Origin of the sequence: Polycladidibacter stylochi (assembly GCF_001562055.1) — a bacterium.
GTDB classification, from domain to species: Bacteria; Pseudomonadota; Alphaproteobacteria; order Rhizobiales; family Stappiaceae; genus Pseudovibrio; species Pseudovibrio stylochi.
Genome location: NZ_LLWE01000019.1, coordinates 1 through 57,671, shown reverse-complemented (window position 1 = coordinate 57,671; position 57,671 = coordinate 1). Strand labels below are relative to the sequence as shown.

Sequence of the window (57,671 nt, the reverse complement as noted above, 5' to 3'; positions counted from 1 at the left end):
TCAGCAGATTGAGCATGGCAGGGATCGGGTTTTGCGCCAAGTGCTGGTAGGCAACATGACCTTGCACCCCTTCAACGACGATATGACCGGAAAGCGAGCCACGGCGCCCCACCTTAATGGCATCTCCGAGTTGCTCTGGGTTGGTTGGCTCGCCAACAATACATGCATCAAATTCAATGCCGCGCTCTTTGGCCCATTCCAGCAATTTCACTGTGCCATTGATGGCAGGGCCTTCTTCATCGCCAGTTATTAGGAACGATATTGTGCCTGCAAACTGTGGGTTTTGCGCAAGATAATCCAATGCCGCAGCCGTAAATGCTGCCACGCCACCTTTCATGTCTGCTGTGCCGCGACCATGAATCATGCCGTCAACAATTTCCCCCGAAAACGGGGGGTGGGTCCAAGCGGCTTCATCACCTGCTGGCACAACATCTGTGTGGCCTGCGAAAACAAAGTGCGGCTTACCTGAGCCTATTGTGGCAAACAGGTTCTCTACATCTGCGGTTCCTTGCTCGCAAAAAACGGGCCGCTCAACTGTAAAACCTGCTTTTTCGAGGTAACCAGCAAGTGTGGTTAGCGAACCGGCCTCAGCGGGGGTAACCGAGGGGCAGCGAATTAAATCCTGACAAATTTTGACAGCAGCCGATAGTTCTGTGGTCATTGGTACCTTCTTGTTCTGTGGAAGTTATGGTTATTTTTTGCAGGCGGGCGGCTATTGGAAGTGCGGCCAAAGATGTTCGGCCCTTTTGTGGGGGGGAGAAAACCTACAACAATACAAACGATAAAGTTTAAATAGGGTACCATAACCAATAGGCCCCAAAACCCCGAGTAGTCGGCATCTTGCAAGCGTTTCATAACCAACGCGAGCTCAGACCACTTACTGGCAATCAACAGAATTGGCAGCATAGGATTTGAGAATATAAACTCATTCAAATCGATACTGATATCGCCTGTTATGGGAATATCATTGATGAAAAATTTTGTCGCATTATAAAAAGCGAGCAACATAATCAGCATCATGAGAATAAAGCCAAGCCAGTAGGCCAGTCTGGACAGGCGGCCGCGCGGGTTGAAAAATACCCACAAAACACCAACGGTATTCCCCCTATTCTTTATAGGTTCTGGCTGGTTCGAGTACTGTTGGTTCATGGTATTGTAATTCCGCACCTATTAAAATCAATGGCAAGCATCTAGCACACTTGATGTGTTTGGCAAACTTTATGAGTGCTCTCATATTTGGTATAAATAACGGTAATTGCAATTGCACTGTCAGCGATTTTCAACAAAGCCCTGTAATAACTCTAGTAGATTTATGCCTATCTCCTCCACCGCATAACCGCCTTCCATGCAAAAAAGTGTTGGCTTTTTAAGTTGGGCCAGTTGGGCACCTATTGGGCGAAAGTGCTGTGTTTGCAGTTTGAACTGGGAAATGGGGTCGATTTCAAACGTATCAACACCCACCGAAACCACGAGGGCGTCTGGAGAAAATATTTGAATTATCTTTAATGCCTGTTGCAAGGTACGTTGCCATTGCTCCCAGCCGGTGCCCAGTGGCAACGGGAAATTATGGTTGTAGCCCAATCCGGCCCCTTCACCGGTTTCATCCTGATAACCCAAAAAATAAGGAAACTCTTGCTCCGGGTCCGCATGAAGCGAGACGAACTGCACATCTTTCCGCGCATAGAAAATTGATTGGGTTCCATTTCCATGGTGGTAATCAATGTCCAAAATACTTACACGGCTAGCACCTTGATCATGTAGATACTGCGCAGCAACCGCGGCGTTATTCAAAAAACAATAGCCGCCGAACATCGCTTCATGGGCATGGTGGCCTGGTGGACGGCAAAGGGCAAAAGCTGCGGTTTCCCCCATAGACAGGCAGCGGGCCGCCGATAAAGCGGTATCAGCGCTCTTACGCGCCGCTTCCCATGTGTGTTGCATTATTGGTGTACCGGCATCGAACGAATAGAACCCGAGTTTTCCATCCAAGTGCTGCGGTACACGGTCCGTGCGTAAATCCGGGCGCGGCCAAACAAAGGGAAAAGCCTCTTCTTCTCTACGGCCTTCATCGAGCCAGTGTTGCCAAAAGCCCTCTAAAAACTGTAGATACTCGTCACTATGAATTCTTTGAAGGCGATTAATCGAGAAGCAATCAGGCTCCAGCACCTCCCCAAAGTTCTGCTTGATCAGCTGGTTCACGATCATCTTTGCGCGCTGCGGCACCTCATTTGCCGGACGTAAGTAGCCATCCGAAATCTCGTGCTGCGGGTTATGCATAAGCTGTTTTTGCGAAAAAAATGTCTTCATACTTCCCCCCTCACGCGCAAGCTATTTGTTATCCATTACTTGCCGTGAAAACCATTCCTATCAATTGCTGCTTAAAATCGTATCTATGCTAATTACACTGGTAAGACCGTTGTTAATGTCTCTATTAAGCCGCGAGAGGCTTCAGTCATTACCCTTCAAAATCAGCTCACCATCTTCAATGGTCAGCTTGCCTAATCTTTTCAATGCAGTCATGCCTAAGAGAACGGTTTTCAGCTTGCCTTCCTCGATAACAATTGCATCCGCGCCTTGAATAGATAAATGGCCAACTTCAAGCTTTCTCAATCGCACTTGTGCTGTTTTAACCTGCCCGCCAGCGGTTGTTGCTTGTGATGTAAACATGTGGTGCGATAATCTAATACCTGCTTTACGGGCAATGGTTGCAGGTATAGCGGTGGTATTGGCACCCGTGTCAATCAATGCCTGTGTTCGATAACTATTTATTCGCACCGGCACAACGTACTGGTTTTGGCTGTTTTCCTTTAAACGTATTCCATAGGCATTGCTTTTACTTATGGCTGTTTGATCTTGGTTTTGAGCTTGTAGCACACTCAACGTGCGCTGTAGCAGGTCAGGGATAACAGCAGCTAATGCAACTAGAAAAAGGGCGATAAATAAATAAAAACGCAAGGTTATTTTCCTTGGGGTACAGGCCCATTACGTGAGCTGCGAGGCCAAACACAAAATTTCTTGTTGATCGGGTGCGCTGGTTTGGGCACCCTGCTTGGTACAAGCCAAAGCACCTGCCGCACTCGCCTGGCGCAGCGCTTGCTCAAAAGTCGCCCCGGCATCCAGTGCGGCGGCAAGCCCACCTACAAAACTATCACCCGCGCCGGTGGTGTCTATTGGGTTAATGTGCGGAGAAGGCACACGCAGCAGCTCATTTTCAACCATTGCTATACATCCCTTTTCACCCAAGGTGACAACAAGTTGTATCCCCTTGGTAAAAAGTTCATGGACCAGCTCTTCCAAAGGCTTTTCATAGCCTAGTGTTTGCGCAAGGGCGGCGGCTTCACTCTCATTGGCAACAATAATATCGACAAGTGGCAGCATAGATGCAAGGCATTCACTTTTGAACGGCGCAATATTCATAATGGTGCGCATTTCCGCCTTATGGGCTAAGGATAGTGCCCGGTGAATGGTTTCCATTGGCAACTCAAGTTGTAGCAACAATGTATCGCCTGCTTGCAATTGTCCTTTGAGCTGGCTTGATCGCACTGCCTGATTGGCACCACTGGCAACGATAATCTGATTTTCACCATGTTGATCAACACCAATCATGGCAGTGCCTGTTGCACCGCGAACCGTTGCAACATTGGCTATGTCTACTCCTGCCGTCTCGAGATTAGCCAGCGCCGGTTTGGCAAAAGCATCTGTCCCTACAGCGCCAACCAGCTTCACCTTTGCACCTGCCCTTCTGGCTGCCAAAGCCTGGTTTGCACCTTTACCACCCGCAAAATGCTGTAGGTCTGGGCCTGATACTGTCTCGCCCGCTCTTGGCAACTTATCTACGCGCACAACAAGATCAAGGTTTATCGATCCGAAAACAACTATCATAATACACCTGTTGTTCTGCGTAGTTTCGGTGGGTACAACACGGCACCTTTGGAAATACAGCCAGGGGCTGACAAGACGCGGCTTCAATGTGAAATACTTTACTAAGACAAATTCGCCTAGATTACCTCAGGTTGCAACGACTATTCCCGATTTGCAAACAAAAACCCCCATGGCTTCGGCCACAGGGGTTATAAAACTGTATTATGCTGTCTGCCAGTTATTTGGTGCCGTACATCCGGTCGCCCGCATCACCAAGGCCGGGCAGAATATAACTCTTTTCGTTTAAACCATCATCAATAGAAGCGGTGAAAATTGGCACATCCGGATGTGCCTTGGAAAAGCGCTCAACACCCTCAGGAGCTGCCAGCAGGCAAACAAAGACCATGCGATTGGCACCGCGTTTTTTCAAGCGCTCAACAGCAGCAATGGCCGAGTTGGCTGTTGCAAGCATTGGGTCAACAACAATTGTCAGCCGTTCATCCATTTGAGCCGGGGCTTTAAAGTAGTATTCAACGGCCTCAAGCGTCTTGGGGTCGCGATAAAGGCCAATATGTGCCACACGTGCAGAAGGTACCAGCTCTAACATGCCTTCAAGCAGGCCGTTACCAGCGCGTAGAATTGAAGCAAAAACCAACTTCTTGCCTGCCAGTACCGGTGACTCGGTTTCCATAAGCGGCGTTTCAATGCGTGTTGTTGTCAGCTCCAGATTGCGTGTGACTTCGTAGCAAAGAAGGTGCGAGATTTCGCGCAACAAGCGGCGAAAGTCCTGCGTTGGGGTTTCCTTCATGCGCATATGGGTCAGTTTGTGCTGAACAAGTGGATGGTCGATAACTGTTGCGGGCATGATCTTCCTCTTTTTTGTGACCCTGTAAGCTGCGCCTTTGGCACTTACGACGTTTTCAATTCGTAGTTTAGTAAGCGGTGTACTTACGTTGAACGCGTTATTACGTGTAACACGCAAGGTATAAAGTGTTCCTATTCAGCACACCTTTGACAATTTATTATGGAGCTGTCCAGTTCTTACGCCTAGTAGACTGGGTTATCATAGCGCAAGTTAATCGTCTTGCCCTTAAGTTTTGTATTTTGCGAGGCATTTTGCCACTGGTGATACCATTCAAGAACACTGGCAATACAAGGTAAGGGCAGTTGCTCGCGCGTTAGCTCTAATTTTTGGCAAATGATAACGGCAAGCTCTTCCACTAAGATAATTGACAGTGCCCGCAGCTCCACAAGGGACTCATCATCAAAAGCCAGTGGCGTTGCTTCACAGTCGTTCAAAGACTGGGTTAGAACTCCGGCCTGCAAAAAGGTTTCAACGCACCTCAGGTTGGTACAGGCTGTGAGTGTATTCCAGTTCTGGACCTCAAAACCAATCCACATTAAAGCTTCAATTATGCTGTTTGTCATCCACTGCATCTGGCAGTGTAAGGGAACCAATTGCGCGGGGTCGCCTTCCTTGCCCAACATACTATGTTTGGCGGTATCCCCCAGATTAACGCCATCCATCGTCGGGGCATTTTTCCAAACCGGGCTGATGCCCTCTTGTAGCAAGTCCAGTAATTTGGCAGCCGTTAGCGGCGCTTCCTGTGCAATCTCTTGCAGGTGGTGAAACAAAAAGCCCGGGCGAATATCGCCGCCTTGCTCGAATAAATCGCCGCGCATGGCTAGGGCTTCACCAAGCGCACGCAAGCGCCGGGTTCGCTCTTTAAAACCCTCAAGAGCATTTCTTGATGTCAGCTGTAAAGATTGTGTTACTTCCTCGTCTTGCAGCGCCATAAGAATTTCTGCATCCACACGTAGCGGGTCTTCTGCCTTCGCCGAAAACGCCCCGGAAGTGAACATATTCAAAACCGCATTTGCCATTGCCTCACGCCCTTGCAAAGTTTCACCACTGAGAGGAGCATCATATTGCCAGTGCTGGTTAGGTTCTGTAGCAAAAAGAGAGGTTACAACCGCCAAGTCTATAGCAGCATAAGCCATTTCTTCAGGCGCTTCAAAACCACGTCCGCCAGCAATCAGGCCCCATCGATCCAGTGCGCCGCACTCGAAGTCACGCCAACATGTGAGCGGGCCAATAGCACCGTCCTGCGCCTTTTCCTGCATTAGCTGTATTAGCTTATCAGCTAGCGGGGCCAGTTTTTCCTTTTCCAAGCGGCTATGGCTTAAAGTGTTTTGACATGCCAGCTCGAACAGTTTTTGTGATTGCGCACGAACGGCCGCTGGAGTGAGAAGATAAAGAGCTGCGGAGTTGCCGTTCGATGGGGTCATGCGGGTCTCATTCAGTTATGAATTAGCAATGTGGCTTAGTATTGATCTATCCAGCCACAACCAAGCTCTTGTTACACAGCTTAAGCCTGAAAGCCAGCGGAGCGCTCACGCTCAACCGGCTATCTTCAGTTTTATTTATTGTTGCGGTAATGCAGCTAGCGCAGTATCCAACTGCTCTTGCAGTTTGGCTTTGGTGGTATCATCGCAAAAAGCCGCAGCAATAGAATTTGCTGTCATTTCTGCAAGTACCAACTGATCCCAACCGAAAACTTCCGTCATCTGAACATATTCTTTACCCAGTGTTGTGTGGAAGAAGGGGGGATCATCCGAACTTAAAGTCACTTTAACACCGGCTTGGCGCAGGCGATTAATAGGATGGAAACGCAGGTTTTCGTAAACGCCGAGCGAGACGTTAGAGTGTGGGCAAACCTCGAGCGTGATTTCTTCATCCACCAGACGGCGGACCAAGTCTGCATCTTCTATAGCTCGCACACCATGGCCGATACGGCTGACGCCGAAGAAATCCAGCGCCCCGCGCACGCTTTCCGGGCCACCAAACTCGCCAGCGTGGGCGGTGAGGCCCAAACCTGCTTCTTTAGCGATCTGGAATGCTTTGGCGAAGTTGGCCGGGTGGCCCTGCCGTTCATCGCCCGCGATACCAAAACCGGTCATAAGCGGATGCGGCGTGTTAACGGCTTCCTGAGCTGCCATTTCAACAGACTTTTCACCAAAATGGCGCACACCGGTGGCAATCATGCGCCCTTCGATACCATTTGCCTGACGGGCACGCATGATGCCTTCACCCAAAGCGTCCAGATAGGTGGCATAACTTAAACCAGCCAGTTTGGCATGATCGGGCGAAACAAATACCTCACCGTAAATCGCTCCTTCGGCGGCCAGCATGCGAAAATAGGTTTCAGAGAGTAAAGCATAGTCTTCGGCACTACGAAACAAGCCTGCAGCCACATCATATTGCGATAAAAACGTGCTAAAGTCATGCCAATTGTAATCGCCATTATCATCAAACAGGCGTGAAACATCCTCATTATACTTTTCCGCTTGTACACGCACCAAATCGGGTGTTGCGGCCCCTTCAATATGGCAATGTAATTCAGCACGAGGTATTAAACCGGGATTTTCTATCATTTTTATCAAGCCTTTTGGAGCAAATGATACAGCAAAGTATCCGCAGATGCCCCATTACCGTTATTCTTCAATCAGTATGCCCTTGGCATATATGGGAAAGGCTGCAAACGCAGCCTTTAAAGTTCGTGTTGCATGCGCTTGCAGCAGTTTAAAGGTAGCTGCTGCCGTGCTCGCTTTGTTTGACGTTCAAAAAGGCCGCGATTGACGCGCCCATATCGGCAAAGGTTTCGCGCTCACCAATGTTACGGCCCGGCTTGCCTTTAACATAGGTCAAAACCGGTACATGTTCACGCGTATGGTCAGTACCTTGCCATGTGGGGTCGCACCCATGATCAGCGGTGAGCAACAACAGATCACCCTCGTTCATCTTGTCCATGAGTTCTGGCAGACGGCGATCAAAGTGCTCTAACGCTGCCGCATAGCCAACCACATCGCGGCGATGACCATAAAGCATGTCGAAGTCAACAAAATTGGCGAATACCAAATCGCCCTCTTTTGCTAAATCAACCGCTTCGAGTGCCCTATCAAAGAGCTGGTCATTTCCTGCGCCTTTGAAAAGCTTGGTTATCCCTTGATGGGCATAGATATCGGAGATTTTCCCAACTGCAATAACTTGACGGTCCGCGTCTTTCAAATGGTCCAGAACGGTGGGCGCCGGTGGTAATACTGAGTAATCACGGCGGTTTGCAGTACGTTCAAACCCTTGTTCGGCATTACCGATAAACGGGCGGGCAATAACACGGCCAATGTTATAGGGCTCTATGATTTCACGTACGAACTCACATAGCTTTAAGAGTCTATCAAGACCAAAAGCTTCTTCGTGCGCGGCAATCTGGAATACGCTATCGGCGGAGGTATAAAAAATCGGCTTGCCAGTTTTTACATGTTCCTCGCCGAATTTGGCGATCACCTCTGTGCCCGAACCATGCGCGAGGCATAATGCATCGTCAAAATCATTGGCAGCATAGATTTGATCGAGCAGCTCTTGCGGAAAACTATTTTCAAGCTCAGAGAAGTAACCCCAGTCAAACAACACAGGAACACCAGCGATTTCCCAATGGCCGGAAGGGGTATCTTTACCTTTGGAAATTTCTTTGGCATAGCCCCACAGCGCTTCCGGCTCGCCCTTAAAATCTAAACCTGGGACCTGCTTACCGGTGGAAGCACGCGCAGCCGCGCCTAAACCCAAACGGTCCATATTCGGCAAAGATAAAGGACCACTGCGAACACCTTCTTTGTTTGCCTGACCTTCAGCACATGCCTTGGCAATATGGCCCAGCGTATCGGAGCCGGTATCGCCAAACACTTCAGCATCGGCAGATGCTCCAATCCCAAAGCTGTCGAGCACACATATTATTGCTTTTGGCATGTAATTTTCCTTAGGTAGCAGGCGCTTCCACGACAAGCGAAAGCGTCTTGCAAAAATATTCACCACAAGGAAAATATCTCATTTAGAGATTTTTTCAAGCAGAGAGTTATAGTGGAGCGATACATTCACCAATTATTGGGTGTTCTTCCACCTCGCTTGCATTGCCGATGCTGTAGGCATCAAGAAGCACGGCTTGCGCCCGTTCCACTTGCTCTTGCGTACGGGCATGAACTATCGCAATCGGGTTATCACTATCCACTGTGCAGCCAATCTCTGCGATACTTGTCAGGCCAACGGCAGGGTCAACGTCATCCTCTGGTTTTACACGGCCACCACCTAGCTCAACCACAGCCAAACCAACGGCACGGGCGTTAACTTTAGTCACAAGCCCCGGCTCTGGTGCGTAAACAGGCACTTCAAGCGGTGCTTTTTCCAAATAAAGCTCGGTTTTTTCCATAAAGTCTGTCGGGCCGCCCAGATGAGCAACCATTTTACCGAACAGCTCCGCCGCTTTACCAGACTGGAAAGCGCGGCGCATGGCTTCGCAGCCCGCTTCGACCGACTCACTTAGGCCCGCATTTGCCAGCGCTTCACCACCTTGGGCTACAGTCACATCCCATAGACGGTTGTCGATGTGGGTGCCTTTCAAAAAGTCAACGGCATTCTGTACTTCAACAGCGTTACCGGCAGCAGAGGCCAGAGACTGGTTCATATCCGTTAGAAGTGCCGAGGTTTTTACGCCCGCTCCATTTGCCACACGGACAAGGCTTTCAGCCAGTGCTTTACCTTGCTCATAAGTTTGCATGAAGGCACCTGAGCCCCATTTCACATCCAAAACAAGGGTTTGCAAACCTGCTGCCAGCTTTTTGGACAAAATAGAGGCGGTGATGAGGTCTAGGCTCTCAACTGTTCCGGTTACATCGCGAATGCCGTAAAAGCGTTTATCGGCAGGCGCTAAATCGCCCGTTTGGCCGATAATAGCGCAACCAATATCTTTCACAGCATTATGGAAAACGTCGTTATCCGGCTTAGCTGTATAACCGGGGATCGATTCCATTTTATCGAGTGTACCACCGGTATGACCAAGGCCGCGGCCGGAAATCATCGGCACAGCGGCACCATTGGCCGCCAAGGCCGGTGCCAGCATGAGAGAGACGTTATCCCCCAAACCACCGGTTGAATGCTTGTCCAAAATAGGCGCTTCGATATCCGGCCATTGCAATACTTCGCCGCTATCGCGCATGCTTAAGGTAAGAGAAATACGCTCTTCAAGCGTTAAGCCTTGGAAGAAAATGGCCATAGCCAGCGCAGAAACCTGCCCCTCGCTAAAGCTGTTGTCTTTTAGGCCCTGTACAAAGGCAGCAATTTCTTCGTTGGTGAGCGTGCCACCATCGCGTTTTTTACGAACAATCTCTTGAGGCAGCATTAGTAAGCCTCCTTCGATTCTTCTTCATGTCCTTCAATGCCGGAAATCACAGCGTCGAGCAGGCCGCTGGCACCAAAACGGAATGTGGCTGCACTCACCCAGTTCTGGCCCATAAGCTCGTCGGCCAAATCAAGGTAGGCTTTCGCATCATCAAGACTGCGAATACCACCTGCAGGCTTAAAACCAACCTGACGGTGGTTTTCGACCGAAGTTTCGCGCAGCACATTGAGCATGATTTCCGCAGCGTCCAGTGTGGCGTTAACAGCAACCTTACCGGTTGAGGTTTTGATAAAGTCAGCACCTTGGGCAATGGCGATTTCTGATGCCAAATGAATAAGGCGCGGGTCTTTCAACTCGCCGGTTTCCAAAATGACCTTCAATTGTGCCGGTGCGGGAATCGCATCGCGAACTTTTTTGATCTGGTCCTCGGCAAAACCACGGCGACCCGCAGCAAAAGCCTTATAGGGCATCACAAGGTCAATCTCGTCAGCACCATCGGCCACCGCTTGGCGGGTTTGCTCGACAACAGCAAGCGTATCCTCGCCGCCCTGCGGAAAGTTGACCACTGTGGCAATACGCACCGGACTGCTTTTTAAAAGCTCGGCCGCTTGCTTGATAAATTGCGGGTAAATACAAATAGCGGCCACCGAGCCGTGCTCGCAAGTAGCTCTGGCAACCAGTTTTTCAATATCGCTTGGTGTACAATCGTCATTGAGGTTGGTCAGGTCAATCAGGCCCAACGTCCGTTTGGCTACCGCTTTCATCGCTTCACTCGTCATAATGACATCCAGTTCAAACAGATAGGTCTTTAAGAAATGCTTTCAAAACAGCTTTAATTTTACTTGCGCCTTTGGGTGCAATTTCTTTGGTCTCGTCATGGGAGAGATCGTGTGTTTGCAAGCCGGCCCCCATATTGGTGATGGTGGAGAATGCAGCCACTTTCAGCCCCAAGAAACGAGCCAGAATAACTTCTGGAACTGTGGACATACCAACAGCGTCAGCGCCCAGTGTTTGCGCCATTCTGATTTCCGCTGGAGTTTCAAATGACGGGCCGGAGAACCACATGTAAACGCCTTCCGGTAGCTCGACGCCAGCAGTTTTAGCAGCTTTGCGCATCGCCTCTTGCAGCTCGGGGTCGTAAGCGCGGGACATATCGGTAAAGCGGCTTTCATCCATTTCACCGATGAGCGGGTTTAAGCCCGACCAGTTAATATGATCGGTAATCAGCATGGCAGAACCGGGTGCAATATGTTCGCGCAGAGAACCGGCGGCATTGGTAGCAATGATGATTTCACAGCCCAAAGCTTTCAAGGTTTCCAGCGGGGTGCGCATGATGGAAGAGTTACCGCTTTCATAATAGTGCGCACGGCCAGAGAGAATGGCAACTTCAACACCTTCCAGACGTCCCAAAACCAATTCGCTGGCATGCGCGGTAACCGAAGACACTGGAAAGCCGGAAAGTTCGCTGTACGCAATGCGCTTGCAATCTTCCACTTCGGTTGCCAAAGAGCCGAGACCAGAACCAAGAATAATACCGACTTTATATGCTGCAGGGCGGGTTTTTGCTACAATCGCCGCGCTCTCATGTGCTTGTTTATTCATGACTGTTCCTCAGTTTTGTTCTTCTAGCTCAAAACCTGCTGGCAGCAACTCGCCAACAGTGAAAGTTCGGCGCAGACCCTCAAGGTTGGCAACGTGAACCTTGACATCGTTATCTGCAAATTCCTTCAGTTTTTGGCGGCAACCACCACAAGGGGTGCAAAGGGCTGCATCAGCGATAACCACCACCTCTTTAATCCGCGAACTGCCCGCGCGGATCATGGCAGCAATAGCACCCGCTTCGGCACAGGTGCCTTCCGGATACGCGGCATTTTCCACATTGCAGCCCGAAACGACACTATCGTTATTGGTAAGGATCGCAGCGCCGACCTTAAAACGCGAATACGGTACATATGCGGTTTCGCGGGCAGTTTTGGCCTCCGCAAACAAACTATCGAAAACACTCATTAGGTGCGCTCCTTCACATATGGAATGCCAGAGGCTTTCGGCGGTATTGCACGGCCAACAAAACCAGCCAGCAAAATAACCGTCAGGATATACGGCATTGCCTGGAAAATCTGGACAGGCACTTCACCAATGCCGGGAATTTCCTGCCCTTGCATACGAATGGCCACTGCGTCCAAGAAACCAAAGAGCAGGCAAGCAAACATGGCATTTTTAGGTTGCCACTTTGCAAAGATAAGCGCAGCCAAGGCAATAAAACCTTTACCGGCACTCATATCCTTAATGAAGCCTGCTGACTGGCCAATCGCCAAATAAGTGCCTGCAAAACCGGTAAAGACACCGCACATAATTACCGCACGATAGCGCAGCCAAGTCACCGAAATACCAGCGGTGTCTACTGCTGCAGGGCTTTCGCCAACAGCCCGCAAGCGAAGGCCAAAACGGGTGCGGAAAATAACCCACCATGTGAATGGCACCGCCAAGAAAGACAGATAAACAAGAATGTTATGACCCGAGATTAACTCGGAGTACAACAAGCCGATGTACGGCACATCTTTTACGCTATCGGCAAAAGGCAGGGTGATTTCGCCAAACCTTGCAGAGTGTTCCAGCTGCGGGGTACGCCCACCTTGCTTAAACCATGCCTGACCGAGCAAAATAGTGAGGCCAGCTGCCAGAAAGTTAATGGCAACACCGGTAACCACCTGGTTGCCGCGCTGGGTAATGGAGGCAAATCCATGAATTAACGCCAGCATAATCGAAACAATTACAGCGGCGCCAAGACCAGCCCAGGCACTGCCGGTAACATATGCAGCAGCACCAGCGGCGAATGCACCGCCCAACATCTTGCCCTCAAGGCCGATATCAACGACCCCAGAACGTTCAGAGTAAAGACCTGCCAAACACGCGAACAGCAAAGGAACAGAAAGGCGTACAGTACTATCAAGAATAAGAATTATAGTCTCATACATTAGGCTGTCTCCTGACCATTCTTTGCCGTTACAAAGCGGTTGAAGAAGGCAACAACTGCTGGACGGAACAGGTGTTCAAGTGCACCGGCGAACAAAATCACAAAGGCCTGAATAACCACGATCATATCGCGGGTGATACTGGGAATTTCAAAGGCGAGTTCCGCTCCACCTTGGTAAAGCAGGCCAAAAAGTAGAGAGGCCAGAATAATACCAACAGGATGGTTGCGGCCCATTAATGCGACAGCGATACCCACAAAACCGTAGCCTGCGGTGAAGTCGAGCAAAAGCTTCGACTGTGCCCCCATCACCTCGTTCATGCCCATCAGGCCAGCCAAACCACCGGAGATCAGCATGGTGATGATTGTGATGCGTAAAGGAGATATCCCGGCGTACTCTGCCGCTGTCGGGTTGGCCCCTAAAGAGCGCATTTCAAAGCCCAATTTGGTGCGCCATATGAGCACCCAAACAAAAACACATGCGATCAAAGCTATAAACAGCGCAAGGTTTACAGGTGACTGCCCCAAATCAAAACTCGGGAATATGGTGCGCAGCCACGGTAGCTGCCCCCCAACATCAAAGTTGCGGCTTGCCGGTTGCATGGACCCTTTCGGGATCATCACATTGGAAAGCAAATACACCATGATGTTGGCAGCAATGTAATTGAACATAATGGTGGTGATAACGACGTGCGAACCACGCTTGGCCTGCAACCAGGCGGGAATAAACGCCCAAGCGGCACCAAATAGTGCACCGCCCAAAATAGCGAATGGCAGTGTGACCCACCATGGCACAATATGATCGAGCGCCAAACAGGCCAGCGCGATACCCAAACCGCCGATATAGGCTTGTCCTTCACCGCCAATATTGAAAAGGCCCGCGTGGAATGCAACGGCAACAGCAAGACCGGTAAAAATAAAATTGGTGGCATAAAACAGCGTATAGCCGATCCCCTCACCATAGCCCAGTGCACCGTAAAGGATCCATTTTACCGCTTCAAACGGATCTTCACCGATAAGAACGACCACAAGGCCAGATACGAAAAAGGCGGCAAGCAGGTTCAAAGCCGGAAGCAGAACGTAGTCAACCCAACGGGGCAATTGTCCTCGTGCCATATCAAGCCTTCCTATTCTTAAATGAATCTGTGAAATTGGATGCGCAAATTTGTTCTGTGATTATCGTCATGATGGCTGATCTCCATCACGCACACCGGCCATCAGGCAACCCAAATCCGTTTCGGTTGCTTCCGGTCCACGCTCGCCAACGATTTCGCCATCGAACATGACAATGATCCGATCAGAGAGCGAACGGATTTCATCAAGCTCAACGGAAACGAGAAGAACCGCTTTGCCAGCATCGCGCATTTCGATAATCCGCTTGTGAATGTACTCAATCGCGCCAATATCAACGCCACGTGTGGGCTGACCGACGAGCAATACATCCGGATCGCACTCAATCTCGCGCGCCAGAACGATTTTTTGCTGGTTCCCCCCCGAGAACTTGGCAACTTGCAACTCGGTACTTGGCGGGCGAATGTCATACTTTTCAATGCGCTCTTCGGCTTCTTTGCGAATGGCGGCAATATCCAGTGTCAGGCCCTTGGAGTATTTTTGGGCACCATGATAGCCCAAGATCGAGTTCTCATACTCGGGGAATGCATTAATCAGGCCCATTTTATGGCGATCTTCCGGAACGTGGCTCATGCCATATTCACGCATGACAGCCGCGCCATGCTTATCACTCAAATCGAGTTTATGGCCTACAATTTCAATCTGGCCAGTGTGCGCACGGATAATACCTGAAAGCGCAGCAAGAAGCTGCGATTGACCGTTACCCGAAACTCCGGCAACCCCCAGAATTTCACCTGCTTTCACCTCAAGGGAAACATCTTTCACACGGCGAACGCCGCGCTCGTCAACCACATTCAGCCCTTCGACCTTCAGCAGTGTTTTCCCAGGGCTCGCCGGCTGCTTGTCCACTTCCAGCAATACAGAGCGGCCCACCATAAGCTCGGCCAGCTCGCTCATAGAGGTTTGGGCCGTTTTGCGTGTTGCCACCATTTCACCGCGCCGCATTACCGAAACCGTATCGGTAATATGCATAATCTCGCGCAGTTTGTGGGTAATGAGCAAAACTGTTTTGCCCTGATCACGCAGAACTTCAAGTATCCTAAACAGGTGGTCCGCTTCTGCCGGTGTCAGAACGCCAGTTGGCTCGTCAAGAATAAGAACATCGGCACCGCGATATAGTGCTTTTAATATTTCAACGCGCTGTTGCAAGCCAACAGGCAATTCCCCAACAATAGCATCGGGGTCTACCCGCATATCGTATTCGTCGGCCAGACGTGCCAACTCTTTACGTGCTTGGGCAATCCCTTTGTTGAGTAGCGCACCGCCTTCGGCCCCCAACATGACATTTTCAACGACACTAAAAGTATCCACCAGCATAAAGTGCTGATGAACCATGCCGATGCCTTTTTCGATTGCTGTTTTGGAATCCGGAATTTTTGCTTTTTTACCGGAGATAAAAATCTCACCAGTATCCGCCCCATAAAACCCGTAGAGAATTGACATCAAGGTCGATTTACCGGCACCATTTTCGCCGATAATCCCGTGTATGGAGCCCTTACCCACGACCAAGTCAATATCTTTATTGGCGACAACCGGACCGAAGCTTTTACCTATGCCTCGAAGCTCGATTGCCGGAATTTCGCTCTGTGCTATGGCAGCACCAGCTTGCGGTTGCCCAAGTCTCTCAGTCACCTGCCCAACTCCGGTTTATTTGTGCCTTGGTGCAGCCTAAAGGGCCACACAATCAACCATTCTGGTTTGCTATGGCTTTGTTAACTTATGCCAACTTCCGTAGGTTGCTCCCCAACAGACCTGAAAGTAGCTCCTATTGCACAAGCTTTATGCGAATGCGCCCGCACAACGCGTGAACGGGCGCATAATTTCCTAGAACGGACAGGAGTTATCCGTCATGTAATCGTGCACTTTGATCTTGCCGCTGATAATATCAGCGCGTGCTTGGTCGACCTTCTTTTTCATCTCGGGTGTGATGAGGTCCTTGTTGTATTCATCCAGAGCCCAATAAACGCCATTACCTTCAAGGCCAAGCACATAAACACCTGAGGTCCACTTATCATTCATGGCATCTTTCAGTGTTTTGTCGACAGCAACGTCAACACCTTTCACCATAGAAGTCAGTACATGGCCCGGGTGTAGGTGGTTCTGGTTGGAATCAACACCAATGCCTAATTTGCCTTCATCAGCAGCAGCTTGCAGCACACCAATGCCGGTTCCCCCAGCAGCATGGAACACCACATCCGCCCCACGGGCAAACTGCGAGCGAGCCAATTCACCGCCCTTAACCGGGTCGGTCCACGCCGCGCCCGTTGTGCCAGTCATGTTTTCGAAGACTTCGGCATCTTTGTTGATGGCTTTAACACCTTGTTTGTAGCCACATTCGAATTTACGAATGAGCGGTACATCCATACCGCCAACAAAGCCAACCTTGCCGGTTTTGGAGGCCATTTCCGCCAACATACCAACCAAATAGGAGCCTTGCTCTTCGCGGAAGACAATGGAGCGGACGTTGGGCAAGTCAACAACGGTGTCAATAATAGCGAATTTCGTATCTGGAAATTCTTTAGCAACCTTTTCGAGTGCGCTTGCCTGCGCAAAACCTACAGTGATAATCGGCGAAAGACCGCGGCGGGCAAAATTGCGCAGCGCCTGTTGCCGCTGCGAGTCGTTTTGAATTTCAAAGTCACGATATGAAACTCCAGTCGATTTGGAGAACATATGTGCGCCTTTGTAAGCGGCTTCGTTGAACGAGCGGTCATTACGACCGCCAAAATCATAAACCACCCCCGGTTTAATATCTTTGGCGTAGGCTGCACCCGTTAGCGAGGCTGCAAGAATGGCTGTTCCGATTATTGTTTTTTTCACGTTCTATTCCTCAGTTTGCCAGTTACACAGTGAAGTGAAAACGCTGGGTTTATTCTCTTCGCCAGTGGGTGCTTTTACCTTGCGGTTTCGCTTTCCTCATTTTCCATCAGCGAAGACAATTCTTGGGCCAATTGTTCATCAATCAGCAAATCGGTGATAACGCCTGTGTTCAAGGCCGCCAAAGTGGCTTCTGCTTTATCGGCACCGCTGGCAACAGCCACAACGCGCGCCCCCCTCACATCTTCAAAATGCAATCCAACGGCCTTGTCATTAAGCGATACCGGGCATAACGCGCCTGTTTTATCAATAAAGCGGCCCATAAAATCACAGCAGGCAGCACTTTCCTTAAGCTCGTTGTGCTCCACCTCGGTAATCAATCGACGCTGTATCAGGTGGCTGTCCCAATGCAGGGCACCGATGCCAACCACAAAAGCGTCAGAGCCGCGGGCTCTGGCCAAGAGCTCTTGAACCGACCGCTGCGCTAAAAACATGTCGCGCTGCTCTTTTGATTCTGCCATGTAAGGTACGGGCAAGTAAAAGCCTTCGGCACCGATGAGGCTTTGTAGTTGCTGTACAACGTCATAGGGGTTGGCAGAAAGACGGCGGGTTAAGGAACCCGAAATCGAAACCACGTTCAACTCCGGCTTTTGCATTAAAGGCATGGAAGAGACGGTCGCTTTAAGCGTTCGCCCCATACCAATCCCGATCCGGGTCACTTCATCTGATTGCAACAAGCGATGCAAAAACTGTCCGGCAATGGATGCGATACCATAAAACGGGTCTTCCACCGGCCCCATATCAGGGGCAATAAAACAATTGGTTAAAGCTTTTTTATCGGCGAATTTTTGTTCAAGCGCCATACACTCAGCAGGCCGGGCCTCGACTTGAAATTTTATCAGGCCCTCTTTTTGTGCATGTGCGATAAGGCGATGTACTTTAGCTGGCGAAACCCCTAGTCTTTTGGCAATTTCCCCTTGCGTTGAACGGCCAATAAAAGACATCCAAGCGGCGCGAATTGCTAAAGAGTTGGTCCAATCGGCTGTTTTCACTATTTTTGCCCTTCCGATACGACTTGCTTAATGCTTATAGTTCATTGTGGTTACTGTTCAGATACTTTAGCTTTTACACTTAAGCCCTTGTGAACCATAGCAGCACTTACTTCAACGCTTAAGAACTCCTGCGTCACTGTAACCCTGAAGGTCTATCGTTTCAAAGAAAACTCTATCGATTTCAATGAACCTATCAAATGTTAGGCACTCAGCATCACTTCGCCCCTGTCTTTTTTGCCAATACCAAGCCAGCACATACAATTAAAGCCAACCCAAGTATTGAAGAAATATTCATAGAACGACAAATATTTCAGAGGAACTGTTGCACCACTCACGGTTTTTGGTCAAGAGGTTTATATGTGAAAATGTCCTGTTTTTTGCTTAGGCAACCTTCGAGGCACAGAGTAACGTCGGGGAATACTTATAGAACTTGCATATTGTAAGTATAACCACCTGTTCATTCTTGCGCACCACGTTTGTGTACTGCATTAGATGTCACCTCTGACAAGGTCAACGTCTGCCTATTAAATATCAAGGATATCCATAGATTCAAAGAATCATCGCATTCATTGCATGCAGTATAGCTCAAAAAACCGAAACTTACTGCTAATAGAACCCTGCCAATACCATTAAACCAAGAATTCCAGATTTAACCTAACTGTTGTTCTTTATGATTAGTGTTTGCCTTTCCGACAGCAAATAAGAATAACAGGAGGCAAACTCAATATGAAACACACTCTTTTCAATAGGTTACGCTGTATTGTTGCGGGTTGCGCCTTTGTTTTCATGTCCAACATTGCGCAAGCGAATGAGCATGTTGTTGACGTCGAGTTGATCCTTGCTGTCGATATTTCCCAGTCGATGGACCCGGAGGAGCAGCGCGTTCAGCGTGAGGGCTATATCTCCGCACTCACATCACAGGAGTTTTTGGATGCCGTCAGTTATGGAGCCAACGGGAAAATCGCTGTTTTGTACTTAGAATGGGGGGGAGATGGCGAACAGTTTATCATTGCTGATTGGCAAGTTATCTCGGATATGAAAAGTGCCGAAATGTTTGCGGCACGTATCGCCGAGCAACCCCTACGCAAAGTTCAGCGCACATCGATCTCATCCGTTATTGACTTTTCCAAAAAGCTTTTTGCTCAAAACCAGTACCAAGGCCTGCGGCAGGTTCTGGATATTTCAGGCGATGGCCCGAACAATCAAGGGCGTGCCGTTTTGCAAGCAAGAGACGAGGCTATACGAGATGGTATTGTCATCAATGGATTACCGTTGATGCTCAAAGAGGAAAATCTGTCGTGGCAATCCATGCTTAATCTCGATCACTACTTTCAAGATTGCGTGATTGGTGGCGCTGGGGCCTTTTCTATTCCCGTCCGCTCTATCGAGCATTTTAGCGATGCCATTCGCTTAAAGATGATTCTGGAAATCGCCGGTGTAACTTCAGTTAATCCAAAGCTGCTACCAGCCAAGCAACGAAAGAAAGTCAATTGCTCTATCTTTAACTAGCCATGAATAATCTCCCCAATATATTGGGTAGAGCTGCGTTATTAAGTACACTCCAATATGTAAGGTAGTTGGGGGAAGCCTCTCTTCTCCACCTACCTGCTTTTCTAGCCTATGCACTTTCCCAAAATATTCATATCCCCATGGTATTTATTCCCTAATTTTTATCGGATACAAAAAATAGTAGATTCTTGATGCATGCTCGTGATTTTATTAGGTTACTAAAATAAATTACAGTAGGTGTGGCAAAACGCCTTTACTCTCGTGCTTCACATGTGGTGTATGGCACTGTAAACGAGAACTATAGGTAGTTATAAAAATACCAGGGAGGGACGCGCAGCATGAGCACGAAATCAGTTGCACTGGTTGCACACGATGCCAAAAAAGACGAGATGGTTGCCTTTGCCAAGCAGCATGAAGATAAATTAAGCAGCTACAAATTATACGGCACCGGCACAACAGGCGGACGTATTCTTGAAGCCTGCCCTTCGCTTAGTCTTACCCGTTTAAAAAGTGGTCCTTTGGGAGGCGATCAGCAAATCGGTGCTATGATCTCTGAGGGCAAACTTGATGGTTTGTTTTTCTTTGTCGACCCCCTCTCTCCCATGCCACATGATGTGGATGTAAAGGCCCTTATGCGCCTTTCGCTCGTCTACGATATTCCCATGGCACTCAACCGTAGTACAGCCGATATAATTTTACGCAGTGCCAAGCTTGCCGGTCTTCAGAGCACCTCAAGCACTCCAGAAATTTCCCGGTGATCTAAATGAATAAAATGGCGATATCTTCACAGTCTCTTGAGTTTCCCGTTTTGGTTGCAGATATTGGCGGCACAAACGCACGATTTGCGATTGTCGAAAGTGCCAATTCAGAAATTTGCCATTATGGTAAAGTCTCGACCGCGGCCTATGAAAGCATTGAGGCGGCCATTATTGACCGGGTGATTGCCACGTGCCCGCAAAAGCCACGTTCGGCTATCCTGGCTGTTGCCGGTCCGGTAACGGGCGATAAAATTGCCCTCACCAATGCACCATGGGTCATCGAGCCCCAGAAGATTAATAGGGTGCTGGGACTGTCAGCTATCGCCATTGTTAACGACTTTGAAGCCCAGGCCCTTGCTTTGCCTGTTCTGCAAGATACCGATCTTATTAAGGTAGGCGGCGGGGTTTTACAGCCTGATTCCACGAAATTCGTACTTGGTCCGGGCACCGGCCTTGGGGCTGCCACGATGATACATGCCAACGGTATGTGGATACCTGTCCCCGGAGAGGGGGGCCATGTGGAATTGGGCCCGCTTACTGATGAGGAATATGAAATCTGGCCACATATTGCACGCAATGGCGGGCGTATTGGCGCGGAGCAGATAATTTGTGGTCGCGGGCTGATCAATCTTGCGCGTGCAGTCATGCAGGTTGATGGCGAAATGCGGCAATACGAAAGCCCGTCCGATGTGCCAAATGCAGCTGATGACGGCGATGAAGTCGCGCAAAAAGTACTGCGCTTGTTTGCAGCAGCTTTAGGGCGTGTTGCTGGCGACTTTGCATTAACAACCTTGGCCCGAGGTGGTGTTTATCTGGCAGGCGGTATCCCCCCTAAAATTGCGGGCTGGCTGAACGATGGTAATTTCAGGCGCAATTTTGAAGCCAAAGCACCACATGAAGCAATCATGAAAACCATTCCAACATTCATTGTGAACCATCACTGCCCGGCACTTGACGGTCTGGCCGGTTATGCACGCAATCCGCAGTCGTACTTGCTGGAGCTCAAAGGGCGTGCCTGGTACAACAACCTTACAGATGCCTAAACTAGATTTTTGGCAGGTATTTCATTGTGAGCGCATACACTGCGCTCATTTATGATCGATCTTGACCATTATTGAGAGGGTTTGCACTCATTTTGCACCCTATTTGTAGCCGATTTAGACAGTTTATCGTCCCTCGACATTTTTATGGTTTGTCTTGCTTTCACAGTGCTGAATAACTAATTAGAAATCTAAGTTCTCTAATTACTTAGCTACTGTGATTTGCCATGAAGACCGCTGCCCCACACGCCACCAGTGATTTGCCTATCAAGGCGGTTCTGCCTGAACTTTTGGGTAAGCTGGAAACCCATAATCGTTTAATCCTTGTGGCTGAACCGGGTGCGGGTAAAACAACGTTAGTGCCGCTTTCCCTTTTAACTCTCCCCTTCCTAAAGGGACAAAAAATCATAGTGCTCGAGCCAAGACGCCTAGCGGCCAGAGCCGCAGCCAGACGCATGGCGTATACCCTTGGCGAGAACGTTGGCGAAAGGGTCGGCTACCGTGTTCGTATGGAAAGCAAAGTTTCCAAGAGAACACAAATCGAGGTTGTCACCGAAGGCGTTTTTGTCCGCATGATACAAGATGACCCCGAACTTAACGGTATCGGCATTGTTTTATTTGATGAATTTCATGAAAGATCGTTAGATAGCGACCTAAGCCTTGCATTGGCTTTGGACTGTCAAGAAGCATTGCGCGAAGATTTAAGACTGGTTCCCATGTCCGCAACGCTTGATCATGAAGGACTTACCAGCATTTTAGGCCATGTCCCGCTGGTACAAAGTAGTGGCCGCCAGTTTCCGGTTGAAACCATCTATCTTGGACGCAATGCAGCACAGCCACTTGAAAAGGAAGTGGCCAACGCCGTGAAGGTTGCATTAGCCGAACAACAAGGCTCGGTGCTGGTATTCCTACCCGGACAACGCGAAATAATGGCTGTTCAAAAGAACTTGAGCGGACGCGTTGCAGAACATATTGATATAACTCCGCTTTATGGGGCGTTGGACAGCAAGCAACAAGATAAGGCTATACGGCCTCCTGCAACCGGACGGCGAAAGGTTGTTCTCACCACGTCCATTGCACAAACTTCCCTCACAATAGAAGGTGTACGGGTAGTGGTCGATTGCGGCTTGGCCCGGGTACCCAAATATGACCCTCAATCGGGGTTAACGCGGCTAGAGACAACAAAAGTTTCAAGGGCCAGTGCCGATCAACGCCGAGGGCGTGCCGGTCGTACCGAACCCGGTGTTTGTTACCGGTTATGGGAGCAAGCCCAAACCAATGCCTTTCCAAAGCACGACCGTGCTGAAATACTGGAAAGTGAGCTCTCCAGCTTTGCTCTTTCTCTTGCAAGTTGGGGTGTGCAAGACCCGCAGGCGCTGAAGTTCATTAGCCCGCCGCCGCCTTACGCGTGGCAAGAGGCCATTGATTTACTTAAACTATTAGATGCGTTGGATGAAAAGGGCCACATAACAAAACAAGGTGGCCGGCTTGCGAAGTTACCCCTACAACCGCGCTTGGCGCATATGCTGGTTCAAGCCGGTGAGGAGAAGAACGCACCACTTGCAGCGCATATTGCAGCTATTTTGAGCGAACCCGGTTTGGGGGGGAAATCGACAGACTTACGTCAACGATTACGTATGTTTATTAGTGGCAAAAGCCCTCGCGATATGGATATGAAGCGGCAATCTTCACGTTGGTGTAAAATGGTGGGTGGCAGCAATGATGGGCCTATGAACTTTGAAGAGGCCGCAGATATCTTGAGCCTTGCCTACCCAGACCGGATTGCACAGCAGCGCGGTGCTAACGGCCGGTTTCGCTTGAGTAATGGGCGGGGTGCGAAATTAAGCGAAGACGATGCACTGGCACGTACTGCCTTTATAAGTGTTGCCGAGGTTCAAGGAACTGCAGCCAATAGCCGTATTTATCTATGCGCCCCCTATGATCGTCAGGATCTAGAAAATCGTTATGCAAAACAACTGGTTGAACGAAAACAAATTGGCTTGAACGAAAGCGGCGTGGTCGCAGCCCACATTCAAACCTGCTTAGGTAAGCTGGTTATTGACGAGCGGAAAATGACCCAGATAAGCGATGAGGACCTTAGTCACGCTCTTCTGGACTTTTTAAAAAAAAGGGGCAGCGCGCGCTTGCCATGGAGCAAAGAGCAACTGTTGCTGCGTGCCCGCCTTGGATATTTACGCCAAGAGTTAGGACCCGAGTGGCCAGACGTCAGCGATACAGCTCTTGATCGGGACTTTAGCTGGCTTGCCCCCTTTGTGGGCGGCCTAAGCAAACTCGAGCAAGTAAATACTCAAATTCTTGGGGATGCACTCGCAATGATGGTGCCATTTGATTTGAAAAAACAAATGGATAGTGCAGCTCCCTCGCACTTTGTTGTCCCAACGGGTTCCCGCATTGCTATCGATTACGGTGCTGAACTTGGGCCCACATTGCGTGTCCGGGTCCAAGAGTTGTTTGGTCTCAGCCAGCACCCCTCCATTTGTAATGGGCAAGTTCAGTTGATGTTAGAGCTGCTTTCACCAGCTCAACGCGCAATACAAATAACTGGCGATTTGCCCGGGTTTTGGGCCGGTTCCTGGCGCGATGTTAAGGCCGATATGCGCGGCCAGTACCCAAAGCATTATTGGCCAGATAACCCTTTAGAGGCAGAAGCAACCCGTAGGGCCAAACAACGTAAGTAGCTGACGATAATATGACAAAACCGGCACGCGGCCGGTTTTCTCTGTTTGCGATTGTTGACTTTATGTCTTATTCAGCTTCGTTGGCTGGGGCTGCCTGTAACAGGCCGTAGTTTTCAACGCCGATCGAGTCGATTAGTTCCAATTGGGTTTCCAAGAAGTCAATGTGGCCTTCTTCGTCCGCCATCAGCTCTTCAAAAAGCTGCATGGTGACATAATCACCTTCTTCACGGCATACTTCGCGGGCTTCTTTATAAAGAGCGCGTGCTGAATATTCGCCAGCCAAGTCTGCTTCGATAACTTCTTTGACATTTTGGCCGATACGAAGCGGGTCCAGCTGTTGTAAGTTTGGATGCCCTTCAAGGAAAATGATCCGCGCGATAATTTTATCGGCATGTTGCATTTCCTCAATTGACTCTTCACGCTCCTTTTTAGCCAGTTTGGTAAAGCCCCAATCCTCAACCAAACGATAGTGAAGCCAATACTGATTCACTGCGGTTAACTCATGCCGCAGAGATTTATTTAAATATTCTAGTACCTTAGGCTCGCCCTTCATCAGCATCACTCCTTTGCGTATATGTTGCTATCAGATTAGAATAAATCTAAATTATTGTCCAGCTTCGCTCTCTTCTTCCATTTGCTTAACAATTATCTCAATAATAGAGTTAAAGCAGCCGCCACAGTTCGGCTTTTTGCCCAACTGCCGGAATATAGCGCCGGGTGTGCAAACCGAACGGTTGGGTGCACTTAGAATTTCTTTGGCCGCTTGTTTAATTTCGGTGTCTGTGATGACATTGCAGTGACAAATTATCATTGTTTATGGGCTAGCCGGTTTCCTTAGTCGTATTTTGGTCTTATATAGAGGGCTGCTTGCAACGAACCAGAGATTATGCGCCTTTAAGCTCAGAGTAACATAGGGCCTTCACTATGAATAGCACCCCTTTCAAAACTGATGAACGCCCTACAATCGTATTAACGGGTGCAAGCCGTGGTATTGGCCATGCAACTGTTAAAAAATTTTCATCGGCAGGATACCGTGTTATTACATGCTCTCGGCAGCCTTTTTCCGATAAATGCCCATGGCCTTCTGGGCCCGAAGATCATATTGAAGTTGACCTTGGATCACCTGAAAGCCTTAATGCTGCTATACCACTAATAAAAGAACGTTTAAAAGCGAATGATTCAAAACTACATGCTTTGGTTAATAATGCAGGCATAAGCCCTAAGGACTCTGACGGACAACGGCTGGATTCGCGCAATACACCAATGGATACTTGGCAAACGGTATTTCAGGTGAATTTTTTTGCACCAATTATTCTGGCGCGCGGCCTATTTGATGAGCTCAAAGCTGCTCAGGGTGCTGTTGTTAATGTTACGAGTATTGCGGGAAGCCGGGTGCATCCGTTTGCTGGAACGGCTTATGCGACATCAAAAGCCGCACTTGCCGCGCTAACACGGGAAATGGCCGCAGATTTTGGGCCTCACGGCATCCGCGTAAACGCAATTGCGCCGGGCGAAATTGATACGTCAATTTTGTCTCCCGGCACTGAAAAAATAGTCGAAACAATACCATTACGGCGCTTGGGAGCAACCAAAGAAGTTGCCGAAACCATTTACTTCCTGTGTTCTGCGCCATCAACTTATGTCAATGGTGCCGAGATACATATTAATGGCGGCCAACACGTATAGCTATCAAGTTTCAAATACTGATTTATATAGTCACTGTTAACTCAATAACGCTTTTGTTTTTGAGGCGCTTATTTAATTGGCACCAGCATTAAAAGTATAAATAATTTAGCATTTTAGAACCACTTTTAAAAAAGTTTCACAAAACTGTCATAGGGCTTGCGCGGTAACTTTATAAAAATATCGCCAATGGCATTAATCGAAGAAACTTAAATGCAAAAACTGTTTGACTCCCTCCCCAGACTATTTAGACGATGCTATGGCAGGCTGTTCCCCACCATACAAACGCGCATGATCAATGGCTTTGTCTTCTTGATTAGCGTTACAGCCTTTACTTCTGTTTTCACCTATTATCAATCAAACGAGATTGATGGTGCCGTTAACAGAATGAACGAAAAGCGGGAGGGATTGATCACTCTTGCTGAAGTATTACAAGAGATTAGCGGGTTAGACCGCAAGGTATCGGAGCTGGTCGCCCCGCAAATGAATGATGGCGAAAAGCAACTTATCGCTTCATTACTTCATCCCGCTGAGGTGCAAATATCTGAAGCCAGTAACTGGCTAAGACAGCATCACTATTATGAGCAGGCAGATACTCTTGATGCATCTCTTGCACAAATGCCAGAGGATTTGCTGAAATTATTGGCGGCTCGGCGTGCTAAAGCAAACTCGGCAACAGCTGTTGGAAATAACTCTAATACTCTAGCTAAGTCCATTGTCGCAGTGGTTAATAAATTGAATGAATTAGGTGGAGCAGCGCCTTCTTTTTCTCACGAACTCAACTTTGCTGCGAACGAAACCTTGGCTGCTGTTAATCAGTTTTCCTTCAGCCCCACCGAGGAAGTGCGAGAGGTACTGCAAAGCAAAATTAGCGGGCTTGGCGGCAGTCTTCTAAAGGCAAAGAGTTACTTCACCGGCTTACCACGAAAACAACGTACCGTTCTAAAATATGCGGCTAGAGATCGTGATCAACTGGTTCAAAATACCAATCAGTTTTTTGGAGCAGTTACGGGCGAAGAACGTGAACTTACACGCAGCCTTGCCCATTTAGACGAAAGCCAAAAAACAATTAGCCAAATTCATCAGGATTTTGACCAAAGCGTGAGTGCTCTCGCCGATGAAATTCAGCAAAAAAGCGCTATGTTATTTCGCGGTTCAATTTTAGCGGGATTGTTTGCTATAGCTTCTGGTATTTGCATGGCTTTATTGTTGACACGCAATATCGTTAAGCCGCTACAGGTTGCCATTTCGCAAATCCATGCTTTAGCAAGCGGGGCAAGTGATTATCGAAAACCCCATAAGATTTTGCAGGTAAAAGAACTCATCCGAATTTATGCAGCGCTTGAAACATTTAAGGAAAACCTCATAGAGCGCAATCAGCTTATGGAAACACAGCGCAACGAACACCATCAAGCGCGCGACCGCGCCTTAAACCTTCAAAAGCTCATTGATAAATTTCGGCAGGATACTGCAGAAATTACCAGTCAACTGGCTGATAACTCCTCGGTTCTTGACCGCTCTGCAACACGTTTAACACAAATATCAGAGGCTGCATCTAGTGAAGCAGTTGAAGCCAATGATAACCTCAATACCACAGCTCAGGAAGTCTCGCATGTGGCACAAGCGGCAGAGCTACTGGCAACCACCTCACTCAACATTAACGATCAGATCGCTTCAACAGCCTCTGCAATGACGCAAACATCTGCTGCAGCTGTGGAATCGGCACAAATCATGCACACTTTGGTTGATGGCACACACTCAATCAATAATGTTATTTCATTGATCCAGGAAATAGCCAATAGAACGAATTTGCTTGCCTTAAATGCAACGATTGAAGCCGCTCGAGCTGGCGAGGCTGGGCGCGGTTTTGCTGTTGTTGCAGGTGAAGTTAAAGACCTTGCCAATCAAACCAGCTTGGCTACCGAAGAAATTCAGCGTGTCACCTCTGAAATTCAAGGGAATACAGAAAGTGCAGCACAAACAATTGAAGAGATCGTTCAAACCATTTCAGAAATCGACAAGCTGACAGCTCAAGTGGCTCGAGATGTTGAAGAGCAAGTCGCGACCACTGAAAGTATCAGCCATAGTATAAGCGTCGCAGCCAGTGGTAGCGATGGCCTCGTAATGCACTTCGAAAAGGTGGCACAATCGGCACAGCAAACCCACAAACATGCTGCCTCAGTACACTCAGCTACAAAGCAAGCTAATGATCGCACACAATTACTGACTGAAGAAATTGAATGCTTCTTGAACAATGTTGTGAAAGCCTAGGTATTTTCTAATGAAATTGGCTATTATGCCGAGTACGTTTCCAAGTTTGCCGTTTTGATAAACGCAGCACTTCTAGATTTAGTACTGGGTCGAGATTTTTTGCCGAGACACTAATTTTTCTTTAGGGCGATATTGCTTCTAGGTTTATACAATTATCTTTTGACAGGGTGAAAGCAAGGCGGTCCCAATCTGGGAATCGCCTTGCTTTCACTATTGGTATGGTATACAATCGCATACAACCAAGCTAACCGGTACTTGCAGTTATTTTCTGCTCCCCGGCAATCAAGCTATATCAAACACTAAATCGCCAGGTAAATCATGAGCTTGTACACTGACTACTTAAAAGAAATTGAAACCCGTAAACTTGAGGGCTTGCACCCCAAGCCAATTGAGGATGGCACGCTGGTTGCCGAGTTGATTGCCCAGATTAAAGACACAGGCAATGAACACCGTGAAAGCTCGCTAAACTTTTTTATCTACAACACCCTGCCCGGCACCACCAGCGCTGCCGGTGTAAAAGCCCAATTCCTTAAAGAAATCATTCTTGGTCAGGTCAGCCTGAACGAAATCACGGTTGAGTTTGCTTTCGAGCTCCTGTCGCACATGAAGGGCGGCCCATCTGTTGAGGTGCTGCTTGATCTGGCGCTTGGGGATGATGCTGGCATTGCCGCCAAAGCTGCCGCGGTTCTAAAGACCCAAGTCTTCCTTTATGAAGCCGACACAGACCGCCTTGCAGCTGCCTTTAAAGCCGGCAATGCAGTGGCAAAAGACATTCTGGAAAGCTACGCCAAAGCCGAGTTCTTCACCAAACTTCCCGAGGTAGAAGAAGAGATCAAGGTTGTGACCTTCATCGCCGGTGAAGGCGACATTTCCACCGACCTTCTTTCCCCAGGCAATCAGGCGCACTCGCGCTCCGACCGTGAGCTGCACGGAAAGTGCATGATTTCCCCTGAAGCACAGGCAGAAATTCAGGAGTTGCAAAAAGCAAACCCAGATGCCCGCGTGATGCTGATTGCCGAAAAAGGCACCATGGGCGTGGGCTCCTCGCGTATGTCCGGCGTCAACAACGTGGCACTTTGGGCCGGCAAACAGGCCAGCCCCTACGTTCCTTTTGTCAATATTGCACCGGTTGTTGCAGGCACCAACGGCATTTCGCCAATCTTCCTGACAACAGTTGGTGTGACCGGCGGTATCGGCCTTGATCTGAAAAACTGGGTCAAGAAGCTGGATGCAGATGGCAATCCGGTGCTGGACGAGAATGGCGATCCTGAGCTGGAACAAGCCTACTCCGTTGAAACCGGCAAGATTTTGACCATCAATACCAAGACTAAAAAGCTCTATGACGGCGACAAAGAGCTGGTGGACATTTCCTCCGCCTTCACACCTCAAAAAGTCGAGTTTATGAAAGCTGGCGGTTCCTACGCTGTTGTGTTTGGTAAGAAGCTGCAAACATTTGCATCGCAAACACTGGGCATTGAGCTGAAATCCGCTTTCGCGCCTTCCAAAGAGATCTCCATTGATGGTCAGGGCCTAACCGCTGTAGAGAAGATCTTTAACCGCAACGCCGTTGGCACAACACCGGGCGCAACGCTGCACGCCGGTTCCGATGTGCGCGTTAAGGTCAACATTGTCGGTTCGCAGGACACCACAGGTCTGATGACCTCGCAAGAGTTGGAGTCCATGGCGGCAACCGTCATTTCTCCAACTGTTGATGGCGCGTACCAGTCTGGCTGTCACACTGCTTCCGTTTGGGATTTGAAGGCACAGGCCAACATCCCTAAACTCATGAAGTTCATGAACAAGTTCGGCCTGATTACCGCGCGTGATCCGAAGGGCGTTTACCACGCCATGACCGACGTGATCCACAAGGTGCTCAACGACATCACCGTGGATGACTGGGACATCATCATTGGCGGCGACAGCCACACCCGCATGTCAAAAGGCGTGGCCTTTGGTGCCGATTCAGGTACTGTAGCGCTCGCACTGGCCACCGGTGAAGCCACCATGCCAATTCCAGAGTCTGTCAAGGTGACCTTCAAAGGCTCTATGAAGGACCACATGGACTTCCGCGATGTGGTGCACGCAACCCAGGCGCAGATGCTGAAACAGCATGGTGACAACGTATTCCAAGGCCGCATCATTGAAGTGCACATTGGCACCTTACTTGCCGACCAAGCCTTCACCTTCACCGACTGGACTGCAGAAATGAAGGCGAAGGCCTCAATCTGTATCTCCAACGATGAAACCTTGATTGGCTCTCTAGAGCTGGCCAAGCACCGCATCCAAATCATGATCGACAAAGGCATGGACAATGATGCAAAGGTTCTGGCTGGATTGATCGCGAAAGCCGATAAGCGTATTGCACAGATCAAGTCTGGCGAGAAATCTGCTCTGACCCCAGATGACAATGCCAAGTACTTCACTGAGGTTGTGGTGGATCTGGACCAGATCGACGAGCCGATGATCGCTGACCCGGATGTCAACAACGACGACGTTTCCAAGCGCTATACCCACGACACCATTCGTCCTGTTTCCTACTATGGCGGCGATAAGAAGGTGGATCTGGGCTTCGTTGGTTCCTGTATGGTTCACAAGGGCGACATGAAGATTGTTGCCCAGATGTTGAAAAATCTGGAAGAGCAAAACGACAAGGTCGAGTTTAAGGCTCCTCTCGTTGTTGCAGCACCGACCTACAACATCATTGATGAGTTGAAGGAAGAAGGTGACTGGGAGATTTTGCAAAAGTACTCCGGTTTCGAGTTCGACGATCTGATGCCGAAAGCAAAAGCGCGCACCGAATACGAAAACATCATGTATCTGGAGCGCCCAGGCTGTAACCTTTGCATGGGTAACCAGGAAAAGGCTGCAAAGGGGGACACTGTTCTGGCAACCTCGACCCGTCTGTTCCAGGGCCGCGTGGTAGAAGATTCTGCACAAAAGAAGGGCGAGTCTTTACTGGCTTCCACACCAGTTGTTGTGCTTTCGGCCATTTTGGGTCGCACACCGACGCTGGATGAGTACAAGGCAGCGGTGAAGGGCATTGACCTCACCAAGTTTGCACCACCACTGCAAAAGCCGCTGGATAGCCGCTCAGTCCACTTCTAAGGGCAAGCAAATTTACTTCGAACTATCAGTTCCAGTGTAAATTGTAACAAGGCCGGTGGGGAGCACTCACCGGCTTTTAATCTAATATCATTGAGTGTTAGGGTGTTTTTTGGTCTTTTAGCTGCTGGATATCCAAAGATTAACAACGAGCACTAGGCCTAGCCTTTGGCTTCACGCTCGGCGCGTTCATCAGCTGGCAATGTCTCCAGATAATCATGGAAGCTGGCCGCATCCTCTTCAGCAGAGCGATAGTCCACTTGTGTCAAGTAAAGCCCTTCAGGTACTGCAACCGGCCCGCAAGCCGCACGATCACAGGCGGCCAGTGCTGCGCGTACATCTTCTTTATTCCACCGTCCTTCACCAACCAAGCGCAAAGTGCCCACCATGGAGCGTACTTGGTTATGTAAGAACGAGCGCGACGAGCACTCCAGAAAGACATTTTCTTCGCGTCGGTAAACGGCCATGCGCTCCATGGTCTTCCACGGGCTTTTCGCCTGACATTTGGAATGGCGAAACGTGGTAAAGTCATGATGGCCAATCAAAACCTGAGAGGCCTCGTGCATGGCATCGGCATCAAGCACTGGCTTTACATGCCAGCCAAGGCCATGATCAAAGGTTAACGGTTCAGGGCGGTTGATAATGCGATAGCGGTAGTGCCGGCGGATAGCCGAAAACCGGCTGTCAAAGCCAATACCGGCCTTCTCGCAGTCCATAATAACAACGGGGTCCGGTTGGCAATGGAAGTTCAGCGCATTCTTTACGGTTTTAGCGGGCCAGTCCTTCGCCAAATCAATATGCGCGACCTGACCCGTGGCGTGGACTCCCGAATCCGTGCGTCCTGCGCCGCCAATGGTAACCGTTTCGCCGCAAAAAGCTTTAATCGCCCGTTCAATCACCCCTTGTACAGTGGGCTCGATACCTTGGCGCTGCCAACCGTAAAACGGCCGACCATCATATTCTACAGTGACTTTATATCTGGGCATACTATCTAATTCTAAATGCAGGGCGTTTTCGCACGCCAATCAACTCAAGGCTTGAAACGGAGTGGCATAGCTCACTTCACAAACAGGGCTGCTGCGCCCCGCATGGGTTAAGCCGTTGGCCATATATACAGGCCCGCTGTAAGGACCCACAAACTTTTTTGCCAATTCGCTATCAAAACCAAACCGGCAATAGTATTCAGGCATACCCAGCACCAGCACCACGTCTTCACCCATGCCCTGCAAGGTATCCATAGTTGCTTCTATCAATGCAGCGCCAATACCGGTGTTTTGATGTTTGGGGGCAACTGAAACAGGTGCGAGCGTGCAAACTTTTAACCCGAGACCATCGCAGGTACCAGTCATACGCGAGTAAGCCACATGGCCCACAATCGTGCCATCTTGCAAGCAGGCCACCCGCTCCAGCACCATCATGCCACAATAGCGCAAATCATCAACGAGCCGCGCTTCGTCGCTTCGGTCAAAGGCTTGTTGAATGAGCGCATAAACCTTATCATGATCGCTCTCCACATAACAGCGGATGCTCACATCTCGGTTGGGCTGCGGAGGGTCTGTTTTCATGGTTTGCTTATCTCCACTTATATGTGTACCAGCATAAACCAGCGGGACCGGTTAGGAAACGGTCTGCGAAACATTAAGATTGCCACCACGTAAAAATTCTTCAGCATTCATTGCTTTTTTACCAGCCCGTTGCAATTGCAACACTTGCACAGCGCCTTGACCACAGCCAATCACGAAGCGGTCCGCTTCAGCCTGCAAAATCTCGCCGGGTTGGCCAGATAAATCACTTTTCAGTGTTTTTAAAATCTTAACGCGTTCAACCTTACTGCCAAAACTCATTTCACAAAACGCACCGGGGAAAGGAGAAAGACCGCGCACATGGTTATGCACCTCTTGCGCGTTTAGGCTAAAGTCAATCCGTGCTTCTTGTTTGGTCAGCTTGCGGGCATAACATGCACCGTCTTCCACTTGTGAGGTTTGAGAAAGCGCCCCGCGCGATAACGCCGCCAGCGCCCGTACCATCACATCGCCGCCAAGCGCAGAGAGCTTGTCATGTAATTCACCAGCGCTCATATTCTCGCTAATGCTCACGGTTTCGCTCATGCAAACGGGGCCGGTGTCCAGCCCTTCTTCCATCTGCATTACTTGAATAGCGGTCTCTTTATCACCGGCCATAATCGCCCGATTGATGGGGGCAGCGCCGCGCCAGCGAGGCAATAAAGAAGCATGACCGTTAAGGCAGCCATATTGCGGCGCTTCTAAAATGGCTTTTGGTAGCAACAGGCCGTAGGCAACAACCACCGCAACATCGGCATTGAGTGCGCGAAATTTCTCTTGCTCCTCAGCGGACTTGAGCGAGGTTGGCGTGAAAACAGGAATACCAAGGCTTTCTGCAGCTTCATGAACAGGAGTTTTTTTTAACTCCATACCACGGCCGGCTTTGCGCGGCGGCTGCGAATAACAAGCAACAACATCATGACCTTGACCAACAATTTCCATGAGTGTTGGAACAGAAAAATCGGGTGTGCCCATAAATACAACAGAAAGAGACATAGTTATCCTTGAAAGCGATGCGCAGTGGAGTTTGTAAAAGTTTTTACCGCAACAATATGAGTGCAGCAATTACTGCCAGTATCACTGCGGGTAAAAGGGGTTAATAACCGTACAACAGCAAAAAGCCCGCCTTATGCGGGCTGCCAATGCAATTGAAAGGGCTTTAGGCATCTGCCTTTGCAGCCTTTTTAACTTTCTTGGTAATGCGCTCACGCTTTAAGCGGGACAGATAGTCAATAAACAAAACACCATCCAAGTGGTCGTTTTCATGCTGAATGCAGGTTGCTAGCAAACCGTCGGCTTCAATTTCCTGTGCGTTGCCTTCGCGGTCCAGATACTTGACGCGGATTTTTTCCGGCCGTTCCACATCCTCGTAAATACCGGGAATAGAAAGGCAGCCCTCTTGGTAAACATTAATCTCCTCGGATTGCCAAGTAATCTCGGGATTAATGAAAACCATAGGTTTTTTCTTCTCTTCTTCGCCTTCTTCGCGCTCGCTCACATCAAGCACAAACATACGCTTTAAAACACCGATCTGGCTAGCGGCAAGGCCAATGCCGGGGGCTGCGTACATCGTTTCCAGCATGTCATCCGCCAACTGACGGATTTCATCTGTTACTTCCTCAATAGGCTCGCACTTTTGTCGCAAGCAGCTTTCAGTCATTAACTGGATATCAATCTTGGTCATAGCGGTTCAGTTAGGTCCTTACTCTGGCCGCGTCAAGTGAAACATAATGCGCGCACCCATCGTTCTTTGGCCAGTCATAAACGATTATGGTGGTCAACATCAAGTCAAACACCAGTAGCCTTACATTGTCCTTACATGCTAGGCTCATTGGCAGTAGTGTTGAGTAAGTGTAAAGGCAACTGATCATGGCACAAACAAAGGGCACAGTGGTGATTACCGGTGGTTCAAGAGGCATTGGTGCTGCCACAGCACTGCTGGCTGCCAAAGCGGGCTATGATATCTGCATCAATTATCAAGCGAATGAGAAGGCCGCTATCAACCTGTTAGAAACAATAAGCGAGCAGGGGGGCAATGCCATTGCGGTTAAAGCCGATATTAGCCAGGAGGCGGATGTACTCCACCTGTTTGCGGAAGTTGATGCCGAACTCGGCAACCTCAAAGGGCTGGTGAATTGTGCCGGCATAATGGATAAAAGCAGCTCGCTTGTGGATATGGATGTGCAACGCCTGCAAAAAGTGATGGATATCAACGTTGTGGGAACAATGCTTTGCGCGCGCGAAGCGGCCAAACGCATGAGTTTGCAACGTGGTGGCACAGGTGGTGCTATCGTCAATATCAGCTCGGTAGCTGCAAAAAATGGTGCCGCCAGCGAAGGGGTAGAGTATGCCGCCAGCAAGGGTGCGGTAGAAGCATTTACAAATGGGCTGGGTCGTGAGCTTGCCCCGCAAGGTATACGGGTTAATTGCGTGCGTCCGGGTCTGACAAAAACCGACTTACATGCTTTAACTGGCAACCCCGATCGCATCCACACGCTGGCACCTTCTGTGCCGCTCAAGAGAGTGGCCGAGCCGGAAGAAATTGCAAAGGCGATAGTTTGGCTCCTTTCCGAGGAAGCTTCGTATTGTGTCGGCAGTATTTTGGAGGCCGGGGGCGGGCGATAAGCCGGCATGTACGTTAAGAAAGAATGTTATAACCACCAAAACAGCACAAATATGCGTTTTTAATAAATATTCATCTTTTCAAATCCGCACACCATCTCTATCAATTTTTTAAGAGTTCTGCTTCTCAACCCAAAAGAATCGTTCTATGTTTGTTTCACCATGAATCAACCCGCTGAAATTACTAGCCTATTAGGCATACCAAATATAATATGGCTCATAGGCGCTATTATATGTTTCTGTTGTGTTCTCGTTTGGGCATTGCGCTTGCGTGCCACAATGCAAAACTTGGCCGACGAAGCCCGCTATAACGCTGACCGTTATGAAGAGCAGGAAACATTATTAACCCAACTGGTGCAATCACAAGGCGAAATGACGGGTCGTATGCAAACTATGGCCGAGATTTTTGGCTCACGGCAGTCCGATCTCATGCGGTTGATGAATGATCGAATGGAGGGGTTGGGCAAAACGCTGGGCACATCAGTGCTCGAAACCCACCGCCAAACCCACAATAGCCTCAGCGGGCTGCAAGAGCGCCTTGCGCTCATCGATAATGCGCGCCAAACCATGGGAGAGCTATCCGCACAAGTGGTGGACTTGAAAAAAACTCTTTCAGGCAAGCAAGCTCGGGGAGCATATGGGCAAGCGCAGATGGAAGAAATAATTGCTGATAGCTTTCCAAAAGCGGCCTACAAGTTTCAAGCCCAACTTTCCAATGGTACCCGACCTGATTGCCTGATTATTATGCCCGGCGAAGCACCCCCATTGGTGGTCGATGCAAAGTACCCGTTAGAGGCATTTTTACGCCTGCAAAACGCCAAGAGCAAAGACGAAGAGCGGGCGGTATCGGTTTTGGCACGTAAAAACCTGCTGAAACATGTGGAGGATATTGCATCAAAGTACTTACTAGCGGGTGAGACGCAAGAGTATGCCTTGATGTATATCCCCTCGGAAAGCCTGTTTGCGCAAATTCATAGCCGATTTGCCGAGGTTATCGAAAAAGCCCACCGTCAACGGGTGTTGATTGTCTCACCCAGCCTTTTACTCATGGCAGTACAGCTCATACGTACCTTGGTCCGCGATACGGCAATTCAGTCACAAGCGCGAACAATACAGCTTGAGCTGGGCAAACTGCTGGACGATGTGGCAAGAATGAGTGAGCGCTCCGAAAAACTGCAAACCCATTTTACACAAGCGCAAAAAGACGTCGATCAATTGGGGATTTCGTGTCGAAAGGTGATATCGCGTACCAGCACCATCACCCAAATCGAATTAGGGGAAGAGCATGGGCAAGGCTTGGAAGGGCTGCTCCCCAAACAAACACCGCAAGCCCCAAAATCACGGCTTTCGAATGATCCTCTCAAACCTGTCACCAAGCCGGTCGGAGAGGGGGCACCCTTCCCACAAACGGTTGCAAATGACACCAATACGGTGAAGTTTCCTCTCAAACACGATGATAGCCAGGACACTGAGTAACTAGAGTTTTAGTACCTATTGTTTTTGATCAGCCAATAAGGAGTTCACCATAATGTCTGTATTGCTTTGTCTGACGGGCTGCGATGAACAGGAATGGGCACAACGCTTTAAGCAACACCTTCCGAATTTGGATATTTATTGCTGGTCAGACCCATCGGTCCCCAATAATACGCAGTTGCTGAACTCACTAACACATCTGGTTGCATGGAAACCGGTAGATGAATGCCTGCAAAAGTTAACCAGCTTGCAAGCCGTCTACTCATTGGGAGCAGGGGTAGATCATATATTGAACTGTAAATCGCTCCCCAATGTCCCTGTTTATCGATTGGTTGATAGTGATTTAACCAACCGCATGAGCGAATGGGTTGTGTTGCAAGCACTGTTCCACCTGCGACAAATGCCTGCTTACATGCAAGCACAAAGCCAGCGCCAATGGCAACCTCTTTTACAGCCCGCAGCTACAGATGTAACGCTGGGCATAATGGGCATGGGTGTATTGGGTAAAGCCGCTGCTAAGCACCTAACAGCGCTTGGCTTTAATGTTTTGTCTTGGAGCCGCTCTGCCAAACAGATTGAGAATGTAAAGTCGTTTAGTACGCAACAACAATTACCTGCCTTTCTAAAAGAAACGGAAATACTGGTAAACCTGTTGCCAAGCAACAAACACACGCATGGCTTAGTAACCATGGAGCTATTGCAACAGCTCCAATCTGATGGCCCTCTAAAAGCAGCGGTTTACATCAATGGCGGACGCGGCGCGACGCAAAACGAAGCCGATTTATACAAAGCGCTTACCAGCGGCATACTCAAAGCCGCCTCAATCGATGTCTTTGAAAATGAGCCCTTGGCAGCTGACAGTCCTTTGTGGCAATTGCCAAACTGCTTTATTTTTCCGCATGTGGCAGCGACCAGCTCGCCCATAACAGCATCAAAGATTATAGCAAGCCAGATACTATCGGTTGAAGCAGGAGAGACTGCGGAAAATCTTGTAGACACAACTTTGGGCTACTAACCCCATAAAACGCGAGTTCCGAATGGCTATCAAGTAATACTCATGTATTTTGCATAATAAGGATAAAGCCCCAACACTAAATGACTTAGTAATAGTAACGATAATTTAATGAAATTTTTATCTTACTGTAACCACTAGGTTTGATAGTCTTGGTGTGTGGGCCTGTTATGTTAAATGTTATTCTATACGGAATTTTTCCTTTTCTCCTCATATATGCGGCATTTTCCGATTTATTTTCAATGACGATTCCAAATTGGCTATCGTTGCTTTTGGTAGCTGGATTTGCAGCCGCGGCCCTGACGATTGGCTTATCTTGGCAGGAAATTGCATTCAATCTGGGAATCAGCTTTGCAGTACTTGTCGTTGGGTTTACGCTTTTTGCTTTCAACATCATGGGTGGGGGCGATGCGAAATTCGCTGCAGCCATTGCCCTGTGGATTGGTGCAAATGAATACACCTATGTTTTCCTACTGCTTATGAGTGTGTATGGCGGTGTTTTAACCCTAGCCATATTACTCTACCGTAGATTGCCATATCTCCCTTCTTGGTTACACCGTTTTGATTGGTTATTACGCATGCACGATCAATCGGTTGGTGTGCCCTATGGAATAGCAATTTCCATAGCAGCTATTCAGATTTACCCAAAAACTCCATGGTTTACTGCTCTTGGAAGTGAATTAATCTTGTAGGATTTAAACAACGTTTAGATCATCTCTATAATTTTTCTTACCAATACTTCATTTTTTATTGAGTATTATTAACCATGTTTTGACACTTTCCAGTAATGCTTGTTCTAGATTGAAGTTTAATTATTTGTTTGAGGTCTCTCATGCGCAATGCACGAGTTTTGGTTTTAGTAGGTGCCTTAGTTGCTGGATTATTGGCGGCACTGTTGGTGATAGGGGGAGACGATGAACCCAAAACCGTGTTTGTCGAAAAAGGTCCTCAAGTTGCAATGGCACAGGTGCTAGTTGCCACTGATACGTTGCCACTTGGTAAGCCGTTATCTGATGGAGATATGCATTGGGTTCAATGGCCAGTAGAGCTTGCAAGCGAAGGCTTAATTCAAAAGTCGATCCAACCAGACGCGATAGAAGAGTTTCAAGGCAAACTGGTCCGTCATGCCGTTTTTAAAGGCGATCCAATACGTCCTGAAAGGCTGGTAAGCTCAGAAGGGGGCTATCTTTCAGCTTTGCTGCCCAAAGGAAAGCGTGCACTGGCTGTATCAGTTAAGCCAGTTACTACAGCCGGTGGCTTTATACTGCCAGGTGATAAAATCGATATCATCTTAACTCGTTCTGATGCGCATACAGATGAAATGACATCAGACATTATTTTGCAAAATATCCGCGTATTGGCAATCGATACAGTAACAGCTGGCAATCAGGATGGCGCAACAGCTTATCCGGAGCGTACGGCAACGCTGGAACTGAAACCTGAAGAAACAGAAATAATCGCGCAAGCGCAAGAAGTGGGAACTTTAACCCTGGCACTAAGGTCCGTTGCCGATAGCGCCGATAGTGACGTTACAAAAATGGTTCGCCGAAAAACCAAAAGTGCAGTCACATTCGTACGTTACGGCAATGTCGAGCAGCTTGGTTCCGGTAATTGATAGGCAGATAGAACAAAGAGACGAAAATGATGAAAGCAACAAAGCTTTTAAGCCGCATATTTAGTGCATTCATTTGTGCCTCGGTGTTCATGCTGGCACCGATCCAATCCCAGGCTATGCAAGGCGTTAAAATCATTAGCTTGGATAGCAGTTATACTGCTGGAGCAAAAGGCAGCTTGACTGCCAACGCAAATAGTGTCGATTTGCCCGTTGGCCAATCCATGATTATTGAAACCGAGGAAGATATTAAAGATGTCTTGGTCTCGGCTCCAGCAATTGCCGACGCAACCGTAAAAAACAAAAGGCGCCTGTTCGTTTTCGGTAACAGCCTAGGTTCGGCAAACCTTGTAATCTTCGGTAATGGCGGCAAGCAGCTTGCTGCCATGACGGTCAGGGTAGTAAACGATATTTCCTCTCTGCGCACATTAATCAGAAAGCTGCTTCCAAACTCGAATATACGTATTGATGCATACCAAAATAACATAATTCTATCCGGTATTGCTTTAAATGCGCTAGAGGCTCAGCGCGCCCAGGATATCGCTGAAAAATTCATCAGTGAAGGCGGCAGCGTTCTCAATACAATAAATATTGCCGAGAAAGAGCAAGTGCAACTGCGTGTAACAGTAGCAGAGGTTAACCGCGAAGTTATCAAACAATTGGGTGTTAAGTTCTCGGGCTCAGTAGGCTTTGGCAATTCAAGTATTTCGCTTAATTCGAACCCGGGTTATAACGTCAATACAACAGTAAATAACGCCACTCAGCTGGCAAGTAACATCATATCTGGCAATAATTCGCTCACTGCAAATGTAAAAGCCTTACAACGTGATGGTATTGCAAAGATGCTGGCTGAACCGAATTTGGTGGCGGTATCCGGTGAAAACGCTAGTTTTCTAGCAGGTGGTGAATTTCCGGTAGTTGTTGGCTGGGAAGACAATAAAGTTTCCTATGAATACAAACCATTTGGTGTTGGGCTGGACTTCACGCCTGTTGTTTTATCGGGTGGGCGGATCAAGGTGCGCATTAAAACCGAGGTCAGCGAACTATCTAGCCAAGGTGCCTTGTCTATAGGAGCTGTATCTGTTCAGGCGCTGAAAGTTCGCCGTGCAGAATCAACGGTCGAGCTTCCTTCGGGCGGTACATTGGTCATGGCTGGCTTGCTTCGCGAAGATTATTCGCAAGCAATGGAAGGCACGCCAGGCTTGAGTGATATCCCTATTTTGGGGCAGCTGTTTAAGAGCCGTGACTTTAAACAGCAACAAACGGAACTGGTTATTTTTGTAACGCCTTACATCGTGCGCGCGGTTGCAGCCAGCGATTTGGCCAAACCGACAGATAATTTAACACCACCCGATGATGCTTCATCAATTTTCATGGATCAACTCAACCGTATTTATAGCGATGGTGATGCGCCTGTTAAAGGCAAATATCATGGCGATATCGGCTATATCTACGAATAGGGGGATGAATAAATGCCAGGAATAAGCAGCCCTCTCACAAGCAAACAAAGCAAAACCCACCACAATAACTTGCAACATGCGCATGGTAAGCTCGGGCTCGGGCTGGTTTTGGCTCTACTATTGTCTGCTTGCCAAAGTGGTGGCGAGATAAATGCCGTCGATATTGCAGAGTTCAATTATCGCCAAAAGCATCCGATAATGATAACCGAAGCTCCGGAGAATATGGATATTCCGGTTGCAGGCAGAATGCGGCGCATTAATCGCCAATTACGTACGGCCCTCATTTCCTTTGCACAGGAAGCAAAAATGGAGGGCGACGGTTTTGTCGAAATTCTGGTGCCGGAAGGCGCGGCCAACGATGCAGCTGTAAAAGCAGTCGCGCCACAAATTCGGGCGGCAATTACCTCGGGGGGGATTGCCAGACGTAAGGTAGTAACGCGCACTTACCAGATAAATGACCCCGCCGCTTCTGGCCCTATACGGGTTTCATATGCACGCATGAAGGCGAGCGTACATAAGTGTGGCCAATGGCCCGAAAATATCAAAGCCAATGCAGATAATACGAATTTTCACAATTTCGGTTGTTCGCAACAGGCAAATCTGGCGGCCATGGTAGATAACCCGGCAGATTTATTGCGACCACGTCCCTCAACGCCATCAGACCCGGCACGTCGGGCACGCGTTATTGGTGCTTATCGTCAGGGTCAAAACACCTCATCACAACACACCGAGGGTGTGGGCGCGAACGTCTCTGGAAAGTAACGGGGTAAGTCATGTCTGAAACAGCTGCGCAACAACCGATGTCGACGAATTCACTGCCATCTGATGTGGATTTTAAAAGCATCTCTCTCCCGCGTATAACCATACAGGCTTTTTGCGAAACCAAAGCCCAGGCCGATGAAATTGAAGCTGCGGGGCGCGATCGGCGAATGGATAAAACCCATACCAATGTGTATGGCGGTGGTATTGATGCTGCTGCCCAGTATTATGCATCGGCGGCAACACCCAACCTGCTCATTGTTGAAACCCAGCTAACAGGCCAGGCATTGCTTAATGAGCTGGATAAATTGGCCGATGTATGTGACCCCGGCACCAAGGTAATGGTTATTGGGGTGTTGAATGATGTCGAGCTTTATCGTGCCCTGATCACCAATGGCGTTAGTGAATATCTTGTAGGGCCGGTTTCACTTCAAAAATTCATATCAACAATTAGCCGCTTTTATGAAGGACCGGCAACCGAGCCCATGGGTAGGACGATTGCTGTTGTTGGGGCAAAAGGGGGCTGCGGCTCTTCATGTGTGGCCCACAATTTATCATGGACAATCGCCCATACCCTGGAAAATGACGTTGCTATATGTGATCTGGACTTGCCGTTCGGTACTGGAGGATTGGATTTCAATCAAGATCCCATGCAAGGTATTTGGGATGCTGTTTCAACTCCGGACAAGTTGGACAAAACTTTTATCGATCGTTTACTGGCAAAATGTAATGAGCGTTTGAGCCTGCTTGCCGCACCAGCCATGCTTGATCGAACCTACGATTTTACTGAGGAGCAGTTCCAACCGGTCATTAATAGTGCCCGCGAAACATCGCCTGTCGTCGTACTGGATTTACCCCACACCTGGAACGCTTGGAATAAGCAGGTTCTGGCCTCGGCAGATGAGGTTGTGATTGTTGCTGAGCCGGATTTAGCCAATTTGCGCAATGCAAAAAACCTTATGGATGCACTCACGCAACTCCGTCCGAATGATCAACGGGCCCTATTGGTATTGAACAAAGTGGGGGTGCCCAAGCGGCCGGAAATTCGTATCGAAGACTTTGGCGCGGCGTTAGAAACAACGCCTGTTTGTTCACTTGGTTATGAGCCGCTCATGTTTGGCAATGCGGCCAATAATGGCCAGATGATTGCTGAAGTGAATAAAAAGCATGCCATTGCAAAACACTTTGAAGAACTGGCTCGCACAACAATGGGGCACACAGAATCAAAGCAGCCCAAAACATCAACAATCAATAGTTTTCTATCAAAGCTTGGGCGCAAATAATCTATTCAATTTAGGGGTATCGTGAGTATGTTTGGAAGACGCGGAAACACAGGCGCAACAACACCTGCAAAAGGTATTTCGCCAGCACCGGTGGGCCAACAGCCACTGGCACCGCCCCCCTCAACGCCTGTACTGGAGCAACAGCCAGCACCGCTTGCCACTCCTATAGCCTCTGCCAATGTGCAACCAACGGCAATAAACTCGAAAACAACTCCGGTTATAACCGCAGAGCAGCCAAAAGTGCAGGGGCGCAAAACCAGGGAATACTACTCGCGAAAAGCGGATATCTTTAACGCACTGGTCGAGGCAATCGACTTATCCCAGCTCTCAAGGCTTAACCGCGAGGAAGCCCGCGATGAAATTCGCGAGGTGGTCAACGATATCATATCCCTGAAAAACATCGTGATGACAATCGCCGAGCAGGAGAGCCTGCTTGAAGATATATGTAATGATGTCTTGGGTTATGGGCCGCTAGAACCACTTTTGGCCCGAGACGATATTGCCGATATCATGGTCAATGGTGCAGATACCATTTACATTGAAACCGGCGGCATGGTTGAGCAAACCCCTATTCAGTTTCGCGATAACAAGCAACTTATGAATATTTGTCAACGCATCGTATCACAGGTTGGTCGCCGGGTTGATGAAGCCAGCCCCATATGCGATGCCCGCTTGCCCGATGGTTCCCGTGTGAATGTTATTGCTCCGCCCTTGGCGCTTGATGGCCCTTCACTCACAATTCGTAAATTCAAAAAAGATAAACTCACACTGGAACAGCTCACAAGTTTTGGTTCCATTTCGCCAGAAGGAGCGCAAATACTGGAAATAATCGGTCGTGTGCGTTGTAATGCCATTATTTCTGGAGGTACGGGCTCGGGTAAAACCACGTTGCTCAACTGTTTAACCCGTTATATCGACAGCACAGAACGCATTATTACCTGCGAAGACAGTGCCGAACTTCAGTTGCAACAGCCGCATGTGGTGCGCTTGGAAACCCGCCCGCCAAACCTGGAAGGTGAGGGGGAGGTAACCATGCGCGATTTGGTGAAAAACTGTCTTCGTATGCGCCCCGAACGTATTATTGTTGGTGAGGTGCGTGGCCCCGAGGTATTCGATTTACTGCAGGCCATGAACACCGGTCATGATGGTTCCATGGGCACCATCCACTCTAACTCTCCGCGTGAATGTTTAAAGCGTATGGAAGCGATGATTGCCATGGGTGGCTTTTCGCTGCCGGCGCGTACAGTGCGCGAAATCATCGTTGGTTCGGTTGATATCATCATCCAGGCCGCGCGTCTTCGTGATGGTTCACGCCGCATTACTCACATAACAGAGGTTGTGGGTATGGAAGGTGATGTGGTCACCACACAAGATTTGTTTGTTTACGACATTATTGGTGAAGATGCGCAAGGTAAAATCGTAGGGCGTCATCGCTCTAACGGCATTGGCCGACCGGCATTTTGGGACCGTGCCCGCTACTTTGGCGAGGACGAGCGCTTGGCCCGTGCCCTGGATGCTGCTGAAGTTACCGGGAGCTAACCAATGGATGTAAAAGAGCTATTAGTTATTTTGCTGGTAACCCTTAGTGTCGGAGGTCTTTTGTTTGTTGTTGCCCTGCCATATATAAATGGCGAACGACGGCAGGCAAAAAGGGTCGATCAGGTTGCCCGCAAAAAGCCGCTGGAAAGTGATCGTCTGGCCAGTATGAGTCAAACAAACCGTAAAAAAAACATACAAGACCAGCTTAAAGCTATGGAAGAAAAGCAGGCGGCCAAGCGCAAGAATGCCGATAGGCCAGCATTTGCAGACTGGATTGCGCAAGCAGGCTTGAACTGGAACAGGCAAAAATTCTATTTGTTTTCAGCAGCGTGTTCTCTAGGCTTTTATGTACTCAGCCTTGTTCTGGAAACCAGTATGATTGTTTCCCTGGCCTTTGCATTGAACGGCTTTTTAGGTTTCCCGCGTTGGTTTGTGAGCAGACAAAGAAAACGGCGGTTTAATCGCTTTTTGGATGAGTTCCCCAATTCGGTAGATGTGATTGTTCGCGGTGTGAAGTCCGGCCTTCCTCTGAATGATTGCATACAAATCATTGCCCGCGAGGCGAAAGACCCTGTTTCTACCGAGTTCCAGAAAGTAATCGAAAACCAGCAGTTGGGGGTTCCTCTGTCCGAGGCAATACAAGGGCTTGCCAACCGTGTCCCCTTAGCAGAGGCAAATTTCTTTGCCATTGTAATTGCTATCCAGTCCGAAGCTGGCGGCTCTCTTTCCGAAGCACTTGGAAATTTGTCGAAGGTTTTACGAGGTCGTAAGGCAATGCAAGGCAAAGTTAAAGCGGTGAGTCAGGAGGCCAAAACATCGGCCTGGATTATTGGCTCTATGCCTGTTTTGGTCGCATTAGCAGTCTATATGCTGAACCCTGATTACATCATGAAACTGTTTATTGAAGATTTCGGCAATCTCGTTTTACTCGGTTGCGCTATTTGGATGGCAATTGGCGTGCTTGTGATGCGCAAAATGATTAACTTCGATATTTAGAGGTAAATATGGTTATCGCAGACCTGATTGATAAGCAAAACATCATAGCTGTTCTGACCATGATTGCAGTTACAGGCACGCTTTACACGCTGGCACAACCGTTTTTAGAGCGTGATAACCTCAAGTCGCGTATGAAATCGGTTTCAACCGAGCGGGAAAAAATCCGCCAGCGCGAGCGTGCCCGTCTGGCAGCCGAAAAAGAGCAGCAGCGCATTTCCTTGCGCAATAAGCCTAAAGAAAATGTCCGCCATTTTGTTGAAAAATACAATTTGAAAAACCTGCTGTCCAATGAAGACACCACAAATCGCTTGAAGCAGGCGGGCTACAGAGGGCAGGGGCCTTTGTATACTTACCTCATCATGCGCATCATTATGCCGGTCCTTCTGCTCGTGGTCTCCATATTTTACACAATGATACTCTTGGGCGATCAAGTCAGCCAATCCCAGGCGGTTTTGATTTCCTTAGGTGTTGCTATCCTTGGTTTTTTCTCGCCCAATATTTTTATTCAAAACAAAATCACCAAGCGGCAGCAAGATATTCGCAGAGCTTGGCCCGATGCCATGGACCTGATGCTGATCTGTGTGGAATCTGGGGTTTCAGTGGAAGGAGCCTTTAAAAAAGTAGCGGAAGAAATTGGTGTGCAATCAGCAGCACTGGCAGAAGAGCTGAGCCTAACCAATGCCGAACTGTCATTTTTAGATGACCGTACCAAGGCCTATACCAATCTGATCGACCGTACAGGGCTGGATGCGATCAAAGATACAATGTTAGCGATGACCCAGTCCGAACGCTATGGTACCCCGGTTGGTCAGGCACTGCGTGTCTTGGCTGATGAAGTTCGTTTGCAGCGCATGCAGGAAGCCGAGCGTAAAGCCGCAGCACTGCCCCCAAAGCTCACAGTACCAATGATTACGTTTTTTCTACCGGTTTTGATTGTTGTAATTATCATGCCCGCTATGATGGACGTGATGAAATATATGTAAACGGCAACCAAGCCACAGTGGGGCTATTTGAAAAAGGAATAGCCCCTACGATAATCCCCAATCAACCAAGCGGTGCCGAGCAATGATCCCCGAGAGCTCATTTTAGTTTTGCGCCAATTTCCGGCTTTTTAGCATCATTTGTAAATAGGCTATGTTTTTTTCAGCCTTAACCGGGTCCAGTTCGGCCCGTGCCAGTGCCATCGCTTCGTCGTAGCGTCCCTGCAGTCCAATTGCCAGCGCCAGATTTTGCCGAATACGACTGCTGCCATATCCTTCGTCAATGGCTTTTCGCAGAACAGTTTCTGCTTGTTTCAAATCACCGGCAAGTAAGAAAGACAACCCCATATTGTTTAGTATGGTCGGTTGGCCCGGCGCGATTTTCAAAGCCTGCCTGTATAAAGCCCGCGCAGCATCATGGTGTCCTTGTTGGTCTAAAATTGCTCCTTTGGCAGATAGTATACGCCAATCGGGGTTTGTCGGGTCAAGCGCAGAGTTAAAAACATTCAAAGCCTCGTCCAGCTTGCCATTTTCTGCAAGTACCTTGCCATAGGCCGACGAAATCTCGGTATCGCTTTGATGGGAAATAACCCCTTTACGTAAAATGGCTTCTGCCTGTTCGCCTTGTTTGTTGACACGCAAAGCGGCTGAATAATTCAAAATAGCGCTACGGTTTTTCTTGTCTTTCTCGTAGGCTAGGCTCCAACGCTGCAACGCACCAGACAACTCACTACTATTCGATTTGTAATCACGAACGATATGACCGGAATTATCAGCACTCTTTTGCTGTGTTGTTGCACAGCTTGCCAGTCCAAGCAGGCCAAGTACTATGAATGTGTTGCGCAAGTAATAACGTGAGTTCTTATTTGAATTTTTGACAAAGCTCTGAGAATATTCAAGAAACATTTAGGTAACTCCCCCGATGCCCCTTTCGTAATAGGCTGTTAACCCTAATATGTAGTTAATAAAATTAATGGGCTAATAATGCTAAGTTGCCACCTGCCGATCATGGAATTGCAAATGAAATTGCAACATAGCGATCGCTCTAGCCTGTATGACTGCGTATTTCTGTTAGCGAGTTGTTATTACATGGTGTTTATGTGCTTGAAGCATTTGGCCACAATAGCTACTCTCGTCAAAACTAATCTGCTGTTTTCATTTCGTGATTGGAGAATAAAGTGGCACCTAACCTGTTGTCCGCAGCTGGCCAAGCACCAGTAATTGAAGTTTACGTTGTCGAGCCAGAGCAACTGTCAGCGACGCTGGAGAATTTGCAGGCCGGGCAGTGGGCACAAGCCAACAACTTTACGCAAAACTCAAGTGAGCCTTTAATTGTCCCCGGTGAAGCCGGCATTGCCGCTGTTGTGCAAGTTCTCTCGGAAAGTAGACAAGAACTGCAGTGCGGTGCAGAGCTCGCTCTAAAAGCTCCGGCGGGCCAGTATCGTTTGGTTGCCACAAAACCCGACGAAGCCGCCTATGCACTTGGTTTTGCCTTGGCTTGCTATCGTTTTTCAATGCAGACAACAGCGCAAAAGCCGCTTGCACAACTGGTTCTTAACGACACCGTTCTAATGGAAGAGCTCGCACCTGTTGTAAATGGCGTTTACCTTGCGCGTGATCTTATCAATACACCTGCCAACGACTTGGGTCCCAAGGAGTTGGCTGCAGCTGCCATTAAACTTTTCGAACAGCATAACGGCCACTGCGAAATTATCTCAGGTGAAGAGTTGCAAGAGGGCTTTCCGCTGGTCCATGCCGTAGGGCAGGGGAGCGATCGTGCACCGCGCCTTATTGATGCCACTTGGGGGGATAAGCAGCACAAAACAGTCACTCTGGTTGGTAAAGGCGTTATTTTCGATAGTGGTGGGCTGGACCTCAAACCAGCAGCAGGAATGCTGCTCATGAAAAAAGACATGGGTGGTGCTGCCAATGTTTTAGGGCTTGCCTCAATGATAATGCAGGCAAAGCTACCTATCCGCCTACGGGTAATCATCCCGGCCGTTGAAAACGCCGTATCGGGACGCTCCTTCCGCCCGTCAGATGTCTTTACAAGCCGCAAAGGCCTGACTGTAGAAATAGGTAATACAGATGCGGAGGGCCGTTTAGTATTGGCCGATGCTCTGGCCTATGCGGATGAGGAAAAACCGGAACTGCTAATTGATATGGCAACGTTAACCGGTGCTGCTCGTGTGGCATTGGGTCCGGATTTGCCGCCCTTTTATACCAGTGATGAAGAGCTGGCCGAAACTGTGGCGGTTCACAGCGAGGCTGTCAACGATCCGCTCTGGCGTATGCCGCTTTGGGCACCCTATCGCAGTTACATCACTTCAAAAATAGCCGATATTGCAAACGTCAATACTTCCGGCGCCGGTTTTGCCGGCTCCATGACAGCAGCTCTCTTTTTGCAAAACTTTGTCGAAAAAGCAGGGTCTTGGATGCACTTTGATATTTTCGGTTGGACGCCAATTGCAAGGGACATCAAACCGCAAGGTGGCGAGGCACAAGGCATAAGAGCACTATTTGATATGCTTAAAGAAAATAGTGGGACGAAGTAATAGGAACTTGTTACCGGGCAACATACCAAAACCGTTGTCCGGTAACTAACCGATCAGCAATAAGTTTCCGTTAGTTTTAGGTGAGCAGGAATTGGGAATGAAAAACCTATGAGCGTTGAGTTGCGAGGGTCACAAGCATTAAAATTATGGCACGATGTGTCGTTGTCTCTGGTGCGCTCGGCAGAGCAAGACCTCACATCTCGCCAGCTCACCTTGTTGTTGACCGTCTATTTGGATACCCCGCCCCATACGGTAAAAGGCTTGTCTGAGAAACTGGAAATCACCAAACCGGCCATTACCAGAGCTCTCGATAGTTTGGGGCAAATGAAGCTGCTGTCGCGCAAGCGCGACCCGAAGGACAGACGTATTGTTTACGTGACCCGAACCGTTCAAGGTGCACAGTATTTACAAGAGCTGGGCGATATGGTGGTTAAGAAAGCAGCACTTTTACCAACCTGATTAAACCAGCATATATTGCAAATGTAAAAGAGGCTTAGGGGCTCAATGAATAAGCAGTTTGATCGGCGCTTACATCCGATAAAATCCGACTTGGCAGCACAGTCCTACAAGGACAAAGTCGAGCGCCCCAGCTACGCTTTGCCGTCCTTAAAACAAATCAACACAGAGCTTGTAGACCTACGTCAGTCACCTGATGTTACAACCGGTATCGACACCCAGCTTATATACGGCGAACAAATAGATATATACGAGCAGACCAATGATGGCTGGTCATGGGGGCAGTCAAAAGAGGATGGTTATGTGGGCTGGCTGCCAACCGCAGCGCTTGCCGCCCCTTCTACGCCAAGCCATAAGGTTTGTACTCTTAGAAGCTACGTGTATCCGCTTGCGGATTTGAAATCACCCGTTAACCGCTTGTTGTCAATGGGTGCAAAAGTGACGGTCATTGGTTACGAAACGACGCGTGGTTTAAACTATGCCAAACTGAGTACTGGTGGCTTTATGGTCGCAAGTCATTTGGCGCGATGTGATGAGTATGTCACGGACTGGGTTGCAACAGCCGAAAAACTGTTGGGTACTCCTTACTTATGGGGAGGTCGCTCAGCCATTGGTCTCGATTGCTCGGGTCTGGTCCAGTTATCTGCAGCAACTGCAGGGTATCAGTTGCAACGTGATGCGGATATGCAAGAGGCCACTGCCGGTAATCATCTGGGGAATTTAGAGGCTAAATCACAACTTCAAAGAGGTGATCTGCTGTTTTGGAAAGGCCATGTGGCAATTATGAGCGATAGCAACACAATCATTCATGCTAATGGGCACACAATGACTGTTGCCTACGAAAATTTGGATGCCGCACTTAACAGGATCGCTCAAAACGAATTCGGCAACCTGACGTCGATTCGACGCTTATAATTAGTATATGCAAAGCACATAAAGTAATTCGGTTGTATTTATCATTTATTTATAGATATTTTTAACAATAAATAAATGTAACAGTATTCTTTTAACCTGTTGCTAGCTATGAGCTATTCTTTATTGAATGGCCACATGAAAACTATTTAGATAAAATATTAGTCATTTTTTAGGAATCCCCGTCAAAATTAAGTATAGATAAGTGCGAATAGGGGATGCTGTCGATATGGCTGCACAGGTAAAATACTATCACTTTCTTGCTCTTGTTGCCGGATTGTGTTTGCCGACAAGTTCAAGCGTGTTGGCAAATGATGTTCAGGTAATTACCGATCAAGCGAAAGTATTTCGTATTGAAGAGCCGGCATCAACGGTTGTTATTGGTAATCCAGCCATTGCAGATGTGGTAATACATGAAGGCACAACCGTTATTGTCACAGGCAAAAGCTATGGTTCAACAAATTTGATTATTCTCAATCAAGATGCAGAACCCATAGTTGATGAAATGATAACGGTCAGTTCCGCTGAAGATAAATTCGTTGTGGTACAACGTAATTCAGCACGTTCAAGCTATACATGTAATCCAGAGTGTGAACCGGCTTTGCGGGTTGGGGACGTCGGGCACCATTTTTCATCGATGCAATCGCAGTCTCAACAACGCAACGATATGGCCAAATCCAAGTGATGCTATTTCTTTTGCATCTAAAGTCAAAGTGTAAACCTAGAGCGTATTCCCGAAAAGTGGATGCCGGTTTTCGGATAAGAATACGTGTCATAATAAAGCGTATTCCCGAAAAGTGCCTACCGGTTCTCGGTTAAGAATACGCGTCAAATAATAGGTTCAAGCGGTTTGAGTGCTTCTATGGATCGCAAACTGCTTAATCATATTTAATTCTCATGTACGCATCGTTTGATGTGCAGTCATCGCAGGCTGTTATTGGTACATATGGGGGCGAAAATGTTGTCGCGAATATTTAAAAAAAGGGCAGAGCCTGCGGGCAATAAACTGGCAAGGTTTAAAAAAGACAAGCGCGGTGTAACCGCTGTTGAGTTTGCAATTCTAGCTGTTCCTTATTTTATGCTCATTTTTGGAATTTTAGAAACCGGCCTAGTTATGTTGGGTGGTCAATTGCTCGACCATGCCACAGCAGAGGCAGCAAGATTTGTGCGGACCGGACAAGCACAGGGAAAAAATAAAGCGGCATTAACAACCATCATCTGCAGCAGTTCGGCCAATATTTTTTGCCTTAAACCCGACCGCCTGTCAGTGAGCGTTAAAGATTTTACCTCCTTCAAAGAGGTCGCAGATGTACCTGCACCAAAATACGACCCTAAAAGCGGTAAATGGGATTTCCATGAAGAATTCAAACTGGGTTCGAGGAATTCTATAATGTTGCTTCGGGTTAACTATCGCTGGCCCATGATGACAGAATGGATGAAGAGCGCTTTTGCAGACAATAAGAGTGGCGATAGGGTGTTATCCAGTTCCGCTGTTTTTCGCAACGAGCCCTTTTAATCCCTTTTACGCTACACATGTTTAAATAGGTGGCATCAAATGTATCCTTCAATGAAATCATTATTGAGTAACAATGGGGGCGTTGCTGCGGTAGAATTTGCGCTCGTCGTACCTGTTTTGATTTTCCTTCTGCTCGGCGTGGTTGAACTCAACCTACTACTCACGATGGATCGTAAGGTCTCGCAAACGGCGGCAACTGTCTCGGACTTAATTGCACGGGAGCGGAAAATGAGCGACAGTGATATGACCAACATCTTTGACTCTGTTAAACAGGTTATGGTGCCGTACTCGTCAGAAGGTCTCACCCTGAATGTCGGCGTTGTACATTTTGTAGAAAGTGGGAAAGGCGATAAAAAGGTTATCAAGCCCAAAACTGTGTGGAGCGTGGGCCGCGATGGAACTGGTGCCCCTAATTTGGAGCCATGGACGGAAGGTTCGCCGCCAACAGGTATCGATATTCCAGATGATATTGCAATTGCAAACAGCTATCTGATTATTGGCGAATCTAAGTACACACACAGACCTGAATTAGGTAAGTTTTTTCCGGGTGGCATTTTGGCCGAAATCGAATTAAGCGACGTATTCTTCCTGCAAGGACGAAAAGTTTCCTGCCCCGAGTACAAACAAAAATGCGATGCTGATATGAAGAAAACGGGTAGCTAGAGTTAAAAAACAAGAGTTATCCTTTATTTACTATATATTACAATGAGTTGCCGCCGCTGTGTCATAGTAACACAGCGGTCTTTTCAATGCGTCATTTTCAGGTATATGTGATTAAGATCAATGGCGCTCCTTCATGAGTGGGTCATTAAACCCGTGAAGAACATTTAACAATGACATGAAGGTGCCGCTGTCAGTTCACGTGCTTGTAATAGATATATGAGAGCCTGCGGGCTCCTAATGGATATTCAGCGACTAGGGCTGACGGTCACAAAACAATTTGAAAGAGGCCCCAATGGCAACGAACCGAACCTACGATCAAATTAAGGTCGGCGATACCGCAACGCGCTCCCGCATTTGTACAGCTAACGATTTGTTTGTATTTGCTCATGCATCAGGCAATATAAACCCATTGCACTTGCCAAATGCACACTACAATGGTGAGAATGAAGGCGAAGGTCCTTCAGCGCCGTTCATGTGGGGCGGAACGCTCATTTCTGCAGTCATCGGTAATGTGTTGCCGGGCCCCGGTACTGTTTACCGCGATCAGACTTTGAAGTTTCATCAAAAAGTTAAAGTTGACCAAGTCCTCGACGTAACTGTCGAAGTTTTGGAAAAACTCCCTGAAAACCGTGTCCGTTTGAAAACCGATGTGAAACTCGATGACGGCACATTGGTGGCTGAGGGTGAAGCATTGGTGATCGCGCCAACCGAAACAATCAGCTACGACCCGGAAAAACTGCCAAGTCTGCTGATGAAGCGCCACCAGCACTTTGAGCGCTTGGTATCCTTGGCGAAAAAACTGCCAGCTATTCCGACCTCCGTTGTTTGCCCAGACGATTCCAACTCTCTAGGCGGTACAGTGCTTGCAGCTGAGGCTGGTCTTATTGTGCCAATCCTGTGTGGCCCTGCCAAACGCATTCAAGCTGCTGCTGAAAAAATCGGCGTCGACATTTCCAAGTATGAGCTGATCGACTGTGAAGACGAAAGCGCATCAGCCGCCCGCGCTGTTGCTCTGGTTCATGAAGGCCGTGTTCGTTCCGTCATGAAGGGTCACCTGCACACCGACGACCTGCTGCGCCATGTGGTGAAACGTGAAGGTGGTCTACGCACCAAACGCCGTATTTCCCATGCATTCGTAATGGATGTTCCGGGCCGTAACACGCCGGTTATCATTTCTGATGCAGCAATCAACATTGCACCGGACTTGGTGACCAAGGTCGACATCACCCAAAACGCCATTAACGTTGCCCGTTCTATCGGCATGGAACCACCAAAAGTCGGTATCCTGTCTGCATTGGAAACTGTGAACCCGGCAATCCCGTCCACATTGGACGCCGCTGTTCTTTCCAAAATGGCTGATCGTGGTCAGATCAAAGGCGGTATCGTCGATGGTCCACTAGCTATGGATAATGCGATTGATCTGGAAGCTGCCCGCACCAAAGGGATTGAATCCCACGTTGCAGGTCGCGCCGAGGTGCTCGTTGTGCCAAACCTTGAAGCCGGTAACATGGTGGCAAAAGAGCTGACCTTTGTTTCCCACGCTGAAACTGCAGGTCTTGTGGTTGGTGCTCGCGTACCGGTAATTCTTACCAGTCGCGCTGACAGCGATCGCGCCCGTCTTGTTTCCTGTGCTCTTGCCTCTCTGTTTGATTACTTCAAAACCAATGGCGTGGCATTCGATGGCAAAGAACAAAAACTAGCAGCGGAATAATCGGACAAAACATGAGCATTGAAACAATTCTCGTACTGAACGCAGGTTCATCTTCTATCAAGTTCCAGCTTTTTAAGGGTGAAGAAAGCGTCCTGTCCGGCCAGATCGATGGTCTAGGCGCAAAAGCATGGATTAAGGCAAAAACTGCGGCAGGCGATAAAATCGCCGACCGCGCCATGACCGATGAGGAAGCCAAGAACCACAATACTGCACTAAATGTGCTACTTGACGTGCTGCACCAATTTGATGGCAACTTGGAAGTAGACGCCATTGGTCACCGTGTGGTGCATGGCGGACCAAACTACTCCGAGCCACGTCTGGTTACACCAGAAGTGATTAAAGAAGTAGAGCGCATCAGCTCTATGGCACCACTGCATAACCCGCACCACCTCGCGGGTGTTCAAGGGGCTGCAGAAGCCTTTAAAGGCAAGCCACAAGTGCTGTGCTTCGATACTGCCTTCCACCGCAGCCAGAACTTCAACAACGAAGCCTACGCCTTGCCGCTCAGCTACTATGAAGAAGGCTACCGCCGCTATGGTATGCACGGCCAGTCTTATCTGTACATTTCCCGCGAGCTGCACAATGTGGCTCCGGAAATTGCCGATAAAAAAGTTGTTGTTGCCCACCTTGGCAACGGTGCTTCCATGACCGCCATTGAAAACGGCAAATGTGTTACCACCACCATGGGCTTCACCGCTCTTGACGGTCTGGCCATGGGCACCCGTTGTGGTTCTATCGATCCGGGCATCCTGCTCTATATGATGCAGGAAAAGAAAATGACGGTCGATGAAGTCGCCCATGTACTCTATAAAGAGTCTGGTATGCTTGGCCTCTCCGAAATTTCGCAGGATATGCGTGAACTCGAAGGCAGCAGCGATCCGAAAGCCAAACAGGCACTGGAATACTACGACAACCGCATCAAGCGCGAGTTGGGTGGTTTGGTTGCTTGTATGGGCGGTATTGATGCACTGGTCTTCACCGGTGGTATTGGCGAAAACTCCGCCAAAACCCGCGCCGGTGTATGTAAGGGCTTGGAATTCTTGGGTGTGGAAATTGATGAAGCCGCGAACGATCGCCGCGCATCCGAGGCAATCACCATCTCTGCAGCTTCTTCTAAAGTAAAAATCATGGCAATTCCAACCAACGAAGAAGCTATGATTGCGTCACAAACCCGCGAGATTTGTGAAGCACTTTAAGCAAAACCGAAAACGAATGATAAAAAGCCGCCTCATCCGGGGCGGCTTTTTTGTGGCAAGAATTCTTAACCATATCGCGCCAAATAAGCTCACAAGTGACAGCGCATCGCGTCTCTTTCTCCGTTAGCAACAAAGCTGAAAGAGAGCAGGAAATGCCCCAGATTAACGTCCTCACGGCTGGAAATAATGTCGAAAATCTACGTGCTTTTTGGATAACTGTGCCAAACGCCCAAGGTGGTGGCCCCCGTTGGGGCGAGAACGGCTTGGCTTGGAATGCAACCGCAAATGTCTCTGCTGGCACATATAACGCGGGTATATCCATAGCAGGTATTCAAAACCCGCTAGCCTTCCAAATTGTTATTCCCCAGCAAGCAGCGTTTGAAGTGCCTTCCCCAGGTGATAATGAAATTATCGTAGAGGTAGAGCAGCATGAAAATGGCTCAACCGTTTCAATAAACGTCAATAACTAAATAAACCCAATAAATAGAAGGCAGAATATATTTCTGTCTTCTATAATGAAATAATTTATATTTATATTATAAACTGTTGCTATATAAGTGTATATATTATGTAAATAAGTATTACTAAATAATAAGTAATTTTTATTTGATATTCAAAATATATATATCTTGGTATCGTTTGTAATATAATTAGATATATTTACAAAAATAGAAATATATACTAGAGGTTGCATTAGTAATATTAACATACTAATTGTAGTGATCCAAACACAATGAATAAATTTCTATTAGCAACCGCACTTACCCTTTCTCTTGCAGCTTGTGGTGGCGGAGGTGGCGGCGGAAGCAGTTCTGGTCCAGCTGGCTCGACATCAACCGGTTCTTCCACGAGTACACAGCCAACAAACACCAAGTACCTCACAGCACATGATGGTACGTTCGAGTACAAACATCAGGTGGATCCCGCTAAGGTGGCAGAACTCGAAGCCTCAAAGCAATATCAGGCGCTAATAGCTATTGATTCAGATACGTCGAGCTTTAGTTCAGCCGGCGGAATAACATCAATAAAATTTAGCCCATATAACGCAATTAAATTGGCATATGCCCATACAATGGGGCTAACAGGTAAAGGTCAAGTAATTGCCATGCTTAATGGCAAGCGTATTTATAAGCACAACGATTTAGATTTAACCAAAATAGGTCTTTTAGATCCCCTGTCATCCTCTGTAACTAAGTTAAGTGACATGGCCTTATCAACTACAAAGGTTACTGAACTAAGCACACATAAATCAGAGAATGTAGCAGTCATATTATCAGAAAAGATGACTTTAGGGCTTCTGGCATTGATTAATGCAAAGGATGATAATCAAGGCATAGTCGGTGTGGCTCCTGAGGCAAATATCCTTTTAAGTTCGGTACATGGAGAAGACACCGAACTCGCTGCACCTGTTCGCGCAGCAATCAAACGCGGCGCGAACATTCTTTTTTCACCAATGACTTTCTCGACGAAAATAGATTCGCCAACATACCTTAGCCTTGGACAGTATGACAAAAAAGCCTATGATGGTAAGATATTTACCTTAAATATGGTTTTAAGTGACGTAGAAGAACTAATAAAAACAGACAGTATTAGTTTTTCTCAGGCGATTGAAAATTTGAGAGTTCATTCTTCAAGTGTTCAAGGCGGTGTCGAACGCTACTTCGATGCACTTAAAGACTATAGTAAAACCGGTGTCTACATAACTCCAGCTATGGCACGAAAAACAAAAAATGGTTCATTTAGCCAGCATGTACTTGGGGTTCTACCAAGCTATATCAAGGAACTTTCTAAAACGAGTTTAACCGTTAATGGCGTTAGTTATGCCGAAAAACAGAAACCGAATAAATTGCACTTGGGGCTACAATCACCAAAGATAGCTGCTGGCTGCTATGAAGCTGCATCTTATTGTATTAGTGCTAGCAATGTCGTGGAAAAAGTTGCTGAGCCAACTGGCTCTAAATCAGATAATTATTATTTTTCCATATTACCAAATGGAAGCGCCGCCGCTCAAGTCGCTGGCGCTGTGGCGCTGGTGGCTGAAGCCTTCCCGACTTTGCGCAACGATGAGCTGGTCGCCCGTATCCTCGCTTCCGCCAACAACCGCTTTGATAACTTCAAGCAAAAAGGCACTGTCGATTTCGGCAACGGCCACAGTACACGACACATTTGCTGAGAGTGACTAAATCTGTTTGAGTGCTGGATTCTTCACCAAAAGGATCCAGAGCTTGTCCAACATCGTT

53 protein-coding genes (1 of these 53 running past the window's edge) are annotated in these 57,671 nt (G+C 48.4%); 28 read left to right on the top strand and 25 right to left on the bottom strand.

The genetic code is table 11. The annotated features are described in order from the left end of the window. The 18 genes from dapE to AYK67_RS05305 form a co-directional block, all read right to left on the bottom strand. Positions 1-661, bottom strand: the 5' portion of a protein-coding gene (gene dapE, locus AYK67_RS05390; RefSeq protein ID WP_068083415.1) for a succinyl-diaminopimelate desuccinylase. The gene continues 509 nt to the left of window position 1, outside the view; only the first 661 of its 1,170 coding nucleotides appear in the window; its start codon is at positions 659-661; the stop codon falls past the left edge of the window. Beyond that, positions 658-1,149 carry a DUF805 domain-containing protein gene (locus AYK67_RS05385; RefSeq protein ID WP_068083413.1) on the bottom strand — a complete coding sequence of 164 codons (492 nt, stop codon included), beginning with the start codon at positions 1,147-1,149 and terminating at the stop codon, positions 658-660. The genes dapE and AYK67_RS05385 overlap by 4 nt, the downstream gene beginning before the upstream one ends. Positions 1,150-1,269: 120 nt before the next feature. Continuing rightward, complete coding sequence (locus AYK67_RS05380; RefSeq protein WP_068083410.1) at positions 1,270-2,307, bottom strand: histone deacetylase family protein; 1,038 nt, start codon at positions 2,305-2,307, stop codon at positions 1,270-1,272. Positions 2,308-2,448: 141 nt separating this feature from the next. Beyond that, the gene (locus AYK67_RS05375; RefSeq protein ID WP_068083407.1) at positions 2,449-2,955 is read right to left on the bottom strand and encodes a retropepsin-like aspartic protease family protein; all 507 of its coding nucleotides are present in this window, start codon (positions 2,953-2,955) and stop codon (positions 2,449-2,451) included. A 27-nt stretch (positions 2,956-2,982) separates the two neighbouring features. Further along, entirely contained in the window at positions 2,983-3,882 is a 900-nt protein-coding gene (locus tag AYK67_RS05370) for a ribokinase (RefSeq protein WP_068083405.1), read from the bottom strand. 217 nt (positions 3,883-4,099) lie between these two features. Continuing rightward, positions 4,100-4,726: a uracil phosphoribosyltransferase gene (upp, locus tag AYK67_RS05365; protein WP_068083402.1), complete on the bottom strand. Its 627-nt coding sequence runs from the start codon at positions 4,724-4,726 to the stop codon at positions 4,100-4,102. 182 nt (positions 4,727-4,908) lie between these two features. After that, positions 4,909-6,150, bottom strand: coding sequence for a DUF1688 family protein (locus tag AYK67_RS05360; protein ID WP_068083400.1), 1,242 nt, complete (start codon positions 6,148-6,150; stop codon positions 4,909-4,911). 135 nt (positions 6,151-6,285) lie between these two features. Beyond that, positions 6,286-7,296: an adenosine deaminase gene (locus tag AYK67_RS05355; protein WP_068083397.1), complete on the bottom strand. Its 1,011-nt coding sequence runs from the start codon at positions 7,294-7,296 to the stop codon at positions 6,286-6,288. A gap of 148 nt (positions 7,297-7,444) precedes the next feature. Beyond that, a complete protein-coding gene (locus AYK67_RS05350) occupies positions 7,445-8,665 on the bottom strand; it encodes a phosphopentomutase (protein ID WP_068083395.1) in 1,221 nt (406 codons plus the stop codon). A gap of 106 nt (positions 8,666-8,771) precedes the next feature. Then, a complete protein-coding gene (gene deoA / locus AYK67_RS05345) occupies positions 8,772-10,091 on the bottom strand; it encodes a thymidine phosphorylase (protein ID WP_068083392.1) in 1,320 nt (439 codons plus the stop codon). After that, positions 10,091-10,870, bottom strand: coding sequence for a deoxyribose-phosphate aldolase (gene deoC / locus AYK67_RS05340; protein WP_068083389.1), 780 nt, complete (start codon positions 10,868-10,870; stop codon positions 10,091-10,093). The genes deoA and deoC overlap by 1 nt, the downstream gene beginning before the upstream one ends. Positions 10,871-10,883: 13 nt before the next feature. Beyond that, positions 10,884-11,693: a purine-nucleoside phosphorylase gene (locus tag AYK67_RS05335; RefSeq protein ID WP_068083386.1), complete on the bottom strand. Its 810-nt coding sequence runs from the start codon at positions 11,691-11,693 to the stop codon at positions 10,884-10,886. A gap of 9 nt (positions 11,694-11,702) precedes the next feature. Beyond that, positions 11,703-12,098: a cytidine deaminase gene (gene cdd, locus AYK67_RS05330; RefSeq protein ID WP_068083384.1), complete on the bottom strand. Its 396-nt coding sequence runs from the start codon at positions 12,096-12,098 to the stop codon at positions 11,703-11,705. Then, positions 12,098-13,066, bottom strand: coding sequence for an ABC transporter permease (locus tag AYK67_RS05325; protein WP_068083381.1), 969 nt, complete (start codon positions 13,064-13,066; stop codon positions 12,098-12,100). Before AYK67_RS05325 ends, cdd begins: the two co-directional genes overlap by 1 nt. Then, the gene (locus AYK67_RS05320; RefSeq protein ID WP_068083379.1) at positions 13,066-14,178 is read right to left on the bottom strand and encodes an ABC transporter permease; all 1,113 of its coding nucleotides are present in this window, start codon (positions 14,176-14,178) and stop codon (positions 13,066-13,068) included. The genes AYK67_RS05325 and AYK67_RS05320 overlap by 1 nt, the downstream gene beginning before the upstream one ends. Before the next feature lie 66 nt (positions 14,179-14,244). Then, positions 14,245-15,786, bottom strand: a complete 1,542-nt coding sequence (locus AYK67_RS05315) for an ABC transporter ATP-binding protein (RefSeq protein ID WP_068083769.1) — start codon at positions 15,784-15,786, stop codon at positions 14,245-14,247. Positions 15,787-16,017: 231 nt separating this feature from the next. After that, positions 16,018-17,013 (bottom strand): BMP family lipoprotein, encoded by a 996-nt coding sequence (locus AYK67_RS05310; protein ID WP_068083376.1) that lies wholly within the window; start codon positions 17,011-17,013, stop codon positions 16,018-16,020. A gap of 74 nt (positions 17,014-17,087) precedes the next feature. Continuing rightward, entirely contained in the window at positions 17,088-18,062 is a 975-nt protein-coding gene (locus tag AYK67_RS05305) for a sugar-binding transcriptional regulator (protein ID WP_208976218.1), read from the bottom strand. Between the two features lie 726 nt (positions 18,063-18,788). Between AYK67_RS05305 and AYK67_RS05300 the strand changes: the two genes are divergently transcribed. From AYK67_RS05300 to hrpB, 4 genes are all read left to right on the top strand, one after another. Beyond that, complete coding sequence (locus AYK67_RS05300; RefSeq protein WP_082735654.1) at positions 18,789-19,571, top strand: DUF1194 domain-containing protein; 783 nt, start codon at positions 18,789-18,791, stop codon at positions 19,569-19,571. Between the two features lie 338 nt (positions 19,572-19,909). Beyond that, positions 19,910-20,329, top strand: coding sequence for a methylglyoxal synthase (locus AYK67_RS05295; RefSeq protein WP_068083373.1), 420 nt, complete (start codon positions 19,910-19,912; stop codon positions 20,327-20,329). Between the two features lie 5 nt (positions 20,330-20,334). Beyond that, on the top strand, positions 20,335-21,372 hold the full coding sequence (glk, locus tag AYK67_RS05290) for a glucokinase (RefSeq protein ID WP_068083370.1): 1,038 nt from the start codon (positions 20,335-20,337) through the stop codon (positions 21,370-21,372). 224 nt (positions 21,373-21,596) lie between these two features. Beyond that, positions 21,597-24,068: an ATP-dependent helicase HrpB gene (hrpB, locus tag AYK67_RS05285; protein ID WP_068083367.1), complete on the top strand. Its 2,472-nt coding sequence runs from the start codon at positions 21,597-21,599 to the stop codon at positions 24,066-24,068. Positions 24,069-24,135: 67 nt separating this feature from the next. On the opposite strand, the gene bfr is transcribed toward hrpB, so the two are convergent. After that, entirely contained in the window at positions 24,136-24,621 is a 486-nt protein-coding gene (gene bfr / locus AYK67_RS05280; protein ID WP_068083364.1) for a bacterioferritin, read from the bottom strand. A 51-nt stretch (positions 24,622-24,672) separates the two neighbouring features. Further along, a complete protein-coding gene (locus AYK67_RS17760) occupies positions 24,673-24,879 on the bottom strand; it encodes a (2Fe-2S)-binding protein (protein ID WP_068083361.1) in 207 nt (68 codons plus the stop codon). Between the two features lie 113 nt (positions 24,880-24,992). On the opposite strand from AYK67_RS17760, the gene AYK67_RS05270 reads away from it, so the two are divergent. From AYK67_RS05270 to AYK67_RS05260, 3 genes are all read left to right on the top strand, one after another. Continuing rightward, entirely contained in the window at positions 24,993-25,754 is a 762-nt protein-coding gene (locus AYK67_RS05270) for an SDR family NAD(P)-dependent oxidoreductase (RefSeq protein WP_068083358.1), read from the top strand. 210 nt (positions 25,755-25,964) lie between these two features. After that, on the top strand, positions 25,965-28,022 hold the full coding sequence (locus AYK67_RS05265; RefSeq protein ID WP_082735653.1) for a methyl-accepting chemotaxis protein: 2,058 nt from the start codon (positions 25,965-25,967) through the stop codon (positions 28,020-28,022). Between the two features lie 318 nt (positions 28,023-28,340). Beyond that, positions 28,341-31,127, top strand: coding sequence for a bifunctional aconitate hydratase 2/2-methylisocitrate dehydratase (locus AYK67_RS05260; protein ID WP_068083352.1), 2,787 nt, complete (start codon positions 28,341-28,343; stop codon positions 31,125-31,127). Between the two features lie 158 nt (positions 31,128-31,285). Here AYK67_RS05260 and truA read toward each other — a convergent pair whose 3' ends face one another. The 4 genes from truA to def all read right to left on the bottom strand — a co-directional run bounded on the left by truA (position 31,286) and on the right by def (position 34,370). After that, positions 31,286-32,110: a tRNA pseudouridine(38-40) synthase TruA gene (truA, locus tag AYK67_RS05255; RefSeq protein WP_068083349.1), complete on the bottom strand. Its 825-nt coding sequence runs from the start codon at positions 32,108-32,110 to the stop codon at positions 31,286-31,288. A 39-nt stretch (positions 32,111-32,149) separates the two neighbouring features. Continuing rightward, positions 32,150-32,689, bottom strand: coding sequence for a GNAT family N-acetyltransferase (locus AYK67_RS05250; RefSeq protein WP_068083346.1), 540 nt, complete (start codon positions 32,687-32,689; stop codon positions 32,150-32,152). Between the two features lie 51 nt (positions 32,690-32,740). Beyond that, the gene (gene fmt / locus AYK67_RS05245; RefSeq protein ID WP_068083344.1) at positions 32,741-33,682 is read right to left on the bottom strand and encodes a methionyl-tRNA formyltransferase; all 942 of its coding nucleotides are present in this window, start codon (positions 33,680-33,682) and stop codon (positions 32,741-32,743) included. Positions 33,683-33,845: 163 nt separating this feature from the next. After that, positions 33,846-34,370 carry a peptide deformylase gene (gene def, locus AYK67_RS05240; RefSeq protein WP_068083341.1) on the bottom strand — a complete coding sequence of 175 codons (525 nt, stop codon included), beginning with the start codon at positions 34,368-34,370 and terminating at the stop codon, positions 33,846-33,848. 185 nt (positions 34,371-34,555) lie between these two features. Between def and AYK67_RS05235 the strand changes: the two genes are divergently transcribed. From AYK67_RS05235 to AYK67_RS05185, 11 genes are all read left to right on the top strand, one after another. Continuing rightward, positions 34,556-35,311 carry an SDR family oxidoreductase gene (locus tag AYK67_RS05235; RefSeq protein WP_068083339.1) on the top strand — a complete coding sequence of 252 codons (756 nt, stop codon included), beginning with the start codon at positions 34,556-34,558 and terminating at the stop codon, positions 35,309-35,311. Positions 35,312-35,575: 264 nt separating this feature from the next. Then, on the top strand, positions 35,576-36,784 hold the full coding sequence (locus tag AYK67_RS05230) for a DNA recombination protein RmuC (protein ID WP_162265082.1): 1,209 nt from the start codon (positions 35,576-35,578) through the stop codon (positions 36,782-36,784). A 52-nt stretch (positions 36,785-36,836) separates the two neighbouring features. Beyond that, on the top strand, positions 36,837-37,796 hold the full coding sequence (locus AYK67_RS05225; protein WP_068083332.1) for a 2-hydroxyacid dehydrogenase: 960 nt from the start codon (positions 36,837-36,839) through the stop codon (positions 37,794-37,796). A 167-nt stretch (positions 37,797-37,963) separates the two neighbouring features. Then, entirely contained in the window at positions 37,964-38,485 is a 522-nt protein-coding gene (locus AYK67_RS05220) for an A24 family peptidase (RefSeq protein ID WP_068083330.1), read from the top strand. Between the two features lie 140 nt (positions 38,486-38,625). Then, complete coding sequence (cpaB, locus tag AYK67_RS05215; protein ID WP_068083328.1) at positions 38,626-39,408, top strand: Flp pilus assembly protein CpaB; 783 nt, start codon at positions 38,626-38,628, stop codon at positions 39,406-39,408. A 26-nt stretch (positions 39,409-39,434) separates the two neighbouring features. Next, positions 39,435-40,865, top strand: a complete 1,431-nt coding sequence (locus tag AYK67_RS05210; protein ID WP_068083325.1) for a type II and III secretion system protein family protein — start codon at positions 39,435-39,437, stop codon at positions 40,863-40,865. Positions 40,866-40,877: 12 nt separating this feature from the next. Beyond that, positions 40,878-41,627 (top strand): CpaD family pilus assembly protein, encoded by a 750-nt coding sequence (locus AYK67_RS05205; protein ID WP_082735651.1) that lies wholly within the window; start codon positions 40,878-40,880, stop codon positions 41,625-41,627. 11 nt (positions 41,628-41,638) lie between these two features. Continuing rightward, the gene (locus tag AYK67_RS05200; protein WP_068083322.1) at positions 41,639-42,907 is read left to right on the top strand and encodes an AAA family ATPase; all 1,269 of its coding nucleotides are present in this window, start codon (positions 41,639-41,641) and stop codon (positions 42,905-42,907) included. A 27-nt stretch (positions 42,908-42,934) separates the two neighbouring features. After that, positions 42,935-44,446: a TadA family conjugal transfer-associated ATPase gene (locus AYK67_RS05195; protein WP_068083320.1), complete on the top strand. Its 1,512-nt coding sequence runs from the start codon at positions 42,935-42,937 to the stop codon at positions 44,444-44,446. Between the two features lie 3 nt (positions 44,447-44,449). Next, on the top strand, positions 44,450-45,442 hold the full coding sequence (locus AYK67_RS05190) for a type II secretion system F family protein (protein ID WP_068083317.1): 993 nt from the start codon (positions 44,450-44,452) through the stop codon (positions 45,440-45,442). Between the two features lie 8 nt (positions 45,443-45,450). Further along, positions 45,451-46,425, top strand: coding sequence for a type II secretion system F family protein (locus AYK67_RS05185; RefSeq protein ID WP_068083315.1), 975 nt, complete (start codon positions 45,451-45,453; stop codon positions 46,423-46,425). A 102-nt stretch (positions 46,426-46,527) separates the two neighbouring features. Here the strand turns inward: AYK67_RS05185 and AYK67_RS05180 are convergent, their stop codons facing one another. Beyond that, on the bottom strand, positions 46,528-47,328 hold the full coding sequence (locus tag AYK67_RS05180; RefSeq protein ID WP_156453061.1) for a tetratricopeptide repeat protein: 801 nt from the start codon (positions 47,326-47,328) through the stop codon (positions 46,528-46,530). Positions 47,329-47,600: 272 nt separating this feature from the next. Here AYK67_RS05180 and AYK67_RS05175 point away from each other — a divergent pair, with 272 nt between their 5' ends. The 10 genes from AYK67_RS05175 (at position 47,601) to AYK67_RS05130 (ending at position 57,604) form a co-directional block, all read left to right on the top strand. Next, complete coding sequence (locus AYK67_RS05175) at positions 47,601-48,977, top strand: leucyl aminopeptidase family protein (RefSeq protein ID WP_068083313.1); 1,377 nt, start codon at positions 47,601-47,603, stop codon at positions 48,975-48,977. Positions 48,978-49,085: 108 nt separating this feature from the next. Beyond that, positions 49,086-49,436, top strand: coding sequence for a MarR family transcriptional regulator (locus AYK67_RS05170; RefSeq protein WP_068083310.1), 351 nt, complete (start codon positions 49,086-49,088; stop codon positions 49,434-49,436). A gap of 45 nt (positions 49,437-49,481) precedes the next feature. After that, entirely contained in the window at positions 49,482-50,348 is an 867-nt protein-coding gene (locus tag AYK67_RS05165; protein WP_068083307.1) for a C40 family peptidase, read from the top strand. 226 nt (positions 50,349-50,574) lie between these two features. Continuing rightward, positions 50,575-51,030 carry a pilus assembly protein N-terminal domain-containing protein gene (locus AYK67_RS05160; RefSeq protein WP_068083304.1) on the top strand — a complete coding sequence of 152 codons (456 nt, stop codon included), beginning with the start codon at positions 50,575-50,577 and terminating at the stop codon, positions 51,028-51,030. A gap of 273 nt (positions 51,031-51,303) precedes the next feature. Beyond that, positions 51,304-51,861: a TadE/TadG family type IV pilus assembly protein gene (locus tag AYK67_RS05155; protein ID WP_068083301.1), complete on the top strand. Its 558-nt coding sequence runs from the start codon at positions 51,304-51,306 to the stop codon at positions 51,859-51,861. A gap of 39 nt (positions 51,862-51,900) precedes the next feature. Beyond that, positions 51,901-52,524, top strand: coding sequence for a TadE/TadG family type IV pilus assembly protein (locus AYK67_RS05150; RefSeq protein ID WP_068083298.1), 624 nt, complete (start codon positions 51,901-51,903; stop codon positions 52,522-52,524). A gap of 292 nt (positions 52,525-52,816) precedes the next feature. Further along, positions 52,817-54,235 carry a bifunctional enoyl-CoA hydratase/phosphate acetyltransferase gene (locus AYK67_RS05145; RefSeq protein WP_068083295.1) on the top strand — a complete coding sequence of 473 codons (1,419 nt, stop codon included), beginning with the start codon at positions 52,817-52,819 and terminating at the stop codon, positions 54,233-54,235. An 11-nt stretch (positions 54,236-54,246) separates the two neighbouring features. Then, positions 54,247-55,431, top strand: a complete 1,185-nt coding sequence (locus AYK67_RS05140) for an acetate/propionate family kinase (RefSeq protein ID WP_068083293.1) — start codon at positions 54,247-54,249, stop codon at positions 55,429-55,431. A 50-nt stretch (positions 55,432-55,481) separates the two neighbouring features. Then, positions 55,482-55,901 (top strand): hypothetical protein, encoded by a 420-nt coding sequence (locus AYK67_RS05135; protein WP_068083290.1) that lies wholly within the window; start codon positions 55,482-55,484, stop codon positions 55,899-55,901. A 263-nt stretch (positions 55,902-56,164) separates the two neighbouring features. Then, positions 56,165-57,604, top strand: coding sequence for a S8/S53 family peptidase (locus AYK67_RS05130; protein ID WP_068083288.1), 1,440 nt, complete (start codon positions 56,165-56,167; stop codon positions 57,602-57,604). Positions 57,605-57,671: the final 67 nt, after the last annotated feature.

Coding starts and splice junctions, on each gene's coding strand:
- AYK67_RS05385 (WP_068083413.1), bottom strand. CDS start 1,149: ATGAACCAACAGTACTCGAACCAGCCAGAACCTATAAAGAATAGGGGG.
- AYK67_RS05380 (WP_068083410.1), bottom strand. CDS start 2,307: ATGAAGACATTTTTTTCGCAAAAACAGCTTATGCATAACCCGCAGCAC.
- AYK67_RS05370 (WP_068083405.1), bottom strand. CDS start 3,882: ATGATAGTTGTTTTCGGATCGATAAACCTTGATCTTGTTGTGCGCGTA.
- upp (WP_068083402.1), bottom strand. CDS start 4,726: ATGCCCGCAACAGTTATCGACCATCCACTTGTTCAGCACAAACTGACC.
- AYK67_RS05360 (WP_068083400.1), bottom strand. CDS start 6,150: ATGACCCCATCGAACGGCAACTCCGCAGCTCTTTATCTTCTCACTCCA.
- AYK67_RS05355 (WP_068083397.1), bottom strand. CDS start 7,296: ATGATAGAAAATCCCGGTTTAATACCTCGTGCTGAATTACATTGCCAT.
- AYK67_RS05350 (WP_068083395.1), bottom strand. CDS start 8,665: ATGCCAAAAGCAATAATATGTGTGCTCGACAGCTTTGGGATTGGAGCA.
- deoA (WP_068083392.1), bottom strand. CDS start 10,091: ATGCTGCCTCAAGAGATTGTTCGTAAAAAACGCGATGGTGGCACGCTC.
- deoC (WP_068083389.1), bottom strand. CDS start 10,870: ATGACGAGTGAAGCGATGAAAGCGGTAGCCAAACGGACGTTGGGCCTG.
- AYK67_RS05335 (WP_068083386.1), bottom strand. CDS start 11,693: ATGAATAAACAAGCACATGAGAGCGCGGCGATTGTAGCAAAAACCCGC.
- cdd (WP_068083384.1), bottom strand. CDS start 12,098: ATGAGTGTTTTCGATAGTTTGTTTGCGGAGGCCAAAACTGCCCGCGAA.
- AYK67_RS05325 (WP_068083381.1), bottom strand. CDS start 13,066: ATGTATGAGACTATAATTCTTATTCTTGATAGTACTGTACGCCTTTCT.
- AYK67_RS05320 (WP_068083379.1), bottom strand. CDS start 14,178: ATGGCACGAGGACAATTGCCCCGTTGGGTTGACTACGTTCTGCTTCCG.
- AYK67_RS05300 (WP_082735654.1), top strand. CDS start 18,789: ATGAAACACACTCTTTTCAATAGGTTACGCTGTATTGTTGCGGGTTGC.
- AYK67_RS05295 (WP_068083373.1), top strand. CDS start 19,910: ATGAGCACGAAATCAGTTGCACTGGTTGCACACGATGCCAAAAAAGAC.
- glk (WP_068083370.1), top strand. CDS start 20,335: ATGAATAAAATGGCGATATCTTCACAGTCTCTTGAGTTTCCCGTTTTG.
- hrpB (WP_068083367.1), top strand. CDS start 21,597: ATGAAGACCGCTGCCCCACACGCCACCAGTGATTTGCCTATCAAGGCG.
- bfr (WP_068083364.1), bottom strand. CDS start 24,621: ATGAAGGGCGAGCCTAAGGTACTAGAATATTTAAATAAATCTCTGCGG.
- AYK67_RS17760 (WP_068083361.1), bottom strand. CDS start 24,879: ATGATAATTTGTCACTGCAATGTCATCACAGACACCGAAATTAAACAA.
- AYK67_RS05270 (WP_068083358.1), top strand. CDS start 24,993: ATGAATAGCACCCCTTTCAAAACTGATGAACGCCCTACAATCGTATTA.
- AYK67_RS05265 (WP_082735653.1), top strand. CDS start 25,965: ATGCAAAAACTGTTTGACTCCCTCCCCAGACTATTTAGACGATGCTAT.
- AYK67_RS05260 (WP_068083352.1), top strand. CDS start 28,341: ATGAGCTTGTACACTGACTACTTAAAAGAAATTGAAACCCGTAAACTT.
- truA (WP_068083349.1), bottom strand. CDS start 32,110: ATGCCCAGATATAAAGTCACTGTAGAATATGATGGTCGGCCGTTTTAC.
- AYK67_RS05250 (WP_068083346.1), bottom strand. CDS start 32,689: ATGAAAACAGACCCTCCGCAGCCCAACCGAGATGTGAGCATCCGCTGT.
- fmt (WP_068083344.1), bottom strand. CDS start 33,682: ATGTCTCTTTCTGTTGTATTTATGGGCACACCCGATTTTTCTGTTCCA.
- def (WP_068083341.1), bottom strand. CDS start 34,370: ATGACCAAGATTGATATCCAGTTAATGACTGAAAGCTGCTTGCGACAA.
- AYK67_RS05235 (WP_068083339.1), top strand. CDS start 34,556: ATGGCACAAACAAAGGGCACAGTGGTGATTACCGGTGGTTCAAGAGGC.
- AYK67_RS05225 (WP_068083332.1), top strand. CDS start 36,837: ATGTCTGTATTGCTTTGTCTGACGGGCTGCGATGAACAGGAATGGGCA.
- AYK67_RS05220 (WP_068083330.1), top strand. CDS start 37,964: ATGTTAAATGTTATTCTATACGGAATTTTTCCTTTTCTCCTCATATAT.
- cpaB (WP_068083328.1), top strand. CDS start 38,626: ATGCGCAATGCACGAGTTTTGGTTTTAGTAGGTGCCTTAGTTGCTGGA.
- AYK67_RS05210 (WP_068083325.1), top strand. CDS start 39,435: ATGATGAAAGCAACAAAGCTTTTAAGCCGCATATTTAGTGCATTCATT.
- AYK67_RS05205 (WP_082735651.1), top strand. CDS start 40,878: ATGCCAGGAATAAGCAGCCCTCTCACAAGCAAACAAAGCAAAACCCAC.
- AYK67_RS05200 (WP_068083322.1), top strand. CDS start 41,639: ATGTCTGAAACAGCTGCGCAACAACCGATGTCGACGAATTCACTGCCA.
- AYK67_RS05195 (WP_068083320.1), top strand. CDS start 42,935: ATGTTTGGAAGACGCGGAAACACAGGCGCAACAACACCTGCAAAAGGT.
- AYK67_RS05190 (WP_068083317.1), top strand. CDS start 44,450: ATGGATGTAAAAGAGCTATTAGTTATTTTGCTGGTAACCCTTAGTGTC.
- AYK67_RS05185 (WP_068083315.1), top strand. CDS start 45,451: ATGGTTATCGCAGACCTGATTGATAAGCAAAACATCATAGCTGTTCTG.
- AYK67_RS05180 (WP_156453061.1), bottom strand. CDS start 47,328: ATGTTTCTTGAATATTCTCAGAGCTTTGTCAAAAATTCAAATAAGAAC.
- AYK67_RS05170 (WP_068083310.1), top strand. CDS start 49,086: ATGAGCGTTGAGTTGCGAGGGTCACAAGCATTAAAATTATGGCACGAT.
- AYK67_RS05165 (WP_068083307.1), top strand. CDS start 49,482: ATGAATAAGCAGTTTGATCGGCGCTTACATCCGATAAAATCCGACTTG.
- AYK67_RS05160 (WP_068083304.1), top strand. CDS start 50,575: ATGGCTGCACAGGTAAAATACTATCACTTTCTTGCTCTTGTTGCCGGA.
- AYK67_RS05155 (WP_068083301.1), top strand. CDS start 51,304: ATGTTGTCGCGAATATTTAAAAAAAGGGCAGAGCCTGCGGGCAATAAA.
- AYK67_RS05150 (WP_068083298.1), top strand. CDS start 51,901: ATGTATCCTTCAATGAAATCATTATTGAGTAACAATGGGGGCGTTGCT.
- AYK67_RS05145 (WP_068083295.1), top strand. CDS start 52,817: ATGGCAACGAACCGAACCTACGATCAAATTAAGGTCGGCGATACCGCA.
- AYK67_RS05140 (WP_068083293.1), top strand. CDS start 54,247: ATGAGCATTGAAACAATTCTCGTACTGAACGCAGGTTCATCTTCTATC.
- AYK67_RS05130 (WP_068083288.1), top strand. CDS start 56,165: ATGAATAAATTTCTATTAGCAACCGCACTTACCCTTTCTCTTGCAGCT.